This is a genomic window from Microbacterium sp. P5_E9 (assembly GCF_054049175.1).
On sequence record NZ_JBFUMV010000016.1, the window covers coordinates 55134 to 97914 of the forward strand.

The window sequence follows — 42781 nt, forward strand, 5'->3', positions numbered from 1 at the left end:
CGACCTCTCGCTGATCGCGGCGGGCCTGCTCATCGTGAGCGCCATCCCGCTCGCCGCGGAGCTCGACAATCCGGCCTTCCTGCGCTTCGCCGTCGCGCTGGGGGGAGCGGTGGTCGTGCCGTACGTCGTCTCGCGGTACGCCTACCGGGACCGTGCGATCAGGTTCCCGTGGCGCGGCGGCGGACGATGGACGCGCTTCCAGTGGTCGTGGCTCGCCAGCGTGCTCGTGCTCGGGTGGCTGATCCTGCCGTTCTACTTCATCACGTCGGGCGTCTACCTCAACTGGCCGACGGTCGATGAGCCCGACCTCATCGCGCGCCTCTTCGTCGGCGTCGGCGCGGTCGGCATCTGGGACGAGCTCTTCTTCATCTGCACCGTGTTCGCATTGCTGCGTCGCCACTTCCCGTTCTGGCAGGCGAACACGCTGCAGGCGGTGGTGTTCGTGTCATTCCTGTGGGAGCTCGGCTATCGCGCCTGGGGACCGCTGCTCACGATCCCGTTCGCGCTGCTCCAGGGATTCATCTTCATGAAGACCCGGTCGCTCGCGTACGTCGTGACGGTGCACCTGCTGTTCGACGCTGTCGTGTTCCTCGTGCTCGTGCACGCCCACAATCCCGGCATGCTCGACTGGCTGTTCCTCGTCTGAGCGAGATTCAGGCATCCACGCCGAGCGACACCGCGCGGTCGACGATTGCGCCGGGGTGGCCGATCACCGTACGGGATACGGCTGATGCCTGGGCGACGGCATCCGCGACGGAGGCGCCGTTCGCCCGTGCGTGCAGGTAGCCGGCGTTGAACGAGTCGCCTGCGCCGGTCGTGTCGATCGGGCGCCGGATGGGTGCGCCGGCGAACCGGTGCAGGGTGTCGCCCACTCCGACCACGATGTCGCCGCCGCCGTCCTTGACCACCACCTCCTGCACACCGGCCTCGCGATAGCGTGCGATGACCGCCGCGGCGTCGCCGCCGCCGAACAGCTGCCGCTCGTCCGCGAGGGACGGCAGTGCGATGTCGGTCACCGCCGCAGCCGCGAGGACGGCGAAGCTCGCGTGATCGACTGACGGCCAGCCGCGCGGGCGGTAGTTGCTGTCGAAGGCCACGAGCGCTCCACCGTCGCGGGCGCGGGCGACCAGGTCGAGCAGGATGCTGCGGGCGGCGGGGACGAGCTGCTGCAGCGTGATCGCGGAGAGGTAGATGATGTCGGCTGCCCGCAGGACCTCGCCGATGCGGTCGCGCATCCTGGCGCCCTCGTCGTGCTCGGGGTCGAGCAGCCGGCGGACCGGCGAGGCGTCGCGGTAGTAGGTGAAGGTGCGCTCGCCGACGTCGTCGGTGGAGACGATGTACAGCGCGGGGGAGCCACCGCCGACGCGCTGGGCGTGCACGTCGATGCCCTCGGCGTCCATGAACGCCAGCTGGTCGGCGGTGAGCGCATCGTCGCCCACCGCGGTGACGAAGCCCACAGCGGCGTCATCGCCCGCGAGGCGCTTGAAGTAGACCGCCGTGTTGAACGTGTCCCCAGCGAACCCCAGGGTCATCGCCGTGCCGCCGCGGCGGGTGAGCTCGGCCATGCACTCGCCGATCGCGATGAGGCGCGTCATGCCGACCGCCCGAGCTGCACCTGGCGGAGGAGCTCGGATGCCGCGGCATCCAGATCCGGTGCGTTCGACAGGTCGCTGCCGACCCCGACCGCGAACGCCCCCGCGCGCAGCCACTCGCCGACCGCCGAGAGGCCGATGCCGCCCGTGGGCATGATGCGCGCCTCCGGCAGGATCGCGCGGAGCGTCTTGAGGTACCCGATGCCGCCGACGTGCGCCGGAAAGAGCTTGCACACGCCGAAGCGCGACGCGGCGGCCACCTCGCCCGGCGAGAAGCCGCCGCCGATGAAGAGCGTGTCCGCCTGCTGCGCGATCCGTCGCGCGTCCTCGACAGGGAAGGGGCTGACGAGGAATCGCGCCCCCGCCTCGCACGCGAGCGCGGCGTCCTCGGCCGTCGTGATCGTGCCCATGCCGATCACAGCTTCAGGGTGCTCGCGGACGAGGGTGTGCAGCAGCTGTGCCCAGTTCGGAGTGGTCGCCGTCAGTTCGATGACGGAGAGGCCGGCCTCGATCAGCCGGGTGCTCGCGGTGTGGGCCAGGTCCGCGGTCGCCGCACGCAGCACCGGAACACCGCCCTGCGCCCTGATCGCCGCCTCGACATCGGCGGGATCGGCTGGCGCGCCACCCCCGGGCACCGCCCTCACCGGCTCACATACAGCGACTCGATGCCGGCATCCACCGACATCACCACGCCGTTCGTGGAGCCGGCCGAGGGATTCGCGAAGTACACGATCGCATCTGCGACCTCATCGGCGGAGACGAGCCGGCCGTGCGGCTGGCGGGCCTCGAGCAGGCCCCGCTCGGCCGCGGGATCGGGGGCGGCATCCAGGAGCCGCCCGATCCATGGCGTCTCGGTCGTGCCGGGGCAGACGGCGTTGAAGCGCACACCGTCGCGGAGATGATCGGAAGCCAGCGCCCGCGTGAGCGAGACGACGGCGCCCTTCGTCGCGGTGTAGAGAGCCCGATTCGGGAAGCCGGTCAGCGCGACCGCCGACCCGACGTTGACGACGCTCGCCGGCCGCGAGGCGATCAGGTGGGGGAGCGCCGCCCGGATCGTGCGCACGGTCCCGAGCACGTTGATGTCGTAGACCCGGTGCCACTCGTCGTCGTCGTTGTCGAGGATCGTGCCTGCGGCGCCGACCCCGACGGAGTTGACGAGGATGTCGAGCCGTCCCCAGCGCCCGACCACGTGGGCGACAGCGGCCTCGATCGCGGCGGAGTCGCCCACGTCGACGATCTCGCTGATGAAGTCGTCCGACTCGATGTCGGCGGGCTGGCGGTCGAAGACGGCGACCCGAGCGCCCTCCCGGAGGAGCCGCCGGGTGGTGGCGAGGCCGATCCCCGACGCTCCGCCGGTGACGATGGCGACCGTGCCGCCGAAGCCCGCCGCGATGTCTCCCTGCGGGGCGTTCACGCCGTCACCACCGCGGCGACGCAGGCCTGCCGCTGGCGGCCGAGCTGCTCGACGGCGATCTCCACGATGTCTCCGTCGCCCAGGTAGGGGAACCTGCCGGACAGCCCGACGCCCTCCGGCGTGCCCGTCAGAATCACATCGCCCGGCTCGAGCACGACGTACTGGCTGAGGTCGGCGACGATCTGGTCGACATCGAAGATCATGTCCGACGTGTTCGAATCCTGCCGCGGCTCGCCGTTGACGAAGCTCTGCAGGCGCAGGTGGTCGGGGTCGACGCTGTCGGCGGTGACCAGCCAGGGGCCCAGCGGGCAGAAGCCAGGGGCGCCCTTGCCCTTCGACCACTGCCCGCCCGACCGCTGCAGCTGCCAGGTGCGCTCGGACAGGTCGTTCGCCGCGGCGTACCCCACGATGTGGGCGCGCGCCTCGGCCTTCGAGGCGAGCTGCCAGGCGCGCGCGCCGATGACGACGGCGAGCTCCACCTCCCAGTCGACGGCGTCGCTGCCGGCGGGCAGCTCGAGTTCGTCGTCCGGCCCGACCACGGTATTGGCGGGCTTCAGGAAGACGATGATCTCCTTCGGCGGCTCGCTGCCGCCTTCCGCGGCGTGCGCGGCATAGTTCATGCCGATGCAGTACACCGACCCCGGTCGGGCCACGGGCGCGCCGATGCGGCGGGAGGCGGCATCCGGAATCTCCGCCAGCTCTGCGCGACGGCGATCCACCTGCCCGACCGGGTCGTTCGCGAGGAAGGCGCCGTCGATGTCGTGGGTGAGGGGTCTGAGATCGAAGGCTCGTCCTTCGAAGTAGACGACGGGGATCTCCGCCCCGACGTCTCCGATTCGTCCGAATTTCATTGTCGTCCTTGCTCGTCGCTGGTTTGCGTGTGGATAGGTCAGGCGGTGGAGGGATGCAGCGGTTCCCGCGTGAGGGTCACCGTCATGGTCACCGACTCGCCCGGCGGGATCTCGGTCCCCGGGCCGCCGCGTCGGTGGCCGCCGATCGCCGCATCGTCGTCGCCGGGCAGCACGTTGGCCGGCTCGACCGCGACGGCATACAGGCGCCGGAACCAGGGCCACCCCGCTCCGGCGTTCGCCTCGATCCAGATCCAGGCGTGCGGCAGCACATCCCGGTTCCATCGCAGCCGGATGCCGAAACCGCGGCGGGGGCTGGCGAAGAGCACGCCGGCATCGGTGAAGTCGGTGAGCGCGCCGAAGAGGGATGCGCCCGATCCGCTGCCGGGGAGGCGGATGCTGCCGCCAACGGGCCCTTCGGGCAGGACCTCCTGCGGAGGGCCCACGACATCCGTGCCGGCCATCGAACCCGGTGCGTCGGCGTCGGTGACGATCGTCCCCGCGCCGGGGACCAGGTAGCTGTCCTCGTCGAGGAACGGCGCTCCGAAGGCGGGATGCTGCACGAGGCGCGTCCAGACCGGGTCGGGGGAGAGGTTCGTCACCGTGTCGGACACGGTGAGCGTGTCAGCGGCGAGCGTGACCACCCTGCGCAGGTGCAGCGGCGCGGTCAGCAGGTGGGTCTCGAGTTCGCAGGACGAGGCATCCTGGGCGAGCACGTCCCAGATCGCGAGGGATGCCTCACCGTGGAAGCCCTGACGAACGCCGTCGTGCGTCCGCTCTGGCCCGGCGTTGGGGGCGAGGAGCTGCCAGCCGCCCGGGTACCCCTGGATCCAGGCCGCCATGGAGTCGGCAGGCGTCGAGACCGAGCGGGCGAGCCTCGTCGGCGAGACGCTGAGGAGCGGCGTGTCGGTGACGCGGTCGACGATCTGCGCGATGTCGGCGCCGCGCTCGGGGGTGACGCGCACTTCGAGCGATGCGGAGCGAAGGGTGATCGCCATGTCAGCAGCGGAACGGCGTCGAGGCGCGGCCGGTGACTCCCAGGCCGGTCACCCGGAAGGTGGAACCTGCCTCGGGCTCGAGATCGGGGTCGATCCCGACGCCCGCCGAGGTCACCCACAGTTCGTCGAGGTCCGGGCCGACGAACGCGCAGGACGTGGTCTGCGAGGCGGGGATCGGCACGCTCCGCACCCGCTCGCCGTCGGGCGTGAACTCGTGCACGGCGGAGCCGGCGAACTCCGCGACCCAGAGGTGCCCGCGGGAGTCGACGCAGAGCCCGTCCGGATAGCCGGGGAAGGCGTCGGCGTCCACGAGCACCGAGGCGTTGGGCTCGATCGATCCGGTCGCCAGGTCGAACCCGAAGCTCAGGATCTGCCGAGCCTGCGTCTCGACCAGGTAGAAGGTGTCGCCCGACGGGCTCCAGTCCATGCCGTTCGGCTGGGTCAGGTTCGGCAGGACCAGTGTCGCCTCGAAGTCGTCGTCGAGGCGCCAGAGGCCGCCGCGACCCGCGGCGAAGTCCATCGCGCAGCTGCCCGACCAGTAGCGGCCCGCCGGGTCGGTCTTGGCGTCGTTCATCCGCACGCCGACCGGGAGGCAGTCGACGCGGTGATCGATCTCGCCGTCCGGGCCGAAGCCTACGAAGCCCGACGCCACGGCCGCCACGAGTCCGCCGTCGGTGCGCTGAGCGACAGCGCCCACCATCTCGGGGTACGTGCGCGTGGTGGTCACGCCGGTGGCCGGATCGGTGGCGAGGATCTCGCCCGGGATGATGTCCACCCAGTGCACGAGGCCGGCGGTGGCATCCCACACCGGTCCTTCCCCGCACTCGGTGCGCCGCGACACTGCGACGCTGACGTGTTCGGTCATCTGAGGGTTCCTCTCGGTCGCCGTGGTCGGCGTGTCGGTGCTGGCGGTCATGAGATGAAGTAGTCCGGGTGCTCGAGTCGGATCTTCTCGGTGTCGGCGAGGATCCGGGTGGAGTGCCGGTGGATGACGGTCAGGCCGCCCGGCTCGTCGCGCAGGCGGATCGCGTCGACGATGTGCTGATGCTCGGCGGGGATCTCCGGGTTCGCCAGGGCGCCCCCCACGTTGAGCCGGCGTAATCGGTCGAGGTGGATCTTCGCGCCGCGCACGACCTGCCAGATGCGCGGCACTCCCGCGATCGCGAACACCAGCTGGTGCAGCTCCTCGTCGGACCGGAAGAAGTCCTCGACATCGCCACGGGCCGCGGCATCCCGATTCCGGTCGACGAGGGCCTGCAGCTCGGACACATCGAGATCCTCGAGGCCGATGGCGCGCTGGAACGCGCTCTTCTCCAAGGCGCTGCGGATGAAGACGGCGTCGTTGACCTCGACCATCGCGATCGGCGCCACCGTCGTCCCGACCTGAGGCCTGATCGTCACGAGCCCCTGATCGGCGAGACGGGTGAAGGCTTCGCGCACCGGCGCACGGCTGACGCCGAGCGATGCCGCGACGCCTGGCTCGGAGAGGGCGGCGCCCGGGGGCAGTCGCAGGTCGCGGATCGCCTCGCTGAGCTCGTCGTAGACGACGTCGGAGATGCGGCTGCGGCTGCGGGTCGAGGTCGCCGAGACCGAGGAGATATCGCCCAGCGTCGCCATGGAACGCGCGCGGGCCAGGTTGCGCGCGCCGTTCTCTTCGGCCGGCGCCGCACTCTCCCCGTGGTTCATAACCATGCCGTTCCCATCATCGCGAAGCGCTTGCATACAAGTATACAAGTCGGTTATGGTTGCCGCAATCATCGCGTTCAAGGGAGATTGATGATGACACCGGCGAACATGGTGGCGGCCACCGAGGCCCAGCTCTTCGAGCTCGTCCGCACCCGCCTGTACACCGCCGTGATCGGCGACATCCTCGATCGACTCGGTCGTACGCATCAGTTCCTGCCGCCGCAGATCCGACCGCTCACGCCGCAGATGCGGATCGTGGGCCGGGCGATGCCCGTGGTCATCGCCGACGTCTACGGTCCGCAGCGCAAGCCCTTCGGGCTCCTCACCGAGGCGCTCGATCAGCTGGAGCCGGGCGATGTCTACCTCGCCCCGCGCACCGGCTCAGACGCGGCGATGTGGGGCGAGATCCTCACCGCAACAGCGCAGTCCCGAGGTGCGGTCGGCGCGGTCGTCGACGGGTACCATCGCGACACCGAGAAGGTGCTCGGCCAGGGCTTTTCGGTCTTCAGTCACGGCTGCTACGCGCAGGACTCCAGCGTCCGCACGATCGTGAACGACTTCCGCACCCCGGTCGAGATCGGGCAGGTGCGCGTCACGCCGGGAGACCTCGTCGTCGGCGATATCGACGGCGTGCTGATCGTTCCGCAGGAGCTCGAGGTGGAGGTCATCGAGGCGGCGCTGGAGAAGGCGTCCACCGAGAATCTCGTTCGGCATGCGATCGAGGGCGGCATGAGCGCCACCGAGGCGTTCGTCCGCTACGGGGTGCTGTGATGGCCGCCGCACACATCGAAGGAGCCTCCATGAGCGCCGCCGAGCAGGTTCACCAGGGCAAGGTGGCGCTGGTCACCGGCGGTTCGCAGGGGATCGGACGCGGGATCGCCCGCACCCTGGCCGCCCGCGGGGCCGCGGTCGTCGTGCACGGCCTGACTCAGGACTTCGTCGACGAGACGGTGGCCTTGATCCGGGATGCCGGGGGCCGCGCCGTCGGCACGTTCGGTCCGGTCGATGCCGAGGCGACGAGCGCGGCGGCGGTCCAGCGTGCGATCGACGAGTTCGGGCGTCTCGATCACCTGGTGACGGCTGCCGGCATCCAGCGCTACGGCGATGCCGTCGACACCTCGATCGAGACGTGGGACGAGGTGTTCGGCGTGAACGTGCGCGGCGTCTTCCTCGCCGCACGGGCGGCGCTGCCGCACATCCGTCCCCAGCGCGGCACGGTCACGATCATCTCGTCGGTGCAGGCGACCGCGACGCAGAACAACGTCGTCGCGTACACCGCCAGCAAGGGCGCGCTCAATTCGCTCGCCCGCGCGATGGCGGTAGACGAGGCCCTGCACGGCGTGCGCGTGAACTCCGTGGCCCCCGGCTCGGTCGACACGCCCATGCTCCGAACCTCCGCCGCGCAGTGGTCGGACGGCACTCCGGATGGCGTCGAGCGGACCATCGCCAACTGGGGGACGATGCACGCGCTCGGGCGCGTGGCGCAGCCCGAGGAGATCGGCGAAGCCGTGTCGTTCCTCGCGAGCGACGCCGCGAGCTTCGTGACCGGCTCCGAACTGCGCGTCGACGGCGGCCTGCTCGCCCGCATCGCGGCAGCCCTCCCCGCCAAAGACTGACCACCCCCGAATAGGACGACAGAAATGATCCAGCTCAGCGAATTCCTCCCCCCACGCCCCGAGACATCATGGAAGCTCATCCGCCAGGTCGGCGTCGACAACGTGGTCGGCGTCCTCAACGGCGCCGAGCAGGACCAGCGGATGTTCGCCTCCGTGGGGGCCGGCGGATGGAAGTCGGACGACCGCGACGAGGTGCCGTGGAGCGAAGCGGCCCTCAAGCAGAACATCGAGACCTACGACGACTACGGCTTCCGGCTGGTCGCGCTTGAAGACACCGCGCCCATCGACAAGGTCCGCCTCGGCCTCGACGGACGCGACGAGCAGATCGACCACGTGATCACCCAGATCCGTGCGATGGGGCGGCTCGGCATCCCGACGCTCGCCTACAACTGGATGGCGCTCTCGAGCTGGGGGCGCACCGACATCGCGATCTCCGACCGTGGCGGCGCCTACGTCACGGGCTACGACCGCGCCATCGCCCAGTCCAAAGACCCGCTTGTCCAGCCCGGCGAGGTCACCCGCGAGCAGATGTGGGCCGGGCTCCAGTACTTCCTCGACGCGGTCGTGCCGATCGCAGAAGAGGCCGGTGTGCGCCTCGCGATGCACCCGGACGACCCGCCGCAGCAGGTGGACCGCAACCTGCCTCGCATCATGAGCTCGGCAGCGGCGTTCCGCCGCCTCCTCTCGCTGTATCCGTCCGAGTACAACGGCATCACGTTCTGCCAGGGCAATTTCGCCCTCATGCCGGAGGTGCTGGACGGCACATCGTCGATCCCCGACCTCATCCGCGAGTTCGGCACCGAGAAGATCCCGTTCGTGCACTTCCGCGACGTGCGCGGCACGCCGGACGCCTTCCAGGAGACGTTCCACGACGCGGGGCAAACCGACATGCCGGCGTGCATGGAGGCGTACCAGGAGATCGGATTCGGCGGCGCGATGCGCCCCGACCACGTGCCGACGCTCGAGGGGGAGTCCAACAACCGCCCGGGCTACGAGACCCTCGGACGCCTGTTCGCCATCGGCTACATCCGCGGTCTCGAGCAGTCGGCATACGGGCACCCCTCCGCGCGGTCATGACCGCGCACCAGGCCGCAGCCGTCGCGGCGGAGGCCGACGACGAGAGCCGGGCCACCGCGATCGGCCTCGTCGCGGACATGGGGCTGCTCGGCGCAGCCGAGGAGGTCTCGGCCGAGCCGCTGTCCGGCGGTGTCTCGTCGGACATCTGGCTGATCCGCACCGGCGATCGCGCCCTCGTCCTGAAGCGCCCGCGCGAGCGGCTGAAGGTCGCCGCCGACTGGCAGGCGCCCATCGACCGCGGTGCGTCCGAGGCGGCGTGGCTCGAGTACGTCGCCGAGGCCGTACCAGGCGCCTGTCCCCGCGTGCTCGGCTACGACGCCGGGACGTTTGCGATCGCGCTCGACTACCTCGACCCTGCGCAGTACCGCAACTGGAAGACGGAGCTGCTGGCGGGGCGGGTGGATGCCGCGTTCGCGAGTGCCGTGGGCGCCGACCTCGGCCGCATCCACGCGGCCTCTGCGCGCACCGCCGGCCTCGCGTCGCGATTCGACCACCAGGACCTCTTCGAGTCGCTGCGCATCGAGCCCTACCTGCTGCGCACGGCGGCGGCCGTGCCCGAGGCGCGCGAGCCGCTCGCCGCCGTCGTTGCGAGCCTTCGGACGACGCGGATCGCCCTGGTGCATGGCGACGTGAGCCCGAAGAACATCCTCGTCGGCGACCGTCCGGTGTTCCTCGACGCCGAGTGCGCCACGTGGTCCGACCCAGCGTTCGACGCCGCCTTCTGCCTGACGCATCTCGCGCTCAAGCAGTTCCATCTTGCGGACCGCGCGGCCGATCTGCGATCGGCATCCGATGCGTTCCGCGCGGGATACCTCGCCGAAGTGGACTGGGAGGAGCAGACGGATGCCGCCGCCCGCGTCGACCGGATCATCCCGGCGCTGCTGCTCGCACGTGTGGAGGGCGCCTCGCCCGTTGAATACCTCGATTCCCTCACGCGCGCGCGCGTGCGCCGGGTCGCGCTCGCCGCGCTCGTCACCGGGCGCGCGTGGGAGGACGTCGCGGACGAACAAGGAGAAGTGCATGACTGACACGATCCGATCGGTCCGCGCGCGGCGCGTCTGGGACTCACGCGGGGTGCCGACCGTCGAGGTCGAGATCACCACCGAGAGCGGCGCCCGCGGTCGCGGCATCGCCCCGGCGGGCGCCTCCACCGGCCGGCGCGAGGCCATCGAGCTGCGCGACGGCGGCACGGCGTTGGGCGGGCGGGACGTGACGCAGGCGGTCGAGCTCGTGCGCACCCGCGTGGCGCCGGCACTGGTCGGCCTCGACGTGGCCGACCAGGAGGGCGCCGACCGTGCGCTCGACCGACTCGACCCCGATCCGCAGCGCTCGGGGATCGGCGGCAACTCCACCACGGCGGTCTCGCTCGCGGTGCTGCACGCGGCCGCCGCGAGCCGTGGCATCCCGCTGTGGCAGGTGCTGGATGCGCAGCCGCGGTTCATCCCGCGCCCCCAGATCCAGATCCTCGGCGGCGGGGCGCACGCCGCGCACCGCACGACGGTGCAGGACTTCATGGTCATGCCGCTGTCGGCGACCTCGATCGCGGAGGGCCTGGTGCACGTCGCCGAGGTCTACCGCGCCGTCGGGGAGGTGCTGGCCGCGCGCGGGCCGAAGCGCGGTGTCGCTGACGAGGGCGGGCACTGGCCGGAAGTGACCGATACCGAGGACGCGCTCGATGTGCTGACAGCGGGCATCGAGCGCACCGGACTCATCCCCGGCATCGACATCGGGATCTCACTCGACATCGCTGCCAGTCAGTTCCACGATCCGGGCGGCTACCGCGTCGGCGACGTCACCTTCTCGAGCGAGGATTGGATCGACCAGCTCGTGCGAATCTGCCGCACCTACCCCGTCGTCACGCTGGAGGATCCGGCCGACGAAGACGACAGCGCGGGAATGCGGCGGGCCGTGGCGGGACTCGGCACGCGCACGCTCGTCGTCGGCGACGACTACCTCGTGACGGACGCCGGACGGATCCGACAGGCCGCCTCCGACAGGACCGTCGACGCCGTCCTGATCAAGGTCAACCAGGTCGGCACGGTCACGGGTGCGGCGAACGCCGTCAGGGCCGCGCGCGACAACGATCTCGCGGTCATCGTCTCGGCGCGCTCCGGCGAGAGCGAGGACATCTCGGTGGCGCACCTCGCGACCGGATGGGGTGCCGATGTCGTGAAGGTCGGCTCGATCACGCGGGGCGAGCGCACGGCGAAGTGGAATGAGCTGATTCGCATCGACGAAGAGCTCGGCCGCGTGCCGCTGGCCCCGCTGGCCGCCTCGGAAGGCGAGAACGCGGGCGAGTCCCTCGTCGACCAATCCGCGCGCGGAGGCAGGCGCGACCGGATGCGGGTCTTCCGCTCGCACCCATGACGGATGTCGGGGGTGATGGCTAGCCTCGAGGGGTGACGCACGAGCTCACACGCGACCAGGCACGCCGGATCATCGTGCGCGCGCAGCTGTTGGACGCCGCGCGCCCCGGAGACGTGATCGAAGTCGCCGAGCAGCTCGGCGAGATCAAGATCGACCCCGCTGCCGCGATCGCGCCGTGCGAGCACACCGTGCTCTGGTCGCGGATCGGCTGGTCGTACGACCCCGGCCAGCTGACGAAGGCCGTCGAGCTCGACCGGCTCCTCTTCGAGTTCGACGGCTCCTTCCGACCCATCGGTGTGCTGCCGCTCCTGATGCCCGCCATGCGCCACTTCCCGCGGCGGGAGAGCAACCGGGAGTGGCTCGCGGCCAACCAGGTGTTCCGGCGGGAGATCCTGGCTCGGCTCCGCGCCGAGGGCCCGCTGCTGGCGAGCCAGATCCCCGACACCGCGCAGGTGAGCCGCGCGCCGGACGGCTGGGAGGGGTCGAACCAGGTGCCGATCATGCTCGACTTCCTGCTGCGGCTGGGCGTGGTCGCGATCGTCGGTCGCGAGGGGCGTCATCGCCGGTGGGATCTCGCGGAACGGGTGTATCCGAGCGACCTCCCCGAGTTCGACGAAGACGAGGCGACTCGCCTGCTCGAAGAGCGCAGCCTGCAGGCGGCCGGAATCGCGAAGCCGCACTGGGTTTGGAACGGCGTGGGCAAGACGACGGGCGAACCGGCCACGGTCGAGGGCAGCACCTGGAAGTGGCGCGTCGACCCCGAGGCGCTCGAAGCCCTCGAAGCCGACGACGACGACGGCGGTCGCGTCGCCTTCCTGCATCCCTACGACCGACTGCTGTTCGACCGCAAACGGCTCGAGGAGCTCTTCGAGTTCACCTACGTGCACGAGCATTTCAAGCCCAAGGCGCAGCGGCGCTACGGCAACTTCGCGCACCCGATCCTGGTGGGGGATCGTTTCGTGGGGATGCTCGACGCCGAAGTCGACAAAGTGCGCGAAGTGCTCCGCGTCAACGCGGTGCACGAGTTCCTGCCGTTCGAGCCCGAAGAGGACGAGATGGTGCGCGCCGAGATCGCCGAGCTGGCGGAGTGGCTGGGCGTCGCGGTCGAAGGCCTCCGCTGACGGACGGATGCCCCGTCCTGCGCGAGAGCCTGTGCGCCGGCGTTGCCGGCCCCTAGGGTGAGGGCATGGAGGTCCTCTTCATCGCCGGCTTCGGCCCCATCGCCCCCGACCCCGCTCGCACCTACGACTTCTGGTCAGGCGCCCTGGGCGTCGAGTTCGAGGAGCTCGCCCCGGACTACCACCACGCCACGAACCTCCCGGGCGCGAAGGTCTTCGGCCTGTGGCCGCTGGCGCAGGCAGCTGAGGCGACCTTCGGCTCGCCGGATTGGCCGGCCGATCTGCCGGTGCCGCAGGCGTGGATCGAGCTCGAGGTCGCGTCAGCCGACGCCGTGGCCGATGGGGCGGCTGAACTGCGCGCCGCGGGGCACCGGATCCTCGTGGACGCCCATCAGGAGCCCTGGGGTCAGACCACCGCGCGGCTGCTGAGCCCTGAGGGACTGCTGCTGGGCCTGTCGTACATGCCCGACTTCCACTGACTTCGTCGTCGCCGACGTCGAACTCAGCGCACCGACATCCGTCTGATCTTCTCGGCGTAGCCGTCGAGCACATCGAGGATTCCGCGGTGCTGCCACACGCGGTTCCGATTTCTTCCTGTGCTCTCAGTGAGCACCCCGCGATCGGTGAGGGCGTCCAGCGCGCGAAGTGCCGCCATCTCTCCCAAGCCGAGTGTGCTCATGAGGTACTTCGTATTCATCGCGGGTTGGCCGACGAGAGCGGGGAGAATCTTCCATGCGGCGGCGTCTGAGCGCAGACCTTTCAACTGCTGGCGGGAGTCCTCGAGTTGCGCGACGAGGTCGTCGACGAGCTGGGTTCCGGTGGTCGCTGCGATCCGACTCGCCGAGGCGAACTCATCGACGATCGGCTCGGCGTCTCCGGCGCGGAACGCGGTCAGCGCGGCGAAGTAGCGGTCGACGTCGACGAGGAGCCCGGCCGAGATCGGCGCAGCGGTCGACCCGACGAGTCCCTTGTTGCGGAGGATGGATTGGGCGAGCGCGCGCCCCGTCCGGCCGTTGCCATCGGGAAACGGGTGGATGGTCTCGAATTGGGCGTGCGCAACGGCGACCTGCACGAGCACGGAGATGTCCTCGCGCTTGACGAAGCCCACCAGGTCCGCGATGGCACCGGGAATGCGGTCATGGTGGGGAGCCACGAACTCCGCGAGGCGAGGGCCGGCCTCACCGCGACCGATCCACACCTGCTCGGAGCGGTAGTGCCCCGCCTCCTTCTCGAAGCCGCGCTGGTGGAGCATCAGCGCCTTGTGCATAGCGAGGATCGAGTCCTCGCTGATGTCGTCCGACAGTCGCAGAGCTGCCTCCATGGCACGGACGTTGCCGATCACGGTGAGCGCGTTCGCCTTGTCGCCCTCGTCGATCTCGGCGAGGGCGAGCTGCCTCGCGGAGGTCGTCAGCTGCTCGATCTGCGAACTGGACGCCGACTCCGTGCGCAGCAGGATCGCCGTCATCGGCCCGAGGGCAGGGTTGTCGGTGCCCAGCCGGCTCCGCGCGTGATTGTCGAACGCAACAAGGCTCCGGGTCGCGTCCTCGACGTTGGCGGAGACATCACCCGGAATCCGGGGATCCCAATCCCGTATCGGTGCCGTGAGGGTGGCGTCATACGGTCCGGTCTGCCGCAGCACCTCGGCGCGCGAGTGCATCTCGGGGGCTCGTGGTTTCCACTCGTAAATCTCGTGTGAGACCGCGGGTATCGGGATGCTCGGGTGGGCGGGACGTGCGGGCATGAAACTACTGTACCAACAGTTAGTGCAATATATGTTGGTAAGAAGCGTTTGTCACCGCGCATACGAGAAAGGGACCGCCTGGCCTGAATGGCCCGCGATCCCTTGTCCCGACTGGTGCCCCCGACTGGAATCGAACCAGCGACCTTTGGTACCGGAAACCAACGCTCTATCCCCTGAGCTACGGAGGCGTACCGATCGAGGATATCACCGCGCCGAGGGCGTTCCTGCCCGCGGTCACCCCGCGTCGGCGGTGATGTCGGTGCCCTCGCTCATCGCGGCGATCGCGTCCGCGAGTCGCTCGGCGAGGTACGCGTGGCCGGCCGTCGACGGATGATCGCGGCCGATCTCGCTCGCGTCGATCACCCAGCCGTAGTTCTCGGGGGTGATCCAGTCGTCCTGCACGGGAGAGACGTACCACCACCCGCGGTCGGCGGCGAGGTGGGCCAGGTCGTCGTCGATCCGAGCGGTCGCGCGCTGCACCGGGAGCACCTGCGGCGCGGGGCCAAGGATGACGATCGCAGCGTCCGGGTACAGCGCGCTGAGCGCGTCCCACGCCGAGGTCACCGCGGCGGTGTAGCCCTCGGGGTAGAGCACCCGGTCGTTGATCGATCCCTCGATGATCACGAGGTCGGGATCAAGGCCCGGATCCAGGGCGGCGATGCGCTCGCCGAAGCTCCCGCCGTCGATTCCGGGCTTGAGGTAGCCGCTGCCGCGCACGCCGTCGACGTGGGTCTCCCAGCCCAGCGTCTGGCCGATCACATACGCGTAGCCGAGGGTCGGATCGGTCGCCGCGGATCCGTAGGTCCAGGAGTCGCCGAAGACGAGCACCGAGGCGTGCTCGGGAAGCACGAGCGGGGCCGGCGCGACGACCGCCGCCGCGCCCTCCGCCACAGCCACAGCCGGCGCCGCCGTCGTGCGCCCGGCGGCGATGAGGAACGCGATCGCGACCGCCGCGACGGCCCCCGCCAGCAGCCACCACGAGCGACTCAGGGGGGTGCGGGCGGCCGTGTTCACGCATCGAGAGTACGTCACGAAATGGCCCGTACCGCATCGGCTAGGAACCGGTGGAAACGGACGCGTGCCGAAGGTCACGGCATCCACTCAGACGCCTGTGATCGAGCACCCGATTTCGCGTGCGAGGATACTTCGGTGCAACGCCTCGTGACCGCTCAACTCGACCTCGATCTGGGGTCGTCCATCGACCTCATTCTCTCGATCACCGCAGCCCAGCAGGTGCCGGTGGTCCGCGAGGAGTTGACGTTCATACAGGGCGATCGCGTCTATACGCCGACCGAGATCGTCGACCAGTCCGGCAGCCGTCTGCACCGCCTCACCGGCGAGGCCGGACGGCTCGAGATCCGCTACGAGGCGACCGTCGCGGGGCACACCGCGACCAGTCGCACGAGCGACCTCGAGGCGATCACCTACCTGCGTCCGAGCCGCTACTGCCAGTCCGACGAAGTGTTCTCGCAGGCGCGTCGCCAGTTCAAGGGGCTGCACGGCCACGATCTGATCGCGGCGGTGAGCGAGTTCGTCGCCACGAGCACGACCTACACGCCCGGGCTCAGCCAGGGCACCGACAGCGCAGTGACCACGCTCATGACCGGCCAGGGCGTCTGCCGCGACTACGCGCACGTCGTCATCGCGCTGCTGCGCGCCATGGACATGCCGGCCCGGTACGCGGCCTGCTACGCGCCCGGGCTCCAGCCGATGGACTTCCACGCCGTGGCCGAGGCCTACCTCGACGGGTCGTGGTACGTCATCGACGGCACCCGCCTTGCCGACCGCCGCTCGCTCGTGCGCATCGCCACCGGCCGCGACGCCGCCGACTGCGCGTTCCTGAGCTACCACGGCGGGCACGTCGGACTCTCGCGCATGCGCGTGGACGCCTGGGTGATCCCGGATGACGCGTCCCTCGACGACCTCGAAGGCGACGACCGCCTCGAGCACCTGTGGGAGGCCGAGGCATCCGATCTCGATCCCGACGACTTCACCACGCTGGTTCAGCTGGCCTGACTGAGGTCGCGTCGGACAGGCGCCTCCCAGGGGAGCGGCCCGGCCGCGCCCGTAGACTTGACAGGCTATGGATCCCGAAGCCCTCTCCGCCGCCCTCGTCGCCGTCATCGCCCCGCTCGCGGAGGCACGCCGACCCGGCTCCTCCGACGGGCTCGCGGCATCCGACTTCCCGCTCGAGCGTCCCAAGAACCGCGACCATGGCGACTGGGCGTCCAACGCCGCCATGAAGCTCGCCAAGGTGGTCGGCGCGAACCCGCGCGAGTTCGCCGCCGAGATCGCGGTCGCCCTCGGCGCGACGCCGGGTGTCGCGACCGTCGAAGTTGCAGGACCCGGCTTCATCAACATCCGATTGGATGCCGCGGCCGCCGGTGCGCTCGCCAAGACGATCGTCGACGCCGGCGCCGCCTTCGGGACGAACGACTCGCGCGCCGACGAGATCATCAACCTTGAGTTCGTCTCGGCGAACCCGACCGGTCCGATCCACCTTGGCGGCACCCGGTGGGCGGCCGTCGGCGATTCGCTCGCCCGCATCCTGAAGTCGCAGGGCGCCTCGGTGTCGCGCGAGTACTACTTCAACGACCACGGCGCCCAGATCGACCGGTTCGCGCGGAGCCTCGTCGCCGCGCACGAAGGCCTGACGACGCCCGAGGACGGCTACGGCGGCGGCTACATCGAAGACATCGCGCGGCGGGTCGCGCTCGCCTATGACGGCGACATCGATTCACTCGACGCCGACGCGAAGCAGGAGGCCTTCCGCGCGCTCGGCGTGAACTTCATGTTCACTGAGATCAAGGCGAGCCTGCACTCCTTCGGCGTCGACTTCGACGTCTACTTCCACGAGAACGACCTGCACGAATCCGGCGCCGTTGAGCGCGCGGTCGAGCGACTGCGCGAGCAGGGCCACATCTTCGAGGAGGACGGCGCGGTCTGGCTGCGCTCGACGACCTTCGGCGACGACCGTGACCGCGTCGTCATCCGCTCCAACGGCACGCCGGCGTACATCTCGGGCGACCTCGCCTACTACCTGAACAAGCGCGAGCGCGGGTTCAACCGGTGCATCATCATGCTCGGCGCCGATCATCACGGCTACGTCCAGCGGCTCATGGCGATGACGGCAGCCTTCGGCGACGAGCCCGGTGTCAACCTGCAGATCCTCATCGGCCAGATGGTCAACCTCGTGAAGGACGGCCAGCCGCTGCGCATGTCGAAGCGCGCGGGCACCGTCGTGACGCTCGAAGATCTCGTCGAGATCGTGGGAGTGGATGCCGCGCGCTACGCGCTCGTGCGCAGCTCGACCGACTCGAACCTCGACGTCGACCTCGACGTCCTGCAGAAGCGCACGAACGACAACCCGGTCTTCTACGTGCAGTACGCGCACGCCCGCACGCACAACGTCGGACGCAATGCCGCGGCATCCGGAGTCGATCGCAGCGAATTCGCCCCTGAGCTGCTCGGGCACGAGACGGAGTCGGCACTGCTCGGCGCCCTCCAGGAGTTCCCGCGCACTGTCGGATTCGCCGCCCAGGTGCGCGAGCCGCACCGCATCGCGCGCTACCTCGAGGAGCTCGCCGGCCTCTACCACCGCTGGTACGACAACTGCCGAGTGATCCCGCAGGGCGACGACCCGATCGAGGCGGTGCACCGCACCCGGCTCTGGCTCAACGACGCCACCGGTCAGGTGCTTCGCAACGGCCTGGATCTGCTCGGCGTGTCGGCACCCGAGAGGATGTAGCCATGAGCGCCGCTGACGCCCAGCCCACCGTGCCTGTTTCGGAGTGGGCGCCTGCGCCTCAGCCTCGCCGCCGAAGCGCGTGGCCGTGGATCGTCTCCGCGATCATCGTCGTCGCGCTCGCCGTGGCGGCGTGGTTCGTCGCTGAGTGGATCGCGCGCACCGTCGTCGAGAACACCATCCGAGATCAGGTCGTCACCAACCTGGCGCTGCCCGCCGACCAGCCGGTGGACGTGGTCGTCGAAGGCGCCGTGCTCCCGCAGCTGATCGCCGGCAGTCTGGACGAGGTGACGATCTCCTCGGAGGATGTGCCGCTCGACGCGGCCTCCGGCGACGTCACGGTGCGCATCGAGGGCCTTCCCATCCGCGGGGCACTCGAAGCCGACGCCGCGACGGCCACCCTCCGGCTCGACGAAGCCCAGCTGCGCGACCTCATGTCGACGGTGGACGGCTTCCCGGCCGAGTCGCTGGGACTGGCGGCCCCGGATGTCACGATCGACACCGAGCTCAAGCTGCTTGGTGTCGGCTTCCCGGTCGGCGTGGCACTGACCCCCAGCGCCGATGCCGGGGACATCGTCCTCACCCCGGCGGGGCTGCAGCTGGGGGGAGCCGAGATCTCCGCCGCCGACCTCAAGGATCGCTTCGGCCGGATCGCCGACGCCGTGCTGCGGCCGTGGACCGTGTGCATCGCCGAGTACATTCCGGCCGGCGTGATTCTGGACAGCGTGGTCGTCGAGGGCGACCACCTGGTCGCCGAGCTCGACATCGACGGCGGCATCATCGCCGACCCCGCCCTGCAGGAGAACGGCACGTGCGCGTGAGCCTCAGCTCTTCCATGGCGCGTGGGTCGGTCGGCGCGCGCCTGCGGCGGCATATGCCGTGCCATAGACTTCAAGGGCTGCCCGGCAAGTGAGTCATCCGGCCGCGGCACCCGCCGAACCGGGTCAGGCCCGGACGGCGACGCGTCGAAGCTCCCACCGATTGGTCCTACCCGTGTCTGCCGCTCCGCACACCCGATCCGAGAATCGGTCAGCGCTCGCCGTGCCGGACGATGCCAATTCGCTGGTGCCCTCCGTCTGGCCCGACAGCGCTCAGCGCAACAAGCACGGCGTGCTCCAGGTGGGCGGCATGGCAGTGACGACCCTGCGCGAGAAATTCGGGACGCCCCTTTACGTGCTGGATGAGAACGAGGTGCGCCAGACCGCGCGCCGCACCCTCGCCGCGTTCCGCGCCGCCGCCGCGGCGCACGGCACGCAGGCGCGCGTCTACTACGCCGGCAAGGCCTTCCTGTCCACCGAGATGGTCCGCTGGGTCACCGAAGAGGGACTGGCGGTCGACGTGTGCACCGGGGGAGAGCTCGCGGTGGCCCTCGCCGCCGGCGCCGACGCTGCCCGCCTCGGCTTCCACGGCAACAACAAGTCCGTCGCCGAGCTCGAACGTGCCGTCCAGGTGGGCATCGGCTCGATCGTCATCGACAGCTGGATCGAGCTCGAGCGCCTCGCCGCGATCGTCGAGCGCCGCGACGCCATGCAGGCGGTGCTGGTGCGCGTGAACAGCGGCGTGCACGCCGAGACGCACGATTTCCTCGCGACCGCGCACGAGGATCAGAAGTTCGGCTTCACGCTGACGGATGCCGCGGCTGCGGTCGCGCGCATCCGCGAGATCGACGGCCTCTCGTTCATCGGGTTGCACTGCCACATCGGCTCGCAGATCTTCGGCACGGCCGGCTTCCGCGAGTCGGCGGCGCGCGTGGTCGAACTCCACGCCGAACTCCTCGCCGGTGGCGAGATCCCCGTGCTGAACCTCGGCGGCGGCTTCGGGATCGCGTACACCGCGACCGACGACCCGACGCCGATCGAGGAGCTCGCCGCCGGGATCGTCGACGCGGTGGCCCAGGAGTGCGAAGTGCGCGGCATCCCGATCCCGAACCTGGCTTTCGAGCCGGGCCGGGCGATCGTCGGCCGCGCCGGCGTCACGCTCTACGAGGTCGGCACGACCAAGCCGGTGCAGGTGGACGACGACTTCACGCGTCTCTACGTGAGCGTCGACGGCGGGATGAGCGACAACGCGCGCCCCGCGCTGTACGGCGCGCAGTACTCCGCCCGGCTCGCCTCTCGCACGAGCGACGCGAAGCCCGCCCTCGTGCGCGTGGTCGGCCGGCACTGCGAGTCCGGCGACATCGTCGTGGACTCCGAGTACCTGCCCGGCGACGTGGCACCCGGCGACCTCGTCGCGGTGCCGGCGACCGGCGCGTACTGCTTCGCGCTGGCCAGCAGCTACAACTACGTTCCGCGCGCGCCTGTCGTAGCCGTGCGCGGAGGCAAGGCCCGCATCATCGTGCGCGGCGAGACGATCGAGGATCTGCTCGCGCGCGACGCCGGTGTCACACCGACTTCTGGGAAAGGCAAGGCATGACTGACTATCGCCGCCTGCGAGTAGCCCTCCTCGGCGCCGGAGCCGTCGGCTCCCAGGTCGCCGCGCTTCTGCTGCGTCACGGTGACGAGCTCGCCGACCGCGCGGGCGCGACACTCGAACTCGCCGGCATCGCCGTGCGCGACATCGACGCGCAGCGCGAAGTGGACCTGCCACGCGAGCTGTTCACCACGGATGCCGAGCCGCTCATCGTCGGTTCCGACATCGTGATCGAGCTCATGGGCGGCATCGAGCCCGCGCGCACCTACCTGCTGCAGGCGATCAACTCCGGCGCGGACGTGGTGACCGCCAACAAGGCGCTCCTCGCGACGCACGGTCCCGAGATCTTCGACGCCGCCGACCAGGTCGGAGCGCAGGTCTACTACGAGGCCGCCGCGGCGGGGGCGATCCCGATCATCCGGCCGCTGCGCGACTCGCTCGCCGGCGACCGCGTGCAGCGGATCATGGGAATCGTCAACGGCACCACGAACTACATCCTCGACCGCATGGACACTGAGGGCGCCGAGCTCGAGGACGTCCTCGCCGACGCCCAGCGCCTCGGCTACGCCGAGTCAGACCCGACGGCCGACATCGAAGGGTTCGACGCCGCGCAGAAGGCCGCGATCCTCGCGAGCCTCGCCTTCCACACGACGGTTCCGCTCGAGGCCGTGCACCGCGAGGGCATCACCGGCATCGACAAGTCGATGATGGATGCCGCCCGCCACGCCGGGTATGTCATCAAGCTTCTCGCCGTCTGCGAGCGACTCACCGGGGAACCGGATGCCGGTGGCACCGGCGAAGCCATCTCGGTGCGGGTCTACCCGGCGCTGATCAGCCGCGCCCACCCGCTGGCGAGCGTCCACGGCGCGAACAACGCCGTCTTCGTGCAGGCGGAGGCAGCCGGCAACCTCATGTTCTACGGCGCCGGCGCCGGTGGCGTGCAGACCGCCTCGGCAGTCCTCGGCGATGTCGTCTCGGCCGCCCGCCGTCATATCGCCGGCGGGGTCGGCGTGGGGGAGTCCACCCGCGCGAACCTGCCGATCGTCGAGATCGGCCGCGTCACGACGCGCTACCAGATCACGCTCGAGGTCGACGACCGGCCGGGCGTGCTGGCGACCGTCGCGGGCACCCTCAGCGAGGGCCGCGTGTCGATCGCGACCCTCGAGCAGACCGTCATCGGCGACGGTGAGGAGGGCTCCGGAACGGCCCGCCTCGTCATCGGAACCCACAAGGCACGGGAGCAGGACCTGAGCGAGACGGTCGACCGTCTCGCCGCGAGCGGCGTCGTGGAGCGCGTCGTCTCGGTCCTGCGCGTAGAAGGAGACTGACATGGCACACGTCTGGCGCGGAGTCCTGCGCGAGTACGCCGACCGTCTGGGCGTCACGGATGCCTCGACCGTCGTTACCCTCGGCGAAGGCGGCACCCCGCTGCTGCCGGCACCAGCGCTGTCGCGCCGCACCGGCGCCGACGTCTGGGTCAAGTTCGAGGGGATGAACCCGACCGGGTCGTTCAAGGACCGCGGCATGACCGTCGCCCTGTCGCGCGCGGTCGAGCACGGTGCGAAGGCGGTCATCTGCGCCTCCACCGGCAACACCTCGGCCTCGGCGGCCGCGTACGCGGCGCACGCCGGGATCACCGCAGCGGTGCTCGTGCCCGAGGGCAAGATCGCGATGGGCAAGCTCAGCCAGGCGGTCGCGCACAACGGCCGCCTCATCCAGGTGCGCGGCAACTTCGACGACTGCCTCGAGATCGCCCGTGAGCTCGCCGCACACTACCCGGTGCACCTCGTGAACTCCGTGAACCCCGATCGCATCGAGGGGCAGAAGACCGCCGCCTACGAGATCGTCGAGGTGCTCGGCGACGCGCCGGACTTCCACTTCATCCCGGTCGGCAACGCCGGCAACTACACCGCCTACTCCCGCGGCTACCGCGAAGAGGCCGAGCGCGGCGTCGCCACCCGCGTCCCGCGGATGTTCGGCTTCCAGGCCGAAGGCTCCGCGCCCTTCGTGCGCGGCGAGGTCGTCAAGAACCCCGAGACGATCGCCAGTGCGATCCGCATCGGCAACCCTGCCTCGTGGGATCTGGCCCTGGCGGCGCGCGAGGCCACCGATGGCTACTTCGGCGCCATCGACGACGACCGGATCCTCGCGGCGCAGAAGCTCCTCGCCGGCGAGGTCGGCATCTTCGTCGAGCCGGCCTCCGCGATCAGCGTCGCCGGTCTCCTCGACCGCGCCGAGGCGGGCATCATCCCCCGTGGCGCCCGTGTCGTCCTGACCGTCACCGGCCACGGCCTGAAGGACCCGCAGTGGGCCCTCCGCAACGCCGACGGCACGACGGTCGAGCCCACCGTGGTCGACGCGTCGACGTCGGATGTGGCATCCGTCCTCGGGCTGGCACCCGTGGAGGCGACCGCGTGAGCGCAGCGCCCGAATGGGCGCCCCTGGGCGCCGGTGACGGGCGATCCGTCGTGGTCCGCGTGCCTGCGACGAGCGCGAACCTCGGCCCCGGCTTCGACACGCTCGGCCTCGCGTTGAGCCTCTACGACGAGCTGCGGGTCACGGCGCTGCCGGACGACCGGCTCGAGATCGACGTCTCGGGGCAGGGCTCCGAGGACGTGCCGCGCGATGGCTCCAACCTGGTCGTCCGGTCCATCAGGTACGCCTTCGAAGCGATGGGGCGACGGATGCCCGGGCTGCGTCTCGAGGCGCGCAACGTCATCCCGCACGGCCGGGGACTCGGCTCATCGGGTGCTGCCGTGGCATCCGGGATCCTCGCCGCGAAGGGTCTGCTCGAAGGCGATGTGGAGTTCGGACCCGACACCCTCCTCCGGCTGGCGACCGAGCTCGAAGGACACCCCGACAACGTCGCGCCCGCCCTGTTCGGCGGCCTGACGATCGCGTGGGTCGACGAGGGCGGTCCGCAGCACAAGAAGCTCCTCGTGCACCGTGGCGTCTCGCCGGTGGTGTTCGTGCCCGAGTTCACGATGTCCACGAAGCTGGCGCGCAGTCTGCAGCCCCTCCACGTGCCCCGCGAGGACGCGGTCTTCAACGTCTCGCGGTCGGCCCTGCTGATCGCCGCGCTGACGCAGAGCCCCGAGCTTCTGCTCGCCGCGACCGAGGACAAGCTGCATCAGAACTACCGGGCGCAGGCGATGCCGCAGACCGACGCACTGGTGCGGGCGCTGCGCGAATCCGGGTTCGCGGCGGTCGTCTCGGGCGCCGGTCCGAGCGTGCTCGTGCTCGCGGACGGGCCGGGACGACGCCTCGAAGCCGCGTCGCTCGCGGGCACGTCGACGGACACTCCGTGGGGGGTCCTCATGCCTGCCGTCGACTTCAAGGGTGGTACAGTGAGGGAGTACACGGAGGGTTCCACGTAAGTACGTGAATCTGAGCCTCCGTCGCAATCTGCGAAACCACCGCACATCCCCCGCCTGGTTCGTTCGCTGAACGCCATGCGGTCCTGAGGTTCGCGGACAGTTCCACTGTCTTAGCCTCGGCGGCTGTGCGATCGCGTCTATCAATCCGTTTTCACAAGGGAGTACTCGTGGAGTCCATCTCCGAGATCCACATCACCGACTCGGCATCCGAAGAGCGCACCGATGCGCTCGAGGGCGCCGTCGATGTGACCACTGGCGACACCGTCGCCGAAACCACTGACGAAGCCGCTGACGCGGCCCAGCCTGAGCAGGGTGCCGAGGTCGACGCCGCTGCGCCGGCCGAGGCAGAGCCTGCCGCTGAGGTCGTCGAGGCCGTCGAGGCGCCCGAGGCCGAGGTGCAGACCGAGGCCGTCGAGGCCGCACCGGTCGAGGCTGAGGCTGAGGCTGAGGCTGAGTCCCAGCCCGCCGCCGAAGCCCCGGCGCAGGTCGAAGAGGCCCCGGCGCAGGTCGAAGAGGCCGCGGCTGCTGCCCCGGTCGAGGCCGAGCCGGTCGTCGAGGCCGAGCCGGTCGCCGCCGTGCGTGCACCGCGCAAGCGTGCGCCGCGCCGTGCGAAGAGCACCGACGTCGCGGCCGAGCCGACCGGCGTCGCCGAAGCAGTCGCCGAGGCGGCTCCGGTCGCTGAGGCCGCTCCCGTCGCCGACGCGCAGGCCGAGGCGCCCGTCGCCGAGGCTGAGGCCACGACCGACGCCGCCGACGCTCCGTCCGAGGCGCCGACTGCCGACGCGACCACGCCCGATGAGGCATCCGTCCCCGAAGGCGACGCATCGTCCGCCGAAGAGTCGGACGCCGCCGAGGGTTCGCCCCGGTCGCGCAGCCGTTCGCGCAGCCGCAGCCGCAGTCGCGGCCAGAGCCCGCAGGGTCAGAACGGCCAGCCGCAGGGCGGCCAGAACGGTCAGCAGGGCGGTCAGGCGCAGGGTGGCCAGAACGACCAGGCCCGCGACGGCCAGAACGCCCAGGGCCAGAACGCCCAGGGCCAGAACCGTCAGAACAACCAGAACCAGAACCCGCAGAACGGCCAGGGCCAGAACGCCCAGGCCCAGCAGGCGTCGATCGACCTGGACGACGAGCCGGGTTCCGCTTCGGCCCGCAGCCGTGCGCGCAACAAGCGCCGCGGCCCGGTCGGCCCGACCGATGAGTTCGAGACCGAGATCGGCGAGGACGACGTCCTGATTCCGATCGCCGGCATCCTCGACGTGCTCGACAACTACGCGTTCGTGCGCACGACCGGCTACCTGCCCGGCACGAGCGACGTCTACGTCTCGCTCGGCCAGGTCAAGAAGTACAACCTGCGCAAGGGCGATGCGGTCGTCGGCGCCATCAAGCAGCCGCGCGAGGGCGAGCAGTCCAGCCGCCAGAAATACAACGCGCTCGTCAAGGTCGATGCGATCAACGGCCTTTCGGTCGAGGATGCCGCGACCCGCGTCGAGTTCGGCAAGCTCACGCCGCTCTACCCGCAGGAGCGCCTGCGCCTGGAGACCGCGCCGGAGAAGCTCACCCAGCGGATCATCGACCTCATCGCGCCCATCGGCAAGGGTCAGCGCGGCCTCATCGTCGCGCCCCCCAAGGCGGGCAAGACGATCGTGCTGCAGCAGATCGCGAACGCGATCGCGACCAACAACCCCGAGGTCCACCTCATGGTCGTGCTGGTCGACGAGCGCCCGGAAGAGGTCACCGACATGCAGCGCACGGTCAAGGGCGAGGTCATCGCCTCGACCTTCGATCGGCCTGCCGAGGACCACACGACCGTCGCCGAGCTCGCCATCGAGCGGGCCAAGCGCCTCGTCGAACTCGGCCGCGACGTCGTCGTGCTGCTCGACTCGATCACCCGTCTGAGCCGTGCCTACAACATCTCGGCGCCGACCTCCGGTCGCGTGCTCACCGGTGGCGTCGACGCGGCGGCGCTCTACCCGCCCAAGCGCTTCTTCGGCGCCGCGCGCAACATCGAGAACGGCGGATCGCTCACGATCATCGCGACCGCACTCGTGGAGACCGGGTCCAAGATGGACGAGGTCATCTTCGAGGAGTTCAAGGGCACCGGCAACAGCGAGCTGCGCCTCAGCCGCTCGCTCGCCGACAAGCGCATCTTCCCCGCGGTCGACGTCAACGCGTCGAGCACCCGTCGCGAAGAGATGCTGCTGTCGTCCGACGAGGTGAAGATCACCTGGAAGCTGCGTCGCGCGCTCGCCGGTCTCGACCAGCAGCAGGCGCTCGAGGTCGTCCTCGGCAAGCTCAAGGAGACCCAGTCCAACGTCGAGTTCCTCGTGCAGATGCAGAAGTCGATCCCGGCTCCGACGCACACCGGTGGCGGTCACAGCCACGGGCACGAGAACAGCATCCGCTGACCTGAGGAACCCGTGTTCGATTCCGTCAAAGCGCTGCTCGACGAGCACCGCGCGGTCCAGGAGGAGCTCTCCGACCCCGCGGTGCACGCCGATGCCGCGCGCGCGAAACGCGTCAACCGGCGCTACGCCGTGCTGTCGCGGATCGTGGCGGCCAACGACGCGTGGGTCGCGGCATCCGCTGATCTCGAAGCGGCGCGCGAGTTCGCGAAAGAGGATGACGCGTTCGCCGAGGAGGTCCCTGGCCTCGAGGAGCATCTCGCCCAGGCGCAGGAGCGCCTGCGGCGACTGCTCATCCCGCGCGACCCGGACGACGCCCGCGACGTGATCATGGAGATCAAGGGCGGCGAGGGCGGCGCGGAGAGCGCCCTGTTCGCCGCGGACCTGCTGCGCATGTACGTGCAGTACGCCGCGTCGAAGGGCTGGAAGACCGAGCTGCTCGAGCGGACCGAGTCCGACCTCGGCGGCTACAAGGACGTCCAGGTCGCGATCAAGGGATCCTCCGCCGACCCCGCTCAGGGCGTGTGGGCGCACCTCAAATACGAGGGCGGCGTGCACCGCGTGCAGCGCGTCCCTGCGACCGAGTCGCAGGGGCGCATCCACACCTCGACGACCGGCGTGCTCGTCTTCCCCGAGGTCGACGAGCCCGACGAGGTCGAGATCAACCCGAACGACCTCAAGATCGATGTGTTCCGTTCATCGGGTCCTGGCGGTCAATCCGTCAACACCACGGACTCGGCGGTGCGCATCACGCACGTGCCCACCGGGATCGTCGTGTCGATGCAGAACGAGAAGTCGCAGCTGCAGAACCGCGAGGCCGGCATGCGGGTCCTCCGCGCTCGGCTGCTCGCCAGGCAGCAGGAAGAGCTCGACGCCATCGCCTCCGACGCGCGCAAGTCGCAGATTCGCGGCATGGACCGCTCCGAGCGGATCCGCACGTACAACTTCCCGGAGAACCGCATCGCGGACCACCGCACGGGGTACAAGTCGTACAACCTCGACCAGGTCATGGACGGCGCACTGGAGCCGATCATCGCCTCGTGCATCGCGGCCGACGAAGAGGAGCGCCTCGCGGCGCTCGGCTCCGAGGGCTGACCGCGCTCTGGCGATAGCCTGATCGCGTGATCACGTTTCTGATCTGCGCAGCGATCTTCCTCGTCTCGGCCTTCCTGGGGCTCATCGCAGCGGACCTCATCCTGCCCGGCTTCTCCCTGCACTGGAACGATTGGTGGGGCGTCCTGCTCGCCGTGGTGATCTTCGCGGTGCTGCAGAGCGTCCTTGCGCCCTGGCTGTTCAACATCACACGACGGCACGCCAATGCGTTCCTCGGCGGAATCGGCCTCCTGTCGACCTTCGTCGCACTGCTCATCGCGGTCGTCATCCCGGCGGCCGGAATCGGCATCGACGGTCCCGTCGCGTGGATCATCGGCACGCTCGTCGTCTGGCTCGTCACGGCCATTGCGACGTGGCTGCTTCCGCCGCTGTTCATCAAGAAGCAGGTCGCGGAGCGCCGGTCGTAGTGGCGGATGCCGCAACCGCGCGCCGCATCCGGGTCGTCGGCATCTCGGGCTCGGGCAAGTCGCGGCTCGCTGCGCAGATCGCCATGGCGACGGGGCTCGCCCGCCTCGAACTCGACGCCGTTTCACGACGCCGTCGTGCTCGCGCGGTCCAAACCGCCTGACGCGCCCGAAGATCGCAGCAGCGCGTGGCGGTATCAACAGCGCGAGCGAATCGCCCCCGCGCGGCGAGGACGCCACCGCGCCGCCAAGACGCGCTCGGCGCTAGATGTGGTACTCGGGCGCCGTCAGCAGCGCCCGGGTGTCTTCGCCGGAGTGCCGAACGCGCGGCTTGGCCGGGATGCCGACCAGGATGCTGTCGGCCGGTGCGTCCTTGGTGACCACGGCGTTCGCGCCGATCACCGACCCTGCACCGATCGTGATCGGGCCGAGCACCTTCGCGCCGGCACCCACGGCGACGCCGTCGCCGAGCGTGGGGTGGCGCTTGCCGCCGTTGCGGGTGCGGCCGCCCAGCGTGACGCCGTGATAGAGCATGACGTCGTCGCCGACCTCGGCGGTCTCGCCGACCACGACGCCCATGCCGTGGTCGATGAAGAAGCGCCGGCCTATGGTCGCACCGGGGTGGATCTCGATCCCGGTGAGCCAGCGGGTCACCTGGGAGCCCGCGCGGGCGATGAAGCGGAAGCCGCGTGCCCACAGCGCATGCCACACGCGGTGTGCCCAGATGGCGTGCAGGCCCGGGTACAGCAGCGCGATCTCGAGCCCGCTCCGTGCCGCGGGGTCGCGGAGCTTCGCGGCGGCGAGGTCCTCGCTGATCCGCGCGAAGACGCCGAGGTGCTCGCCCTCCGAAGGGTCGGTCGGCGCGCTCATGAGGCGTCCGGCTCGGGGTCGCGCAGGTGCTCGTAGAGCGCCGTCGACAGATAGCGCTCGCCGGCATCGGGGATGATCACGACGATCCGCTTGCCGGCCGCTTCCGGTCGGGCCGCGATCTCGAGCGCCGCCCAGACTGCCGCGCCCGCGGACATGCCGGCGAGGACGCCCTCGCGCGTGGCGAGGTCGCGCGCGACCCGGATGGCGTCATCGAACTCGACGTCGAAGATCTCGTCGACGAGCGACAGGTCGAGCACCGGGGGGATGAAGTTCGGGCCGATGCCCTGGATCCGGTGCCCGCCGGCGTGCCCTTCGGTGAGCAGCGGCGAGTCCTTCGGCTCCACCAGCACGATCTTCACGTCCGGGTTGCGCTCTTTGAGCACGCTTCCGACGCCGGTGATCGTCCCGCCGGTGCCCGAACCGGCAACGAACCAGTCCACCTGGCCGTCGGTGTCGCGCCAGATCTCCTCGGCCGTCGTGCGCCGGTGGATCTCGGCGTTGGCGGCGCTCTCGAACTGATGCGCGAGCACCGCGCCCGGGGTCTCCGCCGCGATCCGCTCCGCGGTCCCGACAGCCTCGGTCATGCCCTTGTACGGGTTGGTGAGCACCAGCTCCGCGCCGTACGCCTTCAGCAGCGTCCGCCGCTCCTTCGACATCGAGGCGGGCATCGTGAGGATCACCCGGTACCCGCGCGCGGCGCCGACGAGCGCCAGTGCGATGCCGGTGTTGCCGCTCGTGGACTCCACGATCGTGCCGCCGGGCTGGAGTTCGCCGGACGCCTCGGCCGCGTCCACGAGGGCGACCCCGAGACGGTCCTTGACGCTCGAACCCGGGTTGAAGAACTCGAGCTTGGCGAGCACCTCCCCACCCAGCCCCGCGGTGACCGCGTTGAGCCGGACGAGAGGCGTATTGCCGAATGCAGAGGTGATATCCGCATGGATCCTAGGCACGGATCACCCTTTCGAAGAGAAGCGGATCAGTCGCGGAGGTCCTCGTACAGCGCGGTCGAGAGGTAGCGCTCGCCGAACGACGGGATGATCACGACGATGTTCTTGCCGGCGGCCTCTGGACGCGCTGCGACCTGAAGGGCAGCCCAGATCGCGGCACCGGAGGAGATGCCGACCAGGATGCCGTCCTGCACGCCGACGGCGCGCGCGGTGGCGATCGCGTCGGGGAATTCGACGTCGATGACCTCGTCGATGACCGTCTGATCGAGGATCTCCGGGATGAAGTTCGGCCCGATGCCCTGGATCTTGTGCGGTCCGGGGGTGCCCTTGGTCAGCAGGGGGGAGTCGGCGGGCTCGACCGCGATGACCTTCGCGCCGGGGACGCGCTCCTTCAGGACCTGGCCGACGCCGGTGATCGTGCCGCCCGTGCCGATGCCGGCGACGAAGTAGTCGACCTGCCCGTCGGTGTCGCGGATGATCTCCTCGGCGGTGGTCTCGCGGTGGATGCGCGGGTTCGCCTCGTTCGCGAACTGCTTGGCGAGCACGGCGCCCGGAGTCTCGGCGGCGATCTCCTCGGCCTTCGCGACCGCGCCCTTCATGCCCCCGGCCGGGTCGGTGAGGACGAGTTCTGCACCGTAGGCCTTCAGCAGCAGCCGGCGCTCGACGGACATCGACGACGGCATCGCGAGGATGACCCGGTAGCCGCGGGCCGCGCCGACCATCGCGAGCGCGATGCCGGTGTTGCCGCTCGTCGCCTCGACGATGGTGCCGCCGGGCTGCAGTTCGCCTGACGCCTCTGCGGCGTCGACGATGGCGATGCCGAGGCGGTCCTTGACGCTGGAGGCGGGGTTGTAGAACTCGAGCTTCGCCAGGATGTTGCCTTCCACTCCCTCCGCCACGCGGTTGAGGCGCACCAGAGGGGTGTTGCCGAAGGCAGAGGTGATATCGGAGTGGATACCGGGCATTTTGCGGGGCCTTTCGCGCAGATCGGGTAGACCGCTCAAGCCTAGGGGAGGGGCCTCAGAGCGGGACCGAATGTGACGGGTGCCGTCACATTCGCGAGGCGATGCGGCGAGCCGCGACGCTTAGGCTTGATCGGTCATGCCTGAACTCTCTGCTCCGCCGCGCGCCCTCTCCGACGTCCTGCGCGATTCGTCGTCCCGCCTCGCCCAGGCGGGAGTCCTGGATCCGGTCGTGGACGCCGAGCTGCTCGCCGGCCACGTCCTCGGGCTGCCTCGCGGTGCGGTGCAGGCCGCGGTGATCCGCGGCGATGCGATCCCGGCGGCGCAGGCTGAGCGCATCGAGCGGCTCGTCGCCCGCCGCGTGACCCGCGAGCCCCTGCAGCACATCACCGGCACCGCCCCGTTCCGCCACCTCGAGCTGCGCGTCGGCCCCGGGGTGTTCGTGCCGCGGCCCGAGACCGAGATGGTCGCGCAGCTGGCCATCGACGCGCTGCGGGCCGTGGCATCCGCCTCCCCGATCGCGGTCGATCTCGGCACCGGCAGCGGCGCCCTCGCCCTCGCGCTCGCCTCCGAGGTGCCGCACTCCCGCGTGTTCGCGGCCGAGAACTCGGTCGAGGCGTTCGTTTGGGCGAAGGAGAACTTCGAGCTCGTCGGCGTCGACAACGCCCGCCTGGCCTTCGTCGACCTCGAGCACGCGTTCGGCGACCTCGACGGGTCGGTCTCGGTCGTCGTGTCCAACCCTCCGTATGTTCCGGATGCCGCGATCCCGCGCGACCCGGAGGTTCGCCTGTTCGATCCGCCGGCGGCGCTGTACGGCGGCGAGGACGGCCTGGACGTCGTGCGCGTGCTCAGCCGGGTCGGGCTGCGACTGGCCCACCCGGGCGGATCGATCGTGATCGAGCACGGTGAGTGGCAGGGTGAGGCCATTCGCGGCATCCTCGCGGCCGATGGCTGGCGCGCGCCCGCCACGCATCCCGACCTGACCATGCGCGACCGCGCCACGACCGCACTGCGTCCGTGAGCGGTTCGGGTCCGCAGAGCCCGCGCACGTACACTGGGCACGACATGTCCTCCGTCTTCGACTGCCGCGACGAGACTCAGCTCCTCCCCGGCATGCGCCAGGCCCGCCAGGCGATCGGCCGGGGCGAGCTCGTGGTCCTCCCCACCGACACCGTCTACGGCATCGCCGCCGACGCCTTCAACGCCCGCGCCGTGCAGGCGCTGCTCGATGCGAAGGGCCGTGGGCGCCAGTCGCCGCCGCCCGTGCTCGTCGCAGGCCTCGCGACCCTGCGCGCGCTGGTCGCGGAGGTGCCCGAGCCGGTGGAGCGGCTCGTCGAGGCATTCTGGCCGGGGGGCCTCACCATCGTGCTGCCCGCCCAGCCGTCGCTGGCCTGGGACCTGGGCGACACCCACGGCACGGTCGCCGTGCGGATGCCCGGGGACCGGATCGCCCTCGAACTGCTCGAAGAGACCGGCCCGCTCGCGGTGTCCAGCGCCAACCTGACCGGTCAGTCCGCGGCCGTGCGCGCCCAGGAGGCGCGCGACATGCTCGGAGACAGCGTCGCGGTGTACCTCGACGCCGGCACATCGGCGACCGGAGTGGCCTCGACCATCATCGACGCGACGACGCTGGTCGGCGGGACGAGCCCCCGCATCCGCATCCTGCGCGACGGCGCCGTCAGTCGCGAACGGCTTCGGGAGGTGCTCGGCGATCTCCTCGAATCCGACGACCAGCCCGAGTCGCCGGACTCCGACCCGCCGTCCGGCGGCCCGCAGTGAAGCAGTACGTCTTCACGATCCTCTTCACGGCGACCGTCACGTTCGTCCTCGCCTGGGTGGTCTGGCGGCTGAGCACGAAGTACAAGCTCTATCCCGGCATCCGCGAACGAGACGTCCACAAGACGCCCACCCCGCGCCTCGGCGGGATCGCGATGTTCCTCGGCGTGGTCGCGGCCGTACTGGTGTCGTCGCAGAACGACTTCTTCGCGATCTTCTGGGTCGACCCGCAGCCGATCCTCGCGATCCTGCTCGCGACGCTGATCATCGTCCTGGTGGGTGTCGCCGATGATCTCTGGGACCTCGACTGGACCGTCAAGCTCGGCGCGCAGTTCCTCGCCGCGGGCATCATCGCGTGGGTCGGCAAGCTGCAGATCCTGTCGCTCCCGATCGGCGGCCTGATGGTCGGCTCGAGCTGGGTGAGCTTCGTCCTGACGGTCTTCGCCATCGTGATCGTGATGAACGCGGTGAACTTCATCGACGGTCTCGATGGGCTGGTCGCCGGGGTGTGCCTCATCGCCAACGCCGTGTTCTTCGCCTACTCGTACCTGCTGCTGCGCGATTTCACGACGAACAACTTCTCGCTGGCGACCTTCATCGCCGCGGTGCTGATCGGATCGTGTGCCGGATTCCTGCCGCTGAACTGGAGTCCGGCGAAGCTGTTCATGGGGGATGCCGGGGCTCTCATGGTCGGGCTGCTCATGGCCTGCTCCGCCATCGCGATCACCGGCCAGCTCGATCCCGCCGTGCTCGACCCGAACGACTTCGGGCGATCGCAGCTGCTGGGTGCGTTCATCCCGATCCTGCTGCCGGTCGTGGTGGTGCTGCTGCCGCTGCTGGACTTCGGCATGGCGGTCATCCGCCGCATGCAGGCCGGGAAGTCGCCGTTCGCCCCCGACCGCAAGCACCTGCACCACCGCATGCTGGACATGGGGCACACCGACCGCGACGCCGTGCTGGTCTTCTACGCGTGGACCGCCATCGTCGGGCTCGGCGTGCTGCTGATGTACATCGGCACGACGGCGGGATGGCCCGGGCTGTACCTGCCCGGGATCGTCTACCTGCTGATCGGCCTGGCCGCCTGCCTGGTCGTGACCCTTCCGCCCGCGCGTCGCGCGAGGACCCGCACCGAGTTGGAGCCCGTCATATGAGCCCGAACCCCGTCTCGAGCACGCCGATCCTGCGGACGACGCTGGTCTGGTCAGCCGGGGTGACCGCGGTGCTCGCGGTCGCAGCGGCCGTCATCGGGTTCCTGGTCGCCGGCACCACCGGCCTATGGAGCGCACTGCTCGGGGTGCTGATCGCGGCGGTCTTCCTCGCGATCACCGCGCTCAGCATCCTGATCGCCAACCGCTGGTACGGCGACGACCTCTACGTGCCGATCTTCTTCGGGATCGTGCTCGGCGGCTGGATCCTGAAATTCATCGTCTTCATCGTCGCCCTGCTGCTGCTGCGCGGTCAGCCCTGGCTCGATCCGACGGTGTTCTTCGTCGCCGTGGTGGTCAGCGTGCTGGCATCTCTGGTCGTCGACGTCGTCGTCCTCACCCGCATGCGGGTGCCGCATGTGGGTGACATCACGCTGCCGACAGACCCCGATGAGGGTGATCGAATCGATGACCGAGGCTCCGAGAAGCCTGGGGAGGACTTGGGAACCCCCTGAGTTTGGTAGTGTTGTGCAGGCCCGCCCGCTAGCCCTATTGAGMGCTTGTGGTGTGGCGTTCACCTACCATCGTCGCGACGGATTCTTCCGTTGCCCCGAAGCTGGAGCCAGCGCTGTTTACCCTAGCTGCGACACTGATCGCCCACACCGCCGAAGACGGGGGTGAATTCCACGGTCCCTCGATCGACGAGTTCTTCCCGCCGATTCTGACCGAGTTCCTCGGCGTTCCGGTCACCCGCATCAGCCTGATCCAGATGCTGGCGACCATCGTCCTCGTGATCGTCTTCTGGCTCGGCACCCGCCGCATGACGGTGATCCCGGGCCGCTTCCAGAGCCTGATCGAGATGGGCCTCGGCTTCGTCCGGACCAACATCGCGCATGACCTGCTCGGCAAGAAGGACGGCGACCGCTTCCTGCCGATCCTCACCACGATGTTCTTCATGATCCTGTTCATGAATCTGACGGGAATCATCCCGTTCCTGAACATCGCGGGAACGGCCATCGTCGCGGTGCCGCTCACGCTGGCAGTCGTCAGCTACGTCACGTTCATCTACGCCGGTGTCAAGAAGAGCCCGAAGAACTTCTTCAAGAACGCGCTCTTCCCGACCGGCGTGCCCTGGCCGATCTACATCATCGTGACGCCGATCGAGTTCATCTCGACGTTCATCATCCGGCCGGTCACGCTGACGCTGCGACTCCTCATGAACATGATGGTCGGCCACCTGCTGCTCGTGCTGTTCTTCTCCGCGACGTCGTTCTTCCTGCTGACGATGGGCGGCTGGTGGTCGATCCTCGCGGCCGGCAGCCTCGCGTTCGGCTTCGCCTTCACACTGTTCGAAATCCTGGTGGCCGTCCTCCAGGCATATGTCTTCGCCCTCCTCACCGCGGTCTACATCCAGCTCGCGGTGGCGGAAGAGCACTGATCCCGGGTCGGCACAGCCACCCGTAACCGAAAGGAAAACCAACTCGTGGACGCAACTACGGTTCTCGCCGAGGTCTCCGGCAGCATCGCGACTGTCGGCTACGGCCTCGCAGCGATCGGCCCGGCCATCGGCGTGGGCATCGTCGTGGGCAAGACGATCGAGGGTGTGGCTCGCCAGCCCGAGCTCGCCGGCCGCCTGCAGGTGCTGATGTGGATCGGTATCGCCTTCACCGAGGCGCTCGCCTTCATCGGCATCGCCACCGCCTTCATCTTCGGCTACTGATCCCACCACTTCGACGTAAGGAGACAGGATGCTGAACGCTCTTGTCACGCTCGCCGCCGAAACGGAGGAAGCGCCCAACCCGCTTCTCCCGGCGTGGTACGACATCGTGTGGTCGTCGGTGTGCTTCATCATCATCCTCTTCATCTTCTGGAGGGTCGCCCTCCCGCGGCTGAAGAAGATGCTCGACGAGCGCAGCGCCGCCATCGAAGGCAACATCGCCAAGGCGGATGACGCTCAGCGCCGGGCGGAGGCTGCTCTCGCGGAGTACACCGCGCAGCTTTCCGACGCTCGCAAGGAGGCCGGAGAGATCCGCGATGCCGCCCGCGACGACGGCAAGCAGATCGTCGCCGAGGCGAAGGAGACCGCGACCGCCGAGGCCGCGCGACTGACCGCATCCGCGCACGCGCAGATCGAGGCCGAGCGCCAGGCCGCGCTCGTCTCGCTGCGCAGCGAGGTGGGCACTCTTGCGATCGACCTCGCCGGTGGCGTCATCGGGGAGTCGCTGTCGGACGACACGCGGGCTCAGGGCGTTGTCGACCGCTTCCTCGCCGAACTCGAAGAGTCCGAGACAGCCGGGAAGGCATCGAAGTAATGGGCAGTGCCACCACTCAGGCCGAAGCCGCGACGAAGGCGGCGCTCGACGCAGCCTCGGGCATCGACCTCGACGTGTCCCGCGAGCTGTTCGCCGCGGCGCGCGCCGTGGCGGATTCGCCCCAGCTGGGCGGTGCGCTGGCCGACTCCTCAGCTTCTGCGGACGCGCGGGCCAAGGTGATCGCCGACGTCTTCGGCACCGCCTTCCGGCCCGTGTCGGTCGCGCTGCTGACGACGGCTGTCGCGCAGCGGTGGTCATCGTCCTCCGACCTGGTCGACGGGATCGAAGAGCTCGCGGTGCGTGCCGCGGCTCGCTCGGACGCCACGGCGGATGTCGAGGGGGAGCTGTTCCGCTTCTCGCGCACAGTCGCGGCGAATCCGGAGCTCGAGCTCGCGCTCGGCGCCCGGCTCGGCGACGATTCGGCCAAGGCCGTGCTCATCGAGACGCTGCTGAAGGGCCGCGCCAGCGAGCCCACCATCGTGATCGTCTCGTCGCTCGCCCGGCAGCCGCGGGAGCGTCGCATCCGCCAGCTGCTGGATCGCGCGATGTCGCTCGTCGCCGACCAGCGCGGGCGCGCCGTCGCCACTGTCGTCTCGGCGGTTCCGCTGAGCGACGCACAGACGGAACGTCTCACCGCGGCGCTGTCGCAGCGCTATGGCGCAGACGTGTCGCTGAACGCCGTCGTCGATCCCGCGGTGATCGGCGGAGTGCGCGTGCAGATCGCCGACGACGTGATCGACGCGAGCGTCTCGTCCCGCATCTCCGACCTGCGCAAGCGGCTGGCCGGATAACACAGATTTCCCGCCCCTCACCGGGCGGAGGATTGGGGCCTCGTCCCCACCGAACGAAGGAAGACAATGGCAGAACTCACTATCAGCCCCGACGTCATCCGTGACGCGCTGAAGGACTTCGTCGCCGCCTACGAGCCCAGCGGCTCCGCGGCGAACGAGGTCGGCACCGTCGTGGACGCTGCCGACGGCATCGCGCACGTCGAGGGCCTTCCGGGTGTCATGGCGAACGAGCTCGTGACGTTCAGCGACGGCACGTCCGGCCTCGCGCTCAACCTCGACGAGCACCAGATCGGCGTCGTCATCCTGGGCGAGTTCTCCGGCGTGCAGGCCGGCCAGCAGGTCACCCGCACCGGCGAGGTGCTCTCGGTTCCGGTCGGCGACGGCTACCTGGGTCGTGTCGTCGACCCGCTCGGCAACCCGATCGACGGTCTCGGCCAGATCGCGACCGACGGACGCCGTGCGCTCGAGCTCCAGGCGCCCGGCGTCATGCAGCGCAAGAGCGTGCACGAGCCGATGCAGACCGGCATCAAGGCGATCGACGCCATGATCCCGATCGGCCGCGGGCAGCGCCAGCTCATCATCGGCGACCGCCAGACGGGCAAGACCGCGATCGCGATCGACACGATCATCAACCAGAAGGCGAACTGGGAGTCCGGCGACACCACCAAGCAGGTGCGCTGCATCTACGTCGCCATCGGCCAGAAGGGCTCGACGATCGCCTCGGTGCGCGGCGCGCTCGAGGACGCCGGAGCCATGGAGTACACGACCATCGTCGCGGCTCCGGCATCCGACCCCGCCGGCTTCAAGTACCTCGCGCCCTACACGGGTTCCGCGATCGGCCAGCACTGGATGTACGAGGGCAAGCACGTCCTGATCATCTTCGACGACCTGTCGAAGCAGGCCGAGGCCTACCGCGCCGTCTCGCTCCTGCTGCGCCGCCCGCCGGGCCGCGAGGCGTACCCCGGTGACGTGTTCTACCTGCACTCCCGTCTGCTGGAGCGCTGCGCGAAGCTCTCGGATGAGCTCGGTGCCGGTTCGATGACGGGTCTCCCGATCATCGAGACGAAGGCGAACGACGTCTCGGCCTACATCCCGACCAACGTGATCTCGATCACCGACGGCCAGATCTTCCTGCAGTCCGATCTGTTCAACGCCAACCAGCGCCCCGCAGTCGACGTCGGCATCTCGGTATCCCGCGTCGGCGGCGACGCGCAGGTGAAGTCGATCAAGAAGGTCTCCGGCACGCTCAAGCTTGAGCTCGCCCAGTACCGCTCACTCGAGGCGTTCGCGATGTTCGCGAGCGACCTGGATGCCGCATCCCGTCGTCAGCTCGCGCGTGGCGCCCGCCTGACCGAGCTGCTCAAGCAGCCGCAGTACTCGCCCTACCCCGTCGAGGAGCAGGTCGTCTCGATCTGGGCCGGCACCAAGGGCAAGCTCGACACGATGCCGATCGAGGACGTCCTGCGCTTCGAGCGCGAACTGCTGGACTACCTGCGTCGCAGCACGAAGATCCTCGACACCCTGCGCGACACCAACGTGCTCGACGACGACACCGCCGCCGAGCTGGAGAAGGTGACCGACGCGTTCATCCTCGAGTTCCAGTCCGGCAAGGGCGGGCAGGCGATCGACAAGCCCGGCCACGAGGAGTTCGAGGCGGCGACCGCGACGGACGTCAACCAGGAGAAGATCGTCAAGGGCCGCCGCTAACGGCGCACCGGGACAAAGACCATGGGCGCACAACTGCGGGTCTACAAGCAGAAGATCGCATCTGCTCAGACGACCAAGAAGATCACGAAGGCGATGGAGCTCATCGCGGCTTCGCGCATCCAGAAGGCGATGGCGCGCGTGCGCGCCTCGGCTCCGTTCGCGCGCGCCGTCACGCGCGCCGTCGCAGCTGTGGCGACGCACGGCAATGTCGACCACCCGCTGACCCAGGAGCGCGCTGTCATCCGCCGATCGGCGGTGGTGATCTTCGCATCCGACCGCGGGCTCGCCGGGGCGTTCAACTCGCAGATCCTGCGAGAGTCGCTGCAGCTCGCCGAACTCCTGCGCACGCAGGGCAAAGAGCCGGTGTTCTACCTGGTCGGTCGCAAGGCCGTCGGGTACTTCCAGTTCCGGCGCCTGCCGAACGCGGGGGAGTGGGTGGGTGACACCGACACGCCGCACTTCCACACGGCCGAGGAGATCGCCGGTGTCCTGCTGGACGCCTACGACCGCGGCGGCGACGCCGGCGGGGTGGATGAGATCAACCTCGTCTACAACCGCTTCGTCAGCATGATGACGCAGACGCCCGAGACCGTGCGACTGCTGCCCCTCGAGGTCGTCGAAGCCGATGCATCCGCTCCGGCGCAGATCTACCCGCTCTACGAATTCGAGCCGGAGGCGAGCGTCGTCCTGGACGCACTCCTGCCCGTGTACATCCAGAGCCGCGTCTTCAACGCGCTTCTGCAGTCGTCGGCGGCCAAGCACGCCGCGACCCAGAAGGCGATGAAGTCGGCCAGCGACAACGCGGACAACCTCATCACGGACTACACGCGTCTGCGCAACAACGCGCGTCAGGCCGAGATCACGCAGCAGATCGCCGAGATCGTCGGCGGCGCCGACGCGCTCGCGTCGAGCAAGTAAGACCACACGAAAGAGAAGACGAAGACAATGACTCCCACCGCCACCACCGTCGAAAGCGCGGCGAAGACGGAGACGCTGCCCGTCGGCCGTGTCGCGCGCGTCACCGGGCCCGTCGTCGACATCGAGTTCCCCCACGACGCGATCCCCGACATCTACAACGCCCTCAAGACGACCGTCACGATCGACGGCGTCACCTCCGAGTTCACGCTCGAGGTCGCCCAGCACCTGGGCGATGACCTCGTCCGCGCGATCGCGCTGAAGCCGACCGACGGCGTCGTGCGCGGCCAGGAGGTGCGCAACACCGGCGGCCCGATCACGGTGCCCGTCGGCGACGTCACCAAGGGCAAGGTCTTCAACGTCATCGGCGAGATCCTCAACGCCGAGCCGGGCGAGAAGATCGAGATCACCGAGCGCTGGGGCATCCACCGCAAGGCGCCGAACTTCGACCAGCTGGAGTCGAAGACCCAGATGTTCGAGACCGGCATCAAGGTCATCGACCTGCTGACCCCGTATGTCCAGGGCGGCAAGATCGGCCTGTTCGGCGGTGCCGGAGTCGGCAAGACCGTCCTCATCCAGGAGATGATCCAGCGCGTCGCGCAGGACCACGGTGGCGTGTCGGTGTTCGCCGGTGTCGGCGAGCGCACCCGTGAGGGCAACGACCTCATCAAGGAGATGGAGGAGGCGGGCGTCTTCGACAAGACGGCCTTGGTCTTCGGCCAGATGGACGAGCCGCCTGGGACGCGTCTTCGCGTCGCGCTGTCGGCGCTGACGATGGCGGAGTACTTCCGCGATGTGCAGAAGCAGGACGTGCTGCTGTTCATCGACAACATCTTCCGCTTCACGCAGGCCGGCTCCGAGGTCTCGACCCTGCTCGGCCGCATGCCTTCCGCGGTGGGCTACCAGCCGAACCTCGCCGACGAGATGGGTGTGCTCCAGGAGCGCATCACCTCGACCCGTGGTCACTCGATCACCTCGCTGCAGGCGATCTACGTCCCCGCCGACGACTACACCGACCCGGCACCGGCCACGACGTTCGCGCACCTCGACGCGACCACCGAGCTGTCGCGTGAGATCGCCTCGAAGGGCCTGTACCCCGCCGTCGACCCGCTGTCGTCGACGAGCCGGATCCTCGACCCCCGCTACATCGGCGCCGACCACTACCGTGTCGCCACCGCCGTCAAGCAGATCCTCCAGAAGAACAAGGAACTGCAGGAGATCATCGCCATCCTCGGTGTCGACGAGCTCTCCGAAGAGGACAAGGTCGTCGTGTCGCGTGCACGCCGCATCCAGCAGTTCCTCTCGCAGAACACCTACATGGCGAAGAAGTTCACCGGCGTCGAGGGCTCCACGGTCCCGATCAAGGAGACGATCGAGTCCTTCGACGCGATCGTCAAGGGCGACTTCGACCACGTCGCCGAGCAGGCCTTCTTCAACGTCGGCGGCATCGGCGATGTCGAAGAGCGCTGGGCTCAGATCCAGAAGGAAGACGAGTGACATGCCGCTGAAGGTCAACCTGGTCTCCGCGGAGTCGGAGATCTGGTCGGGCGAGGCGACGCTCGTCGTCGCAAAGACGATCATCGGCGAGATCGGCTTCATGGCCGGTCACGAGCCGGTGCTTGCGATCCTCGCCGAGGGGCAGGTGCGCATCACCCAGGCCGACGGCACCAAGATCATCGCCAACGCCCAGGACGGCTTCGTCTCGATGTCCGACGACGAGGTGTCGATCGTGGCCGGGAACGCAGCCCTGATCTCCTGAGCCGATTTCGCGAAAGGGCAGGTTCACGCGCAGCGTGGACCTGCCCTTTCGCCGTGTGTGTTTCGATACGCCCGCTTCGCGGGCTACTCAACAACCGGATGCAGAAAACATCATGCTGATCCTCTTGCCGCCGTCCGAGACCAAGCGTCCCGGCGGACGACGACGGCCCGTCGAGCTGGGGACGCTTGCCCTGCCGTCGCTCGCGCCGCAGCGCGAGACTGTCGTCGACGCGCTCGTCGCGCTGTCGGCGGACGAGCCGTCGGCGTCGCGCGTGCTGAAGCTCGGCGCGACGCAGCGCGGCGAGGTCGCGATCAACGCCGCGCTGCGCGCCGCCCCGACGATGGCGGCCATCGACCGCTACACCGGGGTGCTCTACGACGCGCTGGACGCGGCATCCCTCCCTCCGTCGGCCCGGGCGTGGGTGGGACGCAATGTGCTCATCCACTCCGCCCCGTTCGGCCCGGTCGGCGCGCTCGACCCCATCCCGGCCTACCGGCTGGGTGCCGGGGTCTCCCTGCCCGGCCTGCCGCCCCTCACGCGGGTGTGGGCGGATGCCGTCACGGCGGCGCTAGGCGCGGCATCCGAGTCGTTCGTGCTCGATCTGCGATCCGAGGCGTACGTCGCGCTCGGCCCGCTTCCGGCATCGCTGCCCTCGGCCTACGTGCGGGTGGTCGCGGACGGTGCCGACGGCGCGGTCCGCGCGCTGAACCACTTCAACAAGCATGCCAAGGGCGCGCTGGTGCGTGGTCTCGCGCTGGAGCGGCCCCGGATCGGTTCGCGCGGGGCGCTCGTGCGGTGGATGGATGCCGCCGGACTGCGGGTGCGCGACGGAGCGGGCGGCGAACTCGAACTGTTCGCCTGAGCCGTGCTCACCCGCCGCGGGCGACGCGCGGCGACGTGTGCGGCTCAATTCCTGTCCCGAGCCGGAGTCCATCGCTAGCATGTGACTCGGCGGGCACCCGCACCGTCGACGTCTGCTACATCCGTCTGTTCCGGAAAGGGACGCATATGTCCGACTACAACGACGGCAGCGGCCTGGCCGCCATCCTCGGGCTGCTGGCCGTCTTCTTCGTCATCCTCCTGCCGCTCCTGATCGTGTTCTACGTCCTGGGTTCCTGGTTCCTCATGAAGGTGTTCCAGAAGGCCGGGGTGCAGGGCGGCTGGCGAGCCTGGGTGCCGGTGTACAACCTGATGGTCTTCTCCAAGCTGGGCGATCTGAGTCCATGGCTGATCCTCTACGCGATCGGCGGCTCGATCGTCCTGGGCTGGATCCCCGGGGTCGGTGGCTTCCTCAGCACGATTCTCAACCTGGCAGCTGCCGCCATCAGCCTGCTGGCAGCGTGGCGGGTCGGGCTGAAGCTGCAGAAGGGGCCCGTCTGGGTCGTGCTCTACTTCTTCCTGTCCCTCGTCTGGCTCGGCATCAACGCCTTCGATCGCTCCCGCTGGAACCCGGCCGTGCCGGCCGCGCCGTGGGCCGGCAACAGCTTCCTGGCCGACCGCACCGACTGGCCGGGCGTCCCGAGCCAGCTGCCGGTCGCGGGCTACGCGGCCGCGCCGCCCGCCGCGGCCTACCCGCCGCCCGCCGGCTACGACGCCCCGCCCGTGGGGTACCAGCCCCCGCCCGCGGGTTACGAGGCACCGCCCGCCGGGTACCAGGGTGCCCCGCAGCCCCCGGCCGGCTACACGCCGC

The 42781-nt window shown here is 69.6% G+C and carries 45 protein-coding genes and 1 tRNA gene (1 of these 46 running past the window's edge); 33 read left to right on the forward strand and 13 right to left on the reverse strand.

Going from position 1 to position 42781, the window contains the following annotated elements; all coding sequences use genetic code 11:
* A protein-coding gene (locus ACXJ3V_RS16265) for a CPBP family glutamic-type intramembrane protease (RefSeq protein ID WP_457101380.1) crosses the window boundary here: on the forward strand, positions 1-646 show its 3' portion. Its footprint begins 251 nt before the window's first position; the window shows 646 of its 897 coding nt (coding positions 252-897); its start codon lies beyond the left edge, outside the window; the stop codon is at positions 644-646.
* 7 nt (positions 647-653) lie between these two features.
* Here the strand turns inward: ACXJ3V_RS16265 and ACXJ3V_RS16270 are convergent, their stop codons facing one another.
* From ACXJ3V_RS16270 to ACXJ3V_RS16300, 7 genes are read right to left on the reverse strand one after another with little or no spacing between them, the layout of a single operon-like run.
* Positions 654-1595 carry a sugar kinase gene (locus tag ACXJ3V_RS16270; protein WP_457101381.1) on the reverse strand — a complete coding sequence of 314 codons (942 nt, stop codon included), beginning with the start codon at positions 1593-1595 and terminating at the stop codon, positions 654-656.
* Positions 1592-2236 carry a bifunctional 4-hydroxy-2-oxoglutarate aldolase/2-dehydro-3-deoxy-phosphogluconate aldolase gene (locus tag ACXJ3V_RS16275; RefSeq protein WP_457101382.1) on the reverse strand — a complete coding sequence of 215 codons (645 nt, stop codon included), beginning with the start codon at positions 2234-2236 and terminating at the stop codon, positions 1592-1594. The genes ACXJ3V_RS16270 and ACXJ3V_RS16275 overlap by 4 nt, the downstream gene beginning before the upstream one ends.
* Positions 2233-3006, reverse strand: coding sequence for an SDR family NAD(P)-dependent oxidoreductase (locus ACXJ3V_RS16280; RefSeq protein ID WP_457101383.1), 774 nt, complete (start codon positions 3004-3006; stop codon positions 2233-2235). The genes ACXJ3V_RS16275 and ACXJ3V_RS16280 overlap by 4 nt, the downstream gene beginning before the upstream one ends.
* Positions 3003-3857 (reverse strand): fumarylacetoacetate hydrolase family protein, encoded by an 855-nt coding sequence (locus ACXJ3V_RS16285; RefSeq protein WP_457101384.1) that lies wholly within the window; start codon positions 3855-3857, stop codon positions 3003-3005. The genes ACXJ3V_RS16280 and ACXJ3V_RS16285 overlap by 4 nt, the downstream gene beginning before the upstream one ends.
* A 38-nt stretch (positions 3858-3895) precedes the next feature.
* Positions 3896-4852: a DUF4432 family protein gene (locus ACXJ3V_RS16290; protein WP_457101385.1), complete on the reverse strand. Its 957-nt coding sequence runs from the start codon at positions 4850-4852 to the stop codon at positions 3896-3898.
* Between the two features lies 1 nt (position 4853).
* Positions 4854-5717, reverse strand: coding sequence for an SMP-30/gluconolactonase/LRE family protein (locus ACXJ3V_RS16295; protein ID WP_457101386.1), 864 nt, complete (start codon positions 5715-5717; stop codon positions 4854-4856).
* Between the two features lie 47 nt (positions 5718-5764).
* Positions 5765-6544, reverse strand: coding sequence for a GntR family transcriptional regulator (locus ACXJ3V_RS16300; protein ID WP_457101387.1), 780 nt, complete (start codon positions 6542-6544; stop codon positions 5765-5767).
* An 84-nt stretch (positions 6545-6628) separates the two neighbouring features.
* Here ACXJ3V_RS16300 and ACXJ3V_RS16305 point away from each other — a divergent pair, with 84 nt between their 5' ends.
* The 7 genes from ACXJ3V_RS16305 (at position 6629) to ACXJ3V_RS16335 (ending at position 13195) form a co-directional block, all read left to right on the forward strand.
* Positions 6629-7309, forward strand: a complete 681-nt coding sequence (locus ACXJ3V_RS16305; RefSeq protein WP_457101388.1) for an RraA family protein — start codon at positions 6629-6631, stop codon at positions 7307-7309.
* Between the two features lie 29 nt (positions 7310-7338).
* Positions 7339-8154 (forward strand): SDR family NAD(P)-dependent oxidoreductase, encoded by an 816-nt coding sequence (locus ACXJ3V_RS16310; RefSeq protein ID WP_457101389.1) that lies wholly within the window; start codon positions 7339-7341, stop codon positions 8152-8154.
* A gap of 24 nt (positions 8155-8178) precedes the next feature.
* Positions 8179-9231 carry a mannonate dehydratase gene (locus ACXJ3V_RS16315; RefSeq protein ID WP_457101390.1) on the forward strand — a complete coding sequence of 351 codons (1053 nt, stop codon included), beginning with the start codon at positions 8179-8181 and terminating at the stop codon, positions 9229-9231.
* The gene (locus ACXJ3V_RS16320; protein ID WP_457101391.1) at positions 9228-10259 is read left to right on the forward strand and encodes a phosphotransferase family protein; all 1032 of its coding nucleotides are present in this window, start codon (positions 9228-9230) and stop codon (positions 10257-10259) included. The genes ACXJ3V_RS16315 and ACXJ3V_RS16320 overlap by 4 nt, the downstream gene beginning before the upstream one ends.
* Complete coding sequence (eno, locus tag ACXJ3V_RS16325; protein WP_457101392.1) at positions 10252-11598, forward strand: phosphopyruvate hydratase; 1347 nt, start codon at positions 10252-10254, stop codon at positions 11596-11598. The genes ACXJ3V_RS16320 and eno overlap by 8 nt, the downstream gene beginning before the upstream one ends.
* Positions 11599-11630: 32 nt before the next feature.
* Complete coding sequence (locus ACXJ3V_RS16330; protein ID WP_457101393.1) at positions 11631-12719, forward strand: DNA glycosylase AlkZ-like family protein; 1089 nt, start codon at positions 11631-11633, stop codon at positions 12717-12719.
* A 65-nt stretch (positions 12720-12784) separates the two neighbouring features.
* The gene (locus ACXJ3V_RS16335; RefSeq protein ID WP_457101394.1) at positions 12785-13195 is read left to right on the forward strand and encodes a VOC family protein; all 411 of its coding nucleotides are present in this window, start codon (positions 12785-12787) and stop codon (positions 13193-13195) included.
* A gap of 23 nt (positions 13196-13218) precedes the next feature.
* On the opposite strand, the gene ACXJ3V_RS16340 is transcribed toward ACXJ3V_RS16335, so the two are convergent.
* The 3 genes from ACXJ3V_RS16340 to ACXJ3V_RS16350 form a co-directional block, all read right to left on the reverse strand.
* A complete protein-coding gene (locus ACXJ3V_RS16340) occupies positions 13219-14457 on the reverse strand; it encodes a Fic family protein (protein WP_457101395.1) in 1239 nt (412 codons plus the stop codon).
* 112 nt (positions 14458-14569) lie between these two features.
* Positions 14570-14645: transfer RNA gene (locus tag ACXJ3V_RS16345), tRNA-Arg, on the reverse strand.
* 46 nt (positions 14646-14691) lie between these two features.
* Complete coding sequence (locus tag ACXJ3V_RS16350; protein WP_457101396.1) at positions 14692-15471, reverse strand: SGNH/GDSL hydrolase family protein; 780 nt, start codon at positions 15469-15471, stop codon at positions 14692-14694.
* A gap of 135 nt (positions 15472-15606) precedes the next feature.
* On the opposite strand from ACXJ3V_RS16350, the gene ACXJ3V_RS16355 reads away from it, so the two are divergent.
* The 11 genes from ACXJ3V_RS16355 (at position 15607) to ACXJ3V_RS16405 (ending at position 28071) form a co-directional block, all read left to right on the forward strand.
* On the forward strand, positions 15607-16473 hold the full coding sequence (locus ACXJ3V_RS16355) for a transglutaminase-like domain-containing protein (RefSeq protein WP_457101397.1): 867 nt from the start codon (positions 15607-15609) through the stop codon (positions 16471-16473).
* Between the two features lie 67 nt (positions 16474-16540).
* Complete coding sequence (argS, locus tag ACXJ3V_RS16360) at positions 16541-18205, forward strand: arginine--tRNA ligase (RefSeq protein WP_457101398.1); 1665 nt, start codon at positions 16541-16543, stop codon at positions 18203-18205.
* Positions 18206-18207: 2 nt separating this feature from the next.
* A complete protein-coding gene (locus tag ACXJ3V_RS16365) occupies positions 18208-19023 on the forward strand; it encodes an LmeA family phospholipid-binding protein (RefSeq protein ID WP_457101399.1) in 816 nt (271 codons plus the stop codon).
* A gap of 172 nt (positions 19024-19195) precedes the next feature.
* Positions 19196-20617 carry a diaminopimelate decarboxylase gene (lysA, locus tag ACXJ3V_RS16370; RefSeq protein ID WP_457101400.1) on the forward strand — a complete coding sequence of 474 codons (1422 nt, stop codon included), beginning with the start codon at positions 19196-19198 and terminating at the stop codon, positions 20615-20617.
* Positions 20614-21942: a homoserine dehydrogenase gene (locus tag ACXJ3V_RS16375; protein WP_457101401.1), complete on the forward strand. Its 1329-nt coding sequence runs from the start codon at positions 20614-20616 to the stop codon at positions 21940-21942. The genes lysA and ACXJ3V_RS16375 overlap by 4 nt, the downstream gene beginning before the upstream one ends.
* A gap of 1 nt (position 21943) precedes the next feature.
* Positions 21944-23032 carry a threonine synthase gene (thrC, locus tag ACXJ3V_RS16380; protein ID WP_457101402.1) on the forward strand — a complete coding sequence of 363 codons (1089 nt, stop codon included), beginning with the start codon at positions 21944-21946 and terminating at the stop codon, positions 23030-23032.
* Entirely contained in the window at positions 23029-23991 is a 963-nt protein-coding gene (gene thrB, locus ACXJ3V_RS16385; protein WP_457101403.1) for a homoserine kinase, read from the forward strand. Before thrC ends, thrB begins: the two co-directional genes overlap by 4 nt.
* 167 nt (positions 23992-24158) lie before the next feature.
* Positions 24159-26393 (forward strand): transcription termination factor Rho, encoded by a 2235-nt coding sequence (gene rho / locus ACXJ3V_RS16390; RefSeq protein WP_457101404.1) that lies wholly within the window; start codon positions 24159-24161, stop codon positions 26391-26393.
* A 12-nt stretch (positions 26394-26405) separates the two neighbouring features.
* Entirely contained in the window at positions 26406-27485 is a 1080-nt protein-coding gene (gene prfA, locus ACXJ3V_RS16395) for a peptide chain release factor 1 (protein WP_457101405.1), read from the forward strand.
* A 26-nt stretch (positions 27486-27511) separates the two neighbouring features.
* Positions 27512-27910, forward strand: coding sequence for a hypothetical protein (locus ACXJ3V_RS16400; RefSeq protein WP_457101406.1), 399 nt, complete (start codon positions 27512-27514; stop codon positions 27908-27910).
* The gene (locus tag ACXJ3V_RS16405; protein WP_457101407.1) at positions 27910-28071 is read left to right on the forward strand and encodes an AAA family ATPase; all 162 of its coding nucleotides are present in this window, start codon (positions 27910-27912) and stop codon (positions 28069-28071) included. The genes ACXJ3V_RS16400 and ACXJ3V_RS16405 overlap by 1 nt, the downstream gene beginning before the upstream one ends.
* A gap of 100 nt (positions 28072-28171) precedes the next feature.
* Here the strand turns inward: ACXJ3V_RS16405 and epsC are convergent, their stop codons facing one another.
* The 3 genes from epsC to cysK (ACXJ3V_RS16420) are packed head-to-tail and all read right to left on the reverse strand — an operon-like array spanning position 28172 to position 30689.
* Entirely contained in the window at positions 28172-28777 is a 606-nt protein-coding gene (gene epsC / locus ACXJ3V_RS16410; RefSeq protein WP_457101408.1) for a serine O-acetyltransferase EpsC, read from the reverse strand.
* Positions 28774-29727, reverse strand: a complete 954-nt coding sequence (gene cysK, locus ACXJ3V_RS16415) for a cysteine synthase A (protein WP_457101409.1) — start codon at positions 29725-29727, stop codon at positions 28774-28776. The genes epsC and cysK (ACXJ3V_RS16415) overlap by 4 nt, the downstream gene beginning before the upstream one ends.
* A 26-nt stretch (positions 29728-29753) precedes the next feature.
* Positions 29754-30689, reverse strand: coding sequence for a cysteine synthase A (gene cysK, locus ACXJ3V_RS16420; RefSeq protein ID WP_457101410.1), 936 nt, complete (start codon positions 30687-30689; stop codon positions 29754-29756).
* A gap of 136 nt (positions 30690-30825) precedes the next feature.
* On the opposite strand from cysK (ACXJ3V_RS16420), the gene prmC reads away from it, so the two are divergent.
* The 14 genes from prmC to ACXJ3V_RS16490 form a co-directional block, all read left to right on the forward strand.
* Entirely contained in the window at positions 30826-31707 is an 882-nt protein-coding gene (gene prmC, locus ACXJ3V_RS16425) for a peptide chain release factor N(5)-glutamine methyltransferase (RefSeq protein ID WP_457101411.1), read from the forward strand.
* 44 nt (positions 31708-31751) lie between these two features.
* A complete protein-coding gene (locus ACXJ3V_RS16430; protein WP_457101412.1) occupies positions 31752-32465 on the forward strand; it encodes an L-threonylcarbamoyladenylate synthase in 714 nt (237 codons plus the stop codon).
* The gene (locus ACXJ3V_RS16435) at positions 32462-33613 is read left to right on the forward strand and encodes an MraY family glycosyltransferase (protein ID WP_457101413.1); all 1152 of its coding nucleotides are present in this window, start codon (positions 32462-32464) and stop codon (positions 33611-33613) included. Before ACXJ3V_RS16430 ends, ACXJ3V_RS16435 begins: the two co-directional genes overlap by 4 nt.
* On the forward strand, positions 33610-34122 hold the full coding sequence (locus ACXJ3V_RS16440) for a hypothetical protein (RefSeq protein WP_457101414.1): 513 nt from the start codon (positions 33610-33612) through the stop codon (positions 34120-34122). The genes ACXJ3V_RS16435 and ACXJ3V_RS16440 overlap by 4 nt, the downstream gene beginning before the upstream one ends.
* 50 nt (positions 34123-34172) lie before the next feature.
* On the forward strand, positions 34173-35045 hold the full coding sequence (gene atpB / locus ACXJ3V_RS16445; protein ID WP_457101415.1) for a F0F1 ATP synthase subunit A: 873 nt from the start codon (positions 34173-34175) through the stop codon (positions 35043-35045).
* 45 nt (positions 35046-35090) lie between these two features.
* Positions 35091-35327, forward strand: coding sequence for an ATP synthase F0 subunit C (atpE, locus tag ACXJ3V_RS16450; RefSeq protein ID WP_028496101.1), 237 nt, complete (start codon positions 35091-35093; stop codon positions 35325-35327).
* Positions 35328-35355: 28 nt separating this feature from the next.
* A complete protein-coding gene (locus ACXJ3V_RS16455) occupies positions 35356-35919 on the forward strand; it encodes a F0F1 ATP synthase subunit B (protein WP_457101416.1) in 564 nt (187 codons plus the stop codon).
* Positions 35919-36710: a F0F1 ATP synthase subunit delta gene (locus ACXJ3V_RS16460; protein WP_457101417.1), complete on the forward strand. Its 792-nt coding sequence runs from the start codon at positions 35919-35921 to the stop codon at positions 36708-36710. Before ACXJ3V_RS16455 ends, ACXJ3V_RS16460 begins: the two co-directional genes overlap by 1 nt.
* 66 nt (positions 36711-36776) lie before the next feature.
* Positions 36777-38417, forward strand: coding sequence for a F0F1 ATP synthase subunit alpha (gene atpA / locus ACXJ3V_RS16465; RefSeq protein WP_457101418.1), 1641 nt, complete (start codon positions 36777-36779; stop codon positions 38415-38417).
* Between the two features lie 21 nt (positions 38418-38438).
* Positions 38439-39335 (forward strand): F0F1 ATP synthase subunit gamma, encoded by an 897-nt coding sequence (locus tag ACXJ3V_RS16470; RefSeq protein ID WP_457101419.1) that lies wholly within the window; start codon positions 38439-38441, stop codon positions 39333-39335.
* A gap of 27 nt (positions 39336-39362) precedes the next feature.
* Positions 39363-40829 (forward strand): F0F1 ATP synthase subunit beta, encoded by a 1467-nt coding sequence (gene atpD / locus ACXJ3V_RS16475; RefSeq protein ID WP_457101420.1) that lies wholly within the window; start codon positions 39363-39365, stop codon positions 40827-40829.
* Between the two features lies 1 nt (position 40830).
* A complete protein-coding gene (locus ACXJ3V_RS16480) occupies positions 40831-41091 on the forward strand; it encodes a F0F1 ATP synthase subunit epsilon (protein ID WP_457101421.1) in 261 nt (86 codons plus the stop codon).
* 112 nt (positions 41092-41203) lie between these two features.
* Positions 41204-41953: a YaaA family protein gene (locus ACXJ3V_RS16485; protein WP_457101422.1), complete on the forward strand. Its 750-nt coding sequence runs from the start codon at positions 41204-41206 to the stop codon at positions 41951-41953.
* Between the two features lie 146 nt (positions 41954-42099).
* Positions 42100-42781 (forward strand): hypothetical protein (locus tag ACXJ3V_RS16490; protein ID WP_457101423.1); only part of this gene is annotated, 682 nt, incomplete at its 3' end.

Coding starts and splice junctions, on each gene's coding strand:
- prmC (WP_457101411.1), top strand. CDS start 30,826: ATGCCTGAACTCTCTGCTCCGCCGCGCGCCCTCTCCGACGTCCTGCGC.
- ACXJ3V_RS16270 (WP_457101381.1), bottom strand. CDS start 1,595: ATGACGCGCCTCATCGCGATCGGCGAGTGCATGGCCGAGCTCACCCGC.
- ACXJ3V_RS16430 (WP_457101412.1), top strand. CDS start 31,752: ATGTCCTCCGTCTTCGACTGCCGCGACGAGACTCAGCTCCTCCCCGGC.
- ACXJ3V_RS16460 (WP_457101417.1), top strand. CDS start 35,919: ATGGGCAGTGCCACCACTCAGGCCGAAGCCGCGACGAAGGCGGCGCTC.
- ACXJ3V_RS16340 (WP_457101395.1), bottom strand. CDS start 14,457: ATGCCCGCACGTCCCGCCCACCCGAGCATCCCGATACCCGCGGTCTCA.
- ACXJ3V_RS16470 (WP_457101419.1), top strand. CDS start 38,439: ATGGGCGCACAACTGCGGGTCTACAAGCAGAAGATCGCATCTGCTCAG.
- ACXJ3V_RS16480 (WP_457101421.1), top strand. CDS start 40,831: ATGCCGCTGAAGGTCAACCTGGTCTCCGCGGAGTCGGAGATCTGGTCG.
- epsC (WP_457101408.1), bottom strand. CDS start 28,777: ATGAGCGCGCCGACCGACCCTTCGGAGGGCGAGCACCTCGGCGTCTTC.
- atpA (WP_457101418.1), top strand. CDS start 36,777: ATGGCAGAACTCACTATCAGCCCCGACGTCATCCGTGACGCGCTGAAG.
- ACXJ3V_RS16285 (WP_457101384.1), bottom strand. CDS start 3,857: ATGAAATTCGGACGAATCGGAGACGTCGGGGCGGAGATCCCCGTCGTC.
- atpD (WP_457101420.1), top strand. CDS start 39,363: ATGACTCCCACCGCCACCACCGTCGAAAGCGCGGCGAAGACGGAGACG.
- eno (WP_457101392.1), top strand. CDS start 10,252: ATGACTGACACGATCCGATCGGTCCGCGCGCGGCGCGTCTGGGACTCA.
- argS (WP_457101398.1), top strand. CDS start 16,541: ATGGATCCCGAAGCCCTCTCCGCCGCCCTCGTCGCCGTCATCGCCCCG.
- ACXJ3V_RS16320 (WP_457101391.1), top strand. CDS start 9,228: ATGACCGCGCACCAGGCCGCAGCCGTCGCGGCGGAGGCCGACGACGAG.
- thrC (WP_457101402.1), top strand. CDS start 21,944: ATGGCACACGTCTGGCGCGGAGTCCTGCGCGAGTACGCCGACCGTCTG.
- ACXJ3V_RS16295 (WP_457101386.1), bottom strand. CDS start 5,717: ATGACCGAACACGTCAGCGTCGCAGTGTCGCGGCGCACCGAGTGCGGG.
- ACXJ3V_RS16365 (WP_457101399.1), top strand. CDS start 18,208: ATGAGCGCCGCTGACGCCCAGCCCACCGTGCCTGTTTCGGAGTGGGCG.
- ACXJ3V_RS16335 (WP_457101394.1), top strand. CDS start 12,785: ATGGAGGTCCTCTTCATCGCCGGCTTCGGCCCCATCGCCCCCGACCCC.
- ACXJ3V_RS16300 (WP_457101387.1), bottom strand. CDS start 6,544: ATGGTTATGAACCACGGGGAGAGTGCGGCGCCGGCCGAAGAGAACGGC.
- ACXJ3V_RS16485 (WP_457101422.1), top strand. CDS start 41,204: ATGCTGATCCTCTTGCCGCCGTCCGAGACCAAGCGTCCCGGCGGACGA.
- ACXJ3V_RS16290 (WP_457101385.1), bottom strand. CDS start 4,852: ATGGCGATCACCCTTCGCTCCGCATCGCTCGAAGTGCGCGTCACCCCC.
- cysK (WP_457101410.1), bottom strand. CDS start 30,689: ATGCCCGGTATCCACTCCGATATCACCTCTGCCTTCGGCAACACCCCT.
- ACXJ3V_RS16440 (WP_457101414.1), top strand. CDS start 33,610: ATGAGCCCGAACCCCGTCTCGAGCACGCCGATCCTGCGGACGACGCTG.
- ACXJ3V_RS16375 (WP_457101401.1), top strand. CDS start 20,614: ATGACTGACTATCGCCGCCTGCGAGTAGCCCTCCTCGGCGCCGGAGCC.
- ACXJ3V_RS16305 (WP_457101388.1), top strand. CDS start 6,629: ATGATGACACCGGCGAACATGGTGGCGGCCACCGAGGCCCAGCTCTTC.
- ACXJ3V_RS16455 (WP_457101416.1), top strand. CDS start 35,356: ATGCTGAACGCTCTTGTCACGCTCGCCGCCGAAACGGAGGAAGCGCCC.
- ACXJ3V_RS16310 (WP_457101389.1), top strand. CDS start 7,339: ATGAGCGCCGCCGAGCAGGTTCACCAGGGCAAGGTGGCGCTGGTCACC.
- ACXJ3V_RS16315 (WP_457101390.1), top strand. CDS start 8,179: ATGATCCAGCTCAGCGAATTCCTCCCCCCACGCCCCGAGACATCATGG.